The sequence below is a fragment of the Nonomuraea sp. B19D2 genome, assembly GCF_040137845.1.
Lineage (GTDB): Bacteria > Actinomycetota > Actinomycetes > Streptosporangiales > Streptosporangiaceae > Nonomuraea.
In genome coordinates, this window is sequence record NZ_JBEFAK010000034.1 from 1 (window position 1) to 54,627 (window position 54,627).

At 68.1% G+C, this 54,627-nt stretch carries 60 protein-coding genes and 3 pseudogenes (1 of these 63 only partly in view); 36 read left to right on the forward strand and 27 right to left on the reverse strand.

Translation table 11 applies throughout. From position 1 onward, the window contains the following. Positions 1–251 precede the first annotated feature (251 nt). Together ABN273_RS41740 and ABN273_RS41745 are read right to left on the reverse strand one after the other, a co-directional pair. The gene (locus tag ABN273_RS41740; protein WP_349454960.1) at positions 252–2,153 is read right to left on the reverse strand and encodes a hypothetical protein; all 1,902 of its coding nucleotides are present in this window, start codon (positions 2,151–2,153) and stop codon (positions 252–254) included. After that, complete coding sequence (locus ABN273_RS41745) at positions 2,138–2,908, reverse strand: ABC transporter ATP-binding protein (RefSeq protein WP_502911206.1); 771 nt, start codon at positions 2,906–2,908, stop codon at positions 2,138–2,140. Before ABN273_RS41745 ends, ABN273_RS41740 begins: the two co-directional genes overlap by 16 nt. A gap of 104 nt (positions 2,909–3,012) precedes the next feature. Between ABN273_RS41745 and ABN273_RS41750 the strand changes: the two genes are divergently transcribed. Continuing rightward, the gene (locus tag ABN273_RS41750) at positions 3,013–3,594 is read left to right on the forward strand and encodes a TetR/AcrR family transcriptional regulator (protein WP_349454962.1); all 582 of its coding nucleotides are present in this window, start codon (positions 3,013–3,015) and stop codon (positions 3,592–3,594) included. 307 nt (positions 3,595–3,901) lie between these two features. On the opposite strand, the gene ABN273_RS41755 is transcribed toward ABN273_RS41750, so the two are convergent. Further along, complete coding sequence (locus tag ABN273_RS41755) at positions 3,902–4,261, reverse strand: MerR family transcriptional regulator (RefSeq protein WP_349454964.1); 360 nt, start codon at positions 4,259–4,261, stop codon at positions 3,902–3,904. Between the two features lie 64 nt (positions 4,262–4,325). On the opposite strand from ABN273_RS41755, the gene ABN273_RS41760 reads away from it, so the two are divergent. Beyond that, positions 4,326–4,655 (forward strand): putative quinol monooxygenase, encoded by a 330-nt coding sequence (locus tag ABN273_RS41760; protein WP_349454965.1) that lies wholly within the window; start codon positions 4,326–4,328, stop codon positions 4,653–4,655. Positions 4,656–4,692: 37 nt separating this feature from the next. Here ABN273_RS41760 and ABN273_RS41765 read toward each other — a convergent pair. After that, positions 4,693–5,484, reverse strand: a pseudogene (locus tag ABN273_RS41765) (IS5 family transposase). A 768-nt stretch (positions 5,485–6,252) separates the two neighbouring features. Between ABN273_RS41765 and ABN273_RS41770 the strand changes: the two are divergent. Then, positions 6,253–6,615 (forward strand): transposase, encoded by a 363-nt coding sequence (locus tag ABN273_RS41770; RefSeq protein WP_349455110.1) that lies wholly within the window; start codon positions 6,253–6,255, stop codon positions 6,613–6,615. 385 nt (positions 6,616–7,000) lie between these two features. Here the strand turns inward: ABN273_RS41770 and ABN273_RS41775 are convergent, their stop codons facing one another. Beyond that, on the reverse strand, positions 7,001–7,900 hold the full coding sequence (locus ABN273_RS41775) for an MBL fold metallo-hydrolase (RefSeq protein WP_349454967.1): 900 nt from the start codon (positions 7,898–7,900) through the stop codon (positions 7,001–7,003). A gap of 114 nt (positions 7,901–8,014) precedes the next feature. Between ABN273_RS41775 and ABN273_RS41780 the strand changes: the two genes are divergently transcribed. Continuing rightward, positions 8,015–8,269, forward strand: a complete 255-nt coding sequence (locus ABN273_RS41780) for a M55 family metallopeptidase (protein WP_349454968.1) — start codon at positions 8,015–8,017, stop codon at positions 8,267–8,269. On the opposite strand, the gene ABN273_RS41785 is transcribed toward ABN273_RS41780, so the two are convergent. Next, positions 8,188–8,817 (reverse strand): TetR/AcrR family transcriptional regulator, encoded by a 630-nt coding sequence (locus ABN273_RS41785; protein ID WP_349454970.1) that lies wholly within the window; start codon positions 8,815–8,817, stop codon positions 8,188–8,190. The two genes, ABN273_RS41780 and ABN273_RS41785, sit on opposite strands and share 82 nt — an antisense overlap. 102 nt (positions 8,818–8,919) lie before the next feature. Between ABN273_RS41785 and ABN273_RS41790 the strand changes: the two genes are divergently transcribed. Further along, positions 8,920–9,876, forward strand: a complete 957-nt coding sequence (locus tag ABN273_RS41790; RefSeq protein ID WP_349454971.1) for an oxidoreductase — start codon at positions 8,920–8,922, stop codon at positions 9,874–9,876. A gap of 225 nt (positions 9,877–10,101) precedes the next feature. Here ABN273_RS41790 and ABN273_RS41795 read toward each other — a convergent pair whose 3' ends face one another. The 5 genes from ABN273_RS41795 to ABN273_RS41815 form a co-directional block, all read right to left on the reverse strand. Then, positions 10,102–10,416 carry a site-specific integrase gene (locus ABN273_RS41795; RefSeq protein WP_349454973.1) on the reverse strand — a complete coding sequence of 105 codons (315 nt, stop codon included), beginning with the start codon at positions 10,414–10,416 and terminating at the stop codon, positions 10,102–10,104. Positions 10,417–10,537: 121 nt separating this feature from the next. After that, positions 10,538–11,476, reverse strand: a complete 939-nt coding sequence (locus tag ABN273_RS41800; protein ID WP_349454974.1) for a hypothetical protein — start codon at positions 11,474–11,476, stop codon at positions 10,538–10,540. After that, entirely contained in the window at positions 11,473–11,805 is a 333-nt protein-coding gene (locus ABN273_RS41805; RefSeq protein WP_349454976.1) for a PadR family transcriptional regulator, read from the reverse strand. Before ABN273_RS41805 ends, ABN273_RS41800 begins: the two co-directional genes overlap by 4 nt. 335 nt (positions 11,806–12,140) lie before the next feature. Next, positions 12,141–13,334 carry a winged helix DNA-binding domain-containing protein gene (locus ABN273_RS41810; protein WP_349454977.1) on the reverse strand — a complete coding sequence of 398 codons (1,194 nt, stop codon included), beginning with the start codon at positions 13,332–13,334 and terminating at the stop codon, positions 12,141–12,143. 237 nt (positions 13,335–13,571) lie between these two features. Then, a complete protein-coding gene (locus tag ABN273_RS41815) occupies positions 13,572–14,441 on the reverse strand; it encodes a GNAT family N-acetyltransferase (RefSeq protein WP_349454978.1) in 870 nt (289 codons plus the stop codon). A 298-nt stretch (positions 14,442–14,739) separates the two neighbouring features. Here ABN273_RS41815 and ABN273_RS41820 point away from each other — a divergent pair, with 298 nt between their 5' ends. After that, positions 14,740–14,997, forward strand: coding sequence for a hypothetical protein (locus ABN273_RS41820; protein WP_349455114.1), 258 nt, complete (start codon positions 14,740–14,742; stop codon positions 14,995–14,997). Between the two features lie 9 nt (positions 14,998–15,006). Here ABN273_RS41820 and ABN273_RS41825 read toward each other — a convergent pair. Continuing rightward, positions 15,007–15,090: pseudogene (locus tag ABN273_RS41825) on the reverse strand (IS5/IS1182 family transposase); the annotation flags it as partial. A 75-nt stretch (positions 15,091–15,165) separates the two neighbouring features. Further along, positions 15,166–16,557, reverse strand: coding sequence for an MFS transporter (locus tag ABN273_RS41830; protein ID WP_349454979.1), 1,392 nt, complete (start codon positions 16,555–16,557; stop codon positions 15,166–15,168). Between the two features lie 102 nt (positions 16,558–16,659). On the opposite strand from ABN273_RS41830, the gene ABN273_RS41835 reads away from it, so the two are divergent. Further along, the gene (locus ABN273_RS41835; RefSeq protein WP_349454980.1) at positions 16,660–17,625 is read left to right on the forward strand and encodes a helix-turn-helix transcriptional regulator; all 966 of its coding nucleotides are present in this window, start codon (positions 16,660–16,662) and stop codon (positions 17,623–17,625) included. A 107-nt stretch (positions 17,626–17,732) separates the two neighbouring features. On the opposite strand, the gene ABN273_RS41840 is transcribed toward ABN273_RS41835, so the two are convergent. Then, complete coding sequence (locus ABN273_RS41840; protein ID WP_349454982.1) at positions 17,733–18,299, reverse strand: TetR/AcrR family transcriptional regulator; 567 nt, start codon at positions 18,297–18,299, stop codon at positions 17,733–17,735. An 80-nt stretch (positions 18,300–18,379) separates the two neighbouring features. Here ABN273_RS41840 and ABN273_RS41845 point away from each other — a divergent pair, with 80 nt between their 5' ends. Continuing rightward, a complete protein-coding gene (locus ABN273_RS41845; protein WP_349454984.1) occupies positions 18,380–19,006 on the forward strand; it encodes an FMN-dependent NADH-azoreductase in 627 nt (208 codons plus the stop codon). Continuing rightward, positions 19,003–19,317 carry a DMT family transporter gene (locus ABN273_RS41850; protein WP_349454985.1) on the forward strand — a complete coding sequence of 105 codons (315 nt, stop codon included), beginning with the start codon at positions 19,003–19,005 and terminating at the stop codon, positions 19,315–19,317. The genes ABN273_RS41845 and ABN273_RS41850 overlap by 4 nt, the downstream gene beginning before the upstream one ends. A 91-nt stretch (positions 19,318–19,408) precedes the next feature. Here ABN273_RS41850 and ABN273_RS41855 read toward each other — a convergent pair whose 3' ends face one another. Beyond that, on the reverse strand, positions 19,409–19,696 hold the full coding sequence (locus tag ABN273_RS41855) for a hypothetical protein (RefSeq protein WP_349455116.1): 288 nt from the start codon (positions 19,694–19,696) through the stop codon (positions 19,409–19,411). 5 nt (positions 19,697–19,701) lie between these two features. Further along, positions 19,702–20,019, reverse strand: coding sequence for a Tn3 family transposase (locus ABN273_RS41860; RefSeq protein WP_502911207.1), 318 nt, complete (start codon positions 20,017–20,019; stop codon positions 19,702–19,704). A gap of 5 nt (positions 20,020–20,024) precedes the next feature. On the opposite strand from ABN273_RS41860, the gene ABN273_RS41865 reads away from it, so the two are divergent. After that, a complete protein-coding gene (locus ABN273_RS41865) occupies positions 20,025–20,246 on the forward strand; it encodes an FCD domain-containing protein (RefSeq protein WP_349454986.1) in 222 nt (73 codons plus the stop codon). A 75-nt stretch (positions 20,247–20,321) separates the two neighbouring features. Here ABN273_RS41865 and ABN273_RS41870 read toward each other — a convergent pair whose 3' ends face one another. Then, the gene (locus tag ABN273_RS41870; protein WP_349454987.1) at positions 20,322–21,698 is read right to left on the reverse strand and encodes a serine hydrolase domain-containing protein; all 1,377 of its coding nucleotides are present in this window, start codon (positions 21,696–21,698) and stop codon (positions 20,322–20,324) included. A 203-nt stretch (positions 21,699–21,901) separates the two neighbouring features. Here ABN273_RS41870 and ABN273_RS41875 point away from each other — a divergent pair, with 203 nt between their 5' ends. Together ABN273_RS41875 and ABN273_RS41880 are read left to right on the forward strand one after the other, a co-directional pair. Further along, entirely contained in the window at positions 21,902–22,186 is a 285-nt protein-coding gene (locus ABN273_RS41875) for an AbrB/MazE/SpoVT family DNA-binding domain-containing protein (protein ID WP_349454989.1), read from the forward strand. 36 nt (positions 22,187–22,222) lie between these two features. After that, positions 22,223–23,407 (forward strand): DUF418 domain-containing protein, encoded by a 1,185-nt coding sequence (locus tag ABN273_RS41880; protein ID WP_349454990.1) that lies wholly within the window; start codon positions 22,223–22,225, stop codon positions 23,405–23,407. A 51-nt stretch (positions 23,408–23,458) separates the two neighbouring features. Here ABN273_RS41880 and ABN273_RS41885 read toward each other — a convergent pair whose 3' ends face one another. Then, entirely contained in the window at positions 23,459–24,466 is a 1,008-nt protein-coding gene (locus ABN273_RS41885; RefSeq protein WP_349454991.1) for a helix-turn-helix transcriptional regulator, read from the reverse strand. Positions 24,467–24,527: 61 nt separating this feature from the next. Between ABN273_RS41885 and ABN273_RS41890 the strand changes: the two genes are divergently transcribed. The 5 genes from ABN273_RS41890 to ABN273_RS41910 are packed head-to-tail and all read left to right on the forward strand — an operon-like array spanning position 24,528 to position 31,690. Then, positions 24,528–24,881, forward strand: coding sequence for a hypothetical protein (locus tag ABN273_RS41890; protein ID WP_349454992.1), 354 nt, complete (start codon positions 24,528–24,530; stop codon positions 24,879–24,881). Beyond that, the gene (locus tag ABN273_RS41895) at positions 24,878–26,395 is read left to right on the forward strand and encodes an alpha-N-arabinofuranosidase (protein ID WP_349454994.1); all 1,518 of its coding nucleotides are present in this window, start codon (positions 24,878–24,880) and stop codon (positions 26,393–26,395) included. The genes ABN273_RS41890 and ABN273_RS41895 overlap by 4 nt, the downstream gene beginning before the upstream one ends. Further along, complete coding sequence (locus ABN273_RS41900; RefSeq protein ID WP_349454995.1) at positions 26,392–28,662, forward strand: alpha-L-arabinofuranosidase family protein; 2,271 nt, start codon at positions 26,392–26,394, stop codon at positions 28,660–28,662. Before ABN273_RS41895 ends, ABN273_RS41900 begins: the two co-directional genes overlap by 4 nt. Beyond that, positions 28,659–30,686: a glycoside hydrolase family 31 protein gene (locus tag ABN273_RS41905; RefSeq protein WP_349454996.1), complete on the forward strand. Its 2,028-nt coding sequence runs from the start codon at positions 28,659–28,661 to the stop codon at positions 30,684–30,686. The genes ABN273_RS41900 and ABN273_RS41905 overlap by 4 nt, the downstream gene beginning before the upstream one ends. 8 nt (positions 30,687–30,694) lie before the next feature. Continuing rightward, entirely contained in the window at positions 30,695–31,690 is a 996-nt protein-coding gene (locus ABN273_RS41910) for a LacI family DNA-binding transcriptional regulator (RefSeq protein ID WP_349454998.1), read from the forward strand. Between the two features lie 15 nt (positions 31,691–31,705). Here ABN273_RS41910 and ABN273_RS41915 read toward each other — a convergent pair whose 3' ends face one another. Next, the gene (locus ABN273_RS41915; protein ID WP_349454999.1) at positions 31,706–32,311 is read right to left on the reverse strand and encodes an acyl-CoA-like ligand-binding transcription factor; all 606 of its coding nucleotides are present in this window, start codon (positions 32,309–32,311) and stop codon (positions 31,706–31,708) included. A 21-nt stretch (positions 32,312–32,332) separates the two neighbouring features. Between ABN273_RS41915 and ABN273_RS41920 the strand changes: the two are divergent. From ABN273_RS41920 to sigJ, 8 genes and pseudogenes are all read left to right on the forward strand, one after another. Then, positions 32,333–32,815 (forward strand): annotated as a pseudogene (locus ABN273_RS41920) (TCP-1/cpn60 chaperonin family protein); the annotation flags it as partial. A gap of 172 nt (positions 32,816–32,987) precedes the next feature. Beyond that, the gene (locus ABN273_RS41925) at positions 32,988–34,247 is read left to right on the forward strand and encodes an MFS transporter (RefSeq protein WP_349455001.1); all 1,260 of its coding nucleotides are present in this window, start codon (positions 32,988–32,990) and stop codon (positions 34,245–34,247) included. After that, positions 34,244–35,092: a class I SAM-dependent methyltransferase gene (locus tag ABN273_RS41930; protein ID WP_349455003.1), complete on the forward strand. Its 849-nt coding sequence runs from the start codon at positions 34,244–34,246 to the stop codon at positions 35,090–35,092. The genes ABN273_RS41925 and ABN273_RS41930 overlap by 4 nt, the downstream gene beginning before the upstream one ends. A 58-nt stretch (positions 35,093–35,150) precedes the next feature. Continuing rightward, the gene (locus tag ABN273_RS59845) at positions 35,151–35,411 is read left to right on the forward strand and encodes a YybH family protein (RefSeq protein ID WP_502911210.1); all 261 of its coding nucleotides are present in this window, start codon (positions 35,151–35,153) and stop codon (positions 35,409–35,411) included. Positions 35,412–35,783: 372 nt separating this feature from the next. Then, the gene (locus ABN273_RS41935) at positions 35,784–36,569 is read left to right on the forward strand and encodes a hypothetical protein (protein WP_349455005.1); all 786 of its coding nucleotides are present in this window, start codon (positions 35,784–35,786) and stop codon (positions 36,567–36,569) included. 119 nt (positions 36,570–36,688) lie between these two features. Then, on the forward strand, positions 36,689–37,432 hold the full coding sequence (locus ABN273_RS41940; RefSeq protein WP_349455006.1) for an SDR family oxidoreductase: 744 nt from the start codon (positions 36,689–36,691) through the stop codon (positions 37,430–37,432). A 94-nt stretch (positions 37,433–37,526) separates the two neighbouring features. Continuing rightward, on the forward strand, positions 37,527–38,369 hold the full coding sequence (locus ABN273_RS41945) for an NAD(P)H-binding protein (RefSeq protein WP_349455008.1): 843 nt from the start codon (positions 37,527–37,529) through the stop codon (positions 38,367–38,369). Between the two features lie 288 nt (positions 38,370–38,657). Then, positions 38,658–39,590, forward strand: a complete 933-nt coding sequence (sigJ, locus tag ABN273_RS41950; RefSeq protein ID WP_349455009.1) for an RNA polymerase sigma factor SigJ — start codon at positions 38,658–38,660, stop codon at positions 39,588–39,590. Positions 39,591–40,116: 526 nt separating this feature from the next. On the opposite strand, the gene ABN273_RS41955 is transcribed toward sigJ, so the two are convergent. Further along, complete coding sequence (locus ABN273_RS41955) at positions 40,117–40,830, reverse strand: TetR/AcrR family transcriptional regulator (RefSeq protein WP_349455010.1); 714 nt, start codon at positions 40,828–40,830, stop codon at positions 40,117–40,119. A gap of 86 nt (positions 40,831–40,916) precedes the next feature. Between ABN273_RS41955 and ABN273_RS41960 the strand changes: the two genes are divergently transcribed. Further along, positions 40,917–41,270 carry a hypothetical protein gene (locus ABN273_RS41960; protein WP_349455011.1) on the forward strand — a complete coding sequence of 118 codons (354 nt, stop codon included), beginning with the start codon at positions 40,917–40,919 and terminating at the stop codon, positions 41,268–41,270. 318 nt (positions 41,271–41,588) lie between these two features. After that, positions 41,589–42,488: a hypothetical protein gene (locus ABN273_RS41965; protein ID WP_349455012.1), complete on the forward strand. Its 900-nt coding sequence runs from the start codon at positions 41,589–41,591 to the stop codon at positions 42,486–42,488. A gap of 391 nt (positions 42,489–42,879) precedes the next feature. Here ABN273_RS41965 and ABN273_RS41970 read toward each other — a convergent pair whose 3' ends face one another. The 4 genes from ABN273_RS41970 to ABN273_RS41975 form a co-directional block, all read right to left on the reverse strand. Next, on the reverse strand, positions 42,880–43,110 hold the full coding sequence (locus ABN273_RS41970) for a hypothetical protein (protein ID WP_349455013.1): 231 nt from the start codon (positions 43,108–43,110) through the stop codon (positions 42,880–42,882). Beyond that, a complete protein-coding gene (locus ABN273_RS59850; protein WP_502911211.1) occupies positions 43,038–43,406 on the reverse strand; it encodes a recombinase family protein in 369 nt (122 codons plus the stop codon). The genes ABN273_RS41970 and ABN273_RS59850 overlap by 73 nt, the downstream gene beginning before the upstream one ends. Further along, entirely contained in the window at positions 43,370–43,876 is a 507-nt protein-coding gene (locus ABN273_RS59855) for a recombinase family protein (protein WP_502911208.1), read from the reverse strand. The genes ABN273_RS59850 and ABN273_RS59855 overlap by 37 nt, the downstream gene beginning before the upstream one ends. An 88-nt stretch (positions 43,877–43,964) precedes the next feature. Continuing rightward, positions 43,965–44,486, reverse strand: a complete 522-nt coding sequence (locus ABN273_RS41975; protein ID WP_349455014.1) for a hypothetical protein — start codon at positions 44,484–44,486, stop codon at positions 43,965–43,967. 826 nt (positions 44,487–45,312) lie between these two features. Between ABN273_RS41975 and ABN273_RS41980 the strand changes: the two genes are divergently transcribed. The 8 genes from ABN273_RS41980 to ABN273_RS42015 all read left to right on the forward strand — a co-directional run bounded on the left by ABN273_RS41980 (position 45,313) and on the right by ABN273_RS42015 (position 50,445). Further along, the gene (locus tag ABN273_RS41980; protein WP_349455015.1) at positions 45,313–45,639 is read left to right on the forward strand and encodes a PadR family transcriptional regulator; all 327 of its coding nucleotides are present in this window, start codon (positions 45,313–45,315) and stop codon (positions 45,637–45,639) included. After that, positions 45,636–45,992, forward strand: coding sequence for a DUF1048 domain-containing protein (locus ABN273_RS41985; protein ID WP_349455017.1), 357 nt, complete (start codon positions 45,636–45,638; stop codon positions 45,990–45,992). The genes ABN273_RS41980 and ABN273_RS41985 overlap by 4 nt, the downstream gene beginning before the upstream one ends. Position 45,993: 1 nt before the next feature. After that, positions 45,994–46,320 (forward strand): DUF1048 domain-containing protein, encoded by a 327-nt coding sequence (locus ABN273_RS41990; RefSeq protein ID WP_349455018.1) that lies wholly within the window; start codon positions 45,994–45,996, stop codon positions 46,318–46,320. A gap of 466 nt (positions 46,321–46,786) precedes the next feature. Further along, the gene (locus ABN273_RS41995) at positions 46,787–46,975 is read left to right on the forward strand and encodes a PadR family transcriptional regulator (protein ID WP_502911212.1); all 189 of its coding nucleotides are present in this window, start codon (positions 46,787–46,789) and stop codon (positions 46,973–46,975) included. A 2-nt stretch (positions 46,976–46,977) separates the two neighbouring features. Further along, positions 46,978–47,385 carry a DUF1048 domain-containing protein gene (locus tag ABN273_RS42000; RefSeq protein WP_349455020.1) on the forward strand — a complete coding sequence of 136 codons (408 nt, stop codon included), beginning with the start codon at positions 46,978–46,980 and terminating at the stop codon, positions 47,383–47,385. Further along, a complete protein-coding gene (locus tag ABN273_RS42005) occupies positions 47,382–48,146 on the forward strand; it encodes an ABC transporter ATP-binding protein (RefSeq protein WP_349455021.1) in 765 nt (254 codons plus the stop codon). The genes ABN273_RS42000 and ABN273_RS42005 overlap by 4 nt, the downstream gene beginning before the upstream one ends. Positions 48,147–48,156: 10 nt before the next feature. Then, on the forward strand, positions 48,157–48,921 hold the full coding sequence (locus ABN273_RS42010; protein ID WP_349455022.1) for an ABC transporter permease: 765 nt from the start codon (positions 48,157–48,159) through the stop codon (positions 48,919–48,921). A gap of 315 nt (positions 48,922–49,236) precedes the next feature. Then, positions 49,237–50,445 (forward strand): cytochrome P450, encoded by a 1,209-nt coding sequence (locus ABN273_RS42015; protein ID WP_349455024.1) that lies wholly within the window; start codon positions 49,237–49,239, stop codon positions 50,443–50,445. Between the two features lie 95 nt (positions 50,446–50,540). Here the strand turns inward: ABN273_RS42015 and ABN273_RS42020 are convergent, their stop codons facing one another. The 3 genes from ABN273_RS42020 to ABN273_RS42030 form a co-directional block, all read right to left on the reverse strand. Beyond that, positions 50,541–50,786 carry a hypothetical protein gene (locus tag ABN273_RS42020; RefSeq protein WP_349455025.1) on the reverse strand — a complete coding sequence of 82 codons (246 nt, stop codon included), beginning with the start codon at positions 50,784–50,786 and terminating at the stop codon, positions 50,541–50,543. A 383-nt stretch (positions 50,787–51,169) separates the two neighbouring features. Then, positions 51,170–51,937 (reverse strand): class I SAM-dependent methyltransferase, encoded by a 768-nt coding sequence (locus tag ABN273_RS42025; RefSeq protein ID WP_349455026.1) that lies wholly within the window; start codon positions 51,935–51,937, stop codon positions 51,170–51,172. 431 nt (positions 51,938–52,368) lie between these two features. Beyond that, positions 52,369–52,842, reverse strand: coding sequence for a GbsR/MarR family transcriptional regulator (locus ABN273_RS42030; protein WP_349455027.1), 474 nt, complete (start codon positions 52,840–52,842; stop codon positions 52,369–52,371). Positions 52,843–53,050: 208 nt separating this feature from the next. On the opposite strand from ABN273_RS42030, the gene ABN273_RS42035 reads away from it, so the two are divergent. Next, on the forward strand, positions 53,051–54,627 hold the 5' portion of the coding sequence (locus ABN273_RS42035) for a CocE/NonD family hydrolase (RefSeq protein ID WP_349455028.1). The gene runs 94 nt beyond the window's last position; only the first 1,577 of its 1,671 coding nucleotides appear in the window; it begins with the start codon at positions 53,051–53,053; the stop codon falls past the right edge of the window.

The window sequence follows — 54,627 nt, forward strand, 5'->3', positions numbered from 1 at the left end:
ATCCAGATGCGGAAAGACCGCTTCGAACTTCGCCGCCAGCATCGTCACCGTCTCTGCCGCCACGCCCATACCACAGCAACGATCGACAGCCCCGAAAGCTACGGGTTATTCCCCTGCAAGCCCTTAGAACTCCTAACAGAATGATCTTGGGATGGTATTGATCGTCTGTCCCGCAGGGGCCCCGCTCGGGTCGGTGTCACTAGCCGCAAGGTAACTCTGTGTGATGAGACTTGCTGCTGGAAGGGTGGCTGTCACGGGCCACCGTCTGGTTCGATGCTGTCTCGCCGTGACGTGGCCAGGTAGTAGAGGCCGATGCCCAGTCCGGTGGTCAGCAGGACGAGCCCGAGGGCGATCATGGCGATGATGGTGGGCCATTGGAGATGCTGCGGCAGGTGCAGGGCCAGGAACCACGATCGGGTGACCTGTCCGGTGGTCAGCATGAGTGCGGGCACGATGCCCTGAGCCACCAGGGGCACCCAGCACAGGGTCAGGCTCGCGATGACGTACGCGCGTCGGCCCGTCGGGGCCAGGTCGAGGCCGAGCTTGTCCAGGCGCAGGTCGGGCTTGGGCAGGTGTGGCCGTCCCAGATCCAGGGCTGGGGCCGGTCGCCTCTGCTTGGGTGAGATGCCAGTGCGCAGGTGCAAGAGCAACTCGGGCGCGCTCGATTCGAGTCTGGTTGCGGCGAGGCGCCCCAGCAGCCAAGCCAGCGTGGCGCCGCCGACCAGGCCCATGACCGGTCCCGCCCAGACCGGCCCCAGCCGGACCGCGACATAGGCGGGGGCGGCGGTCGCCGCGGTGAGGATCAGCACCAGCAGTACCTGGGCGAAGTCGGTGCCGTTCTCCAGCAGGTTGCCGCCTCTGCGGTGCGGGTCGGTCATGGGCACCGGCCGTAGCACCGACACCAGCACGGTCACGCCCGCGCCGCCGCCCAGCAGCGCGGGCACGAGCGCCGCCAACCAGGGCCACAGGCCGAACTCGCCGGTGAAGACGACCATGGCGGCGGTCAAGACGAGCGTCGGCGGCGCGGTGACCAGCAGCCAGGCGAGCTGACGGCCGCGCACGTCGTAGCGCGCGGCGCCGGGGACCATCATCTTGCCCCACAGCTCGGTGCCGTCCTCGCCGTAGAGGTTAGCGGAGATGGCCGCGACCCACAGGGCGAAGACCGCTCCGGTCCAGGGCAGGAAGATCGGCGCGTTGATGGCCAGCGGCAGCAGGCAGAACGCTAGTGCGTAACACAGGGCGAAGACCAGGTAGTGAAAGCGCAGCAGGTCCCGAGACCAGGTGCGTAGCTCCCGGGCGGCGACTGCCGTCATCGGGCCCGTGGCCCACCCGCCGGAGGCCACCCGGATCGGGCGCCCGCTTGCGCGCCGGGTGGTCAGCCGCCGCTTGAGCACGGCGGCCCAGCCGTACCAGCACACCACGCCGAGCGCGGCCAGCCCCGCCAGGGCGGCGGCCACCGTCGGCCACTGTCCCTGCCCGGCCGCCCGCACGGCCACCAGACCCCAGCCGGAGGGCAGCGCCACAACCCAGGCGGAGAACGGGTCGGGGAACCCGGTGCGCAGGGCGGTCTGCACCAGGGGCGAGAGCACCCAGCTCGAATGCAGCCCGGCCAAGAGGGCGGCGCTGACGAGCGCGGCCAGCGCCGCGCCCGCCTTGGACCGCATGACCTGGCCCAGCACCGCGGTGACCAGTCGGGAGGCGAGCACGCAGAGCACCAGCTGCAGGACGACGGCGAGCACGCCGACCGCTGTGGCCGCCGCGCCGAGCCCGGCCTTGACGGCTACCACCACGAGCGCGGAGAAGGCCACGAACGTGACCAAGGGTGCGACACCGACGAACGCGGCCCCCGCCAGCCCGGCCGCCAAGCGGCGCGGTGTGAACGACATCAACGAGAAATGCTCGGGACGCAGCGTCTCATCGCCGCCGCCGAACAGCGCCGGGCCCAGCAGCCAGCCCGCCGTCCACAGCGCGAACCCCACCCCCAGCAGGTCGAACGGCAGCGACGCGAGCGGATGATCGCGCCCCGCGAGCACGATCAGACCCCCCGCGAGGGCCAACCCGGTCAGCGCGCCGGTGACCATCTGGGCGGCGCGCCGGCCGGTCATGGAGTGCCGCAGCACGGCCAGCTTCATCTGGATCAGGAGGACAGCCACGCCAGCTCACCCACCTCGGGGATCTGGCCGCCGACCAGACTCACGAACCGCTCTTCAAGGCTCCGGCCCGCCCGCACGGCTCCCAGCGAGCCCGAGGCCACGACCTGGCCGGAGGCGATCACCGCCACGTGGTCGCACAACTGCTCGACCACGGCCATCACGTGGCTGGAGAACACCACCGAACCGCCGCCGCGTACGAACCGCTGCAAGATCACTTTGATGGTGGCGGCCGAGACGGGGTCGACGGCCTCCAGCGGCTCGTCCAGCACCAGCAGCCGCGGCGCGTGCAGCAGTGCCGTGGCCAGACCGATCTTCTTGCGCATGCCGGTCGAATATTCCATCACCAAGGTGCGCTCGGCCCTGTCCAGCTCCAAGACCTCCAGCAGTTCGCCCGCCCGCCGCTCGACCTTTTTGAGGTCCATGCCACGCAGCAGACCGGTGAAGCGCAAGAGCTCGCGGCCGGTCAGCCGCTCGGGCATGGACAGCCCGTCGGGCAGCACGCCAATCAGTTTCTTGGCCCGCGCAGGGTCGGCCCACACGTCGAGGCCGAAGATCTCGGCCCGTCCGCCGTCGGGACGCAGCAGCCCCACTGCCATCGACAACGACGTCGTCTTGCCGGCCCCGTTGGGGCCGACAAGGCCGAAGAAGGATCCGCGCGGCACCTCCAGATCGATGTGGTCGACCACCAGTTTGCGGCCGAAGGTCTTGGTCAGAGCGGCGAGCCGAAGCGCCGCTCCTGTGCTTGATGGCCTCACAGCGCCCTCCTGTAACTGTACGGCACGTGCCGTACAGTTTATGGAGCATGGAGCAGGATGGTCAGGCTGTCAACACGGCACGTGCCGTCCATTAGGGTGGTGAGATGACCAACAAGCGCGACAGCCGTGCCACCGACCGAACCGAGGCCATCATGCGGACCACGCTGGAGCTGGGAGAGGAGATCGGCTACGGCAAGCTCAGCATCGAAGCGGTCGCGGCCCGCGCCGGCGTCGGCAAGCACACGATCTACCGCCGCTGGTCGTCCAAGGGCGCCCTGTTCCTCGACTCGCTCCTGTCGCTGAACAAGTCCGATCTGGACTACCCCGACACCGGCGACGTCATCGCCGACCTGCGCCAGCAGATCCACGCGGCCATCGACCTGCTGGACCAGCCACCCGTAGGCCCCCTGTATCGAGCCCTGATCGGCGAAGCCCTGCTCACCCCCCAGGTCGCCGCGGCGCTCAACGACCACTTCATCACCCCGCAGGCGGAAAAGACCCTCGCCCGACTGAAGGCGGCCCGCGACCAAGGGCAACTGTCGCCCGGCTTCGACCTGGACCTGGCGATGGACATCTTGTCAGGCCCGCTGTACTTCCGGGCCCTGATCACCCAGAAGCCGCTGACGCACGAATACGTCGACCGCGTGATCGAGGCCCTCTTCACCGGGATGGGATCCAGGCCTTGATACGGAGTGCAAGCCCGAAGTTCCAGGGCCGACTCAGGTCACCGTTACCACTGGTAAGGCGCGTCTGTGTAATGGCGGTGAGGGTGAGCGATTCGCAGAAATGTCCCGTTTCAGCGGACTTGAGACGTAACACTCAGTTACTGTGCGGCCAGCCAGAAGGAGACAAAGTCTGACCACTCGTGTTCAATGACTGTCACAAATAGTTACTTTGCGGCTGGTGACACGGACCCGAGTGGGGAGCTCCGTAGATTGATCATCGGTGTTTGGCGCAGGCTCGGTCACGGCTTCCCGACGCGTGACGGCCGGTTTAGACGTGGGTGAGTGCTCGGGTGGAGGCTTGGAGGATGTCGCCCAGAGCGGTGCGGGCTTGGGTGAGGTCGGCTATGCGGGAGTCCAGCTCGGCGTACTGGGTTCTGAGGTGGTCGAGAACGCAGGCCTGGAGTTGGGTCCCGTCGCCGACGAAGCAGGGCATGAGCTCGCGGATGACCTTGGTAGGGAGCCCGGCGGCGAGCAGGGTGCGGATGCGGGCGACGGTGGCGAGGGCCTCGGGATCGTAATGGCGGTGGCCGCCTTCGCTGCGGTGGGAGGTGAGCAGTCCCTGGGTTTCGTAGTAGCGGAGGAGACGGACGGCCACGCCCGTTTCGCGGGACAGCTCTCCGATCTTCATGTGACCCACCTCATAGCACAACGGCTTGAATCTAACACTGGTGTCACATCCTAGCGTTGATCACATGACGACGACTTCGACTGCACCAGCGCCCGTTTCGCTCTACGGATTCCTGACCCCCAAGCCCGGACACGCCGACGAGTTCAGGAAGCTCCTGATGGACCTCGTCGAGCCGTCTCGAGGGCACGAGGGCAACCTTCAGTACCATCTCCACGAGCAGGAGGACGGCCGATTCTTCCTTTACGAGGTCTGGCGTTCGCAGGAGGACCTCGACCGGCACAACGCGACCCCACTGCTGCGCGCCTTCATGGACGAACTGCCTGAGCACATCGAAGGAGCGCCCGAGGCCTACTTCGGCGCTATGAGGAGTCCCTATCCGGCCATCGTGGTCTGACCGGGCTCGCAGCAGACTCGAAGAGTTCCTGACGGAGTCAGAGTTTGGCCAGTCGGCGCCAGCAGATGATGCCGCAAGCCAGGCTGAGGAAGGCCTCGTGGATGTCGTCGCGGATCTCCCAGCGGATGCGCAGCCGGCGGAACCAGTGCAACAGCGCGAAGCTTTGCTCGACCACCCACCGATGCACGCCCAGTCCCGAACCGTGCTCGACACCACGCCGTGCGATGACCGGAGTGATCCCGGCAGCTCGGACCTACTTGCGGTACTTGTCGTGGTCGTAGCCGCGGTCGGCGTAGATCGCATCCGGTCGTCGGCGTGGGTCGTCCTCGCCGGCCACGTACCGGCGGGATGGCCTCGATCAGAGGCATGAGCTGGGTGACGTCGTTACGGTTCCCGCCGGTCAGCGACACCGCCAGCGGAATGCCGTGCCCTTCGGTGATCAGATGGTGCTTGGAGCCTGTTCGGGCACGGTCGACCGGGCTCGGACCAGTTTTGGGCCGCCTTTGAGGACGCGTATGTGCGAGCCGTCGATCACCGCCTTGGACCAGTCCAGCGCGCCGACGGCATACAGTTCGGCCAGCAATGACTCGTGCAGACGCTGCCACACTCCAGCCTGGCGCCAGTCCCGTAGGCGCCGCCAGCAGGTCATGCCGGAGCCGAAGCCCAACTCCTGGGGCAAGAACTCCCACGCGATGCCGGTGTAGAGCACGAACAGGATGCCCGACAGGACTCTCCGGTCGTCCAGACGCTTGCGGCCGGGATGATCGGCGCGGCGTGGCACGACCGGCAACAACGGCTCGATCCGCGCCCACAACTCGTCGGGCACGATCCACGGTGGCTGCTCGCCCTTCCTCACGCGGCGATCAACGCGAAGGTGATCACCCTTATTCCTAGATCATTTTGTTCGGAGTTCTTAGTGGGGAGCAGCTACCCAGCGTGACGCTCGCGAGTGTTGAATCAGGATCGGTCGCGATCTCGTAACCCGCTGCGCAAGGGAACGGCCGTTCTGTCATGGTCTGGATCGCCAAGATCTGGATCATGAAGAGCGGCCGTGGGAGTCAATTGTGCTGCACGAGCTCACCGGCGGGGAAGCCCGTCTGCTGTACCTGCCCCGCACCTGGCGGGGCTGGATCTCATCCAGGTGAAGGACCTGGGCGGCAGCCTGAGGATCGCGGCCCGTACCGGGTCCGGGCCGGTGGCCTGTCACGAGTGCGGGACGCCTGCGGGACGGGTGCATGACCGGTATCGACGTGGCGACGTTCGCCGAGCAGATACCTGGGCTGACCACCAGGCAACAGCGCCGCACGACCAGACTACGGAAATTGCTGGACCGGGTCGCGCTCGCGCTGGCCGGCCGCGCGGGCGCGCGGCTGGCCTCCGCACTGGGCACGATCGTCTCCCGCTGCACGTTGATCCGCCTGATCAGAGCGATGCCCGATCCTGAGATCGGCCGGGTCGCGGTGCTCGGAATTGACGACTGGGCCAAGCGGCGTGGCCAGTCATCGCCACCGTCCACGCCTACCTGGCTCCCTTCAAAGGCAAGGCGGCACCACCCGCCATCCCAGCCCCGCCGAAAGCCCGGCACATCACCAGCTGGATCCGCCGCCGCCCCGACAATCTCGACACCGACGACGAGGTCAAGCTCAAAGAGATCCGCGCCGCCTGCCCGCACCTGGACGCCCTCCGCAGTCACGTCGAAGAGTTCGCCAAAATCCTCACCGGGCGACACGGCACCCGTCTCGACGCATGGATCGCCGCCGTCCGCGCCGAGGATCTACCCCACCCGCACACCTTCGCCAATGGCCTGGAACGCGACCACGATGCTGTCCTGGCCGGGCTCACCTTGCCCTACTCATCCGGTGCTGTCGAGGGCAAGGTATGCAAGATCAAGTTTCTGAAGAGGCTCATGTTCGGGAGAGCGAACTACGATCTCCTCCGCAAGATGGCACTGCTGAACTGAGCCAGAGATCACTGATCGTGAGTACTCCCCACTAAGTGCGCCAGACCCCGGTAAATGGCACGTTATTGCGAATATGAGGTAACGATCGCCGGGTTCAGGAGGCTTGGACCGTGAGATCGGCCTTTCGCGTCCTGCCCGGCCTCCGCCAGGCGTTCGGCGAGATCTGGGGTCGGTGCAACGTCTCCGACAAGGTCAAGGACGACAAAGATCTTCCGCAATCGGGAGGTCGGCGTGCTGCGCCTGCACGCAGACCGGATGTGGCTCCAGTCCGCAGGCGGCTGCCGCCTCACGGTCTTCAGTCCCGTCGACGACGAGACCACCGAGAAATGGAGCGTCTGCATGCCCTCGCGGCCTGACCCGTGTCGAACGGCTCGGGCGGCCGTGATCACGCCGAGATGAACGGCTCCGTCAGGTGCGGTGTCGCCAGATGCAGCGTGGTGGCGGTTTCGCGGCCGAGCATGCGCTCCCTTGAGTGCCTGGCCGCCTCAGGGTCGATCTCGTGCGAGTAGGCGAGCTCGGGGTGGAGTAGCTGGAGCGCGTGCACCAGGAGGTCGCCGGTGACGAGCGCCAGCTCGCGCCCGTGGGCGACCAGCACGCTCTGGTGCCCGGGCGTGTGACCGGGCGTGGCGACCGTGCGCCCGGCGCGCAGCGGCGTGTCTCCGTCGAGGAGCCGGAGCCGACCGGCCGCCGCGAGCGGGTCGGTGAGGGTCTCGCGAAGCTGCGGGTTGAGCGCGTCGAGGGCGTCGAACTCGGCCCGCTGGAGCAGGTATTCGGCGTTGGGGAAGTAGGGGCGGCGGCCGCTGGTCGCGCTGCCGGGCGCAGGGGCGCCGCCCACCGCGCTGCTGGTCGAAGCGTTGCCGTCCACCGCGCCGCCCGCTGATGGGACGGCCGCCTCGGTCACGACCGCCCAACCGACGTGGTCGGTGTGCAGATGCGTGAGCACCACGGTGTCGACCTCGGCCGGGTCGATGCCCGCGGCGGCGAGCGACTCGGGGAGCGCACCGGGCACGGGCGCCCACGAGACGGCCGGGCCGTCCGCCGGACCGATCCCGGCGTCCACGATGGTGAGGCCCTTGTCGCTGCGGATCGCGTACGCGCGGAACTGGAGCCGCCAGCGGCCCTCGGCGTCGACCGCGCCCGGGTCGTAGCGGTCGGCCTCGGCCCACTGAGCGGCCGTGGCCTCGGGGAAGGCCTCGGCGCGCGGGGAGAAGAACGGGCCCTCGCCATCGGCGAGGGCGATGATCTCGGTCGAGCCGATCCGGAGGCGGGGAACGCTGAGGGACATGGCCGCGATCCTGCCATGCTTTGCAGGGGGGTGGTGACTCACCCCACTACCGGCTCCTGAACGTGCTGTGCTCGCGGGCCCCCGGTCTGTGTGAGCACGACGATGAGTTCAAGCATGCCGGCCCGCACCATGGCCGACATCATCCTCGACGTCCGCATCAATGACGGTTCGCACGGCGAGATCGGGATCAACACCCTGCTGGCGGGCCCGAACGGCGTGTCCGTCGTGCTGGCCGGCGGCGACGACACGGCGTGCGAAGAGTTCGGCGCGCTGCTGCCCCAGGGGCCTCATCCGGTAGCCGGCTCGCCGTCGCGCGCCAGCCGCAGGGCGCCGGCGTGCGCGGCGGCGAGCGTGACGCGCACAGCCTGATCTGCGGTCGCCTCGTCGACCGGATCGGCGGTGATGAGCAGGCGCAGGTAGATCGGCGCGGCCAGGGTCTTCAACAGCTCGGCGGGATCGGTGTCCCTGGGCAGTTCGCCGCGTTCGATGGCCCGCGTCACCACCGGTTCGGCTCTGGCGAGCCGGTCGTCGAACACGTGACGCCGGGCGGCGGCGATCTCCGGAAGGTGGGCTGCCCCGGTGAACATGGCGGCGAGGATGGCCTGCCCGGTCGGACTGGTGAACGCTTGGACGAGCGAGCGTGCCAGCGCTCGCAGGTCGGTCGCGATCGCTCCGGTGTCAGGGACGGGGATGTCTATCGCCATGTGCTCGGCGAGGGCGTCGGTGAGCAGGCTCTCGCGATCTTTCCACCGCCGGTACACCGTGGTCTTGTGGACTCCGGCGCGCTGGGCGACGTTCTCGACGGTCAACGCGGCGTAGCCCTTGTCCACGAGCTCGGCGAGCGTGGCGGCGTGGACGGCGGCGCGTACTTTGGCGCCGCGGCCGACCGGCCTGGCCGTGGAATGATCGGACTGCATTGCAACTCCAAGTTGCGATATTCGCGAGGTGCGTGACAAGATGAATGTATCGCAACTCAAAGTTGCGATACATTCGCTTGCGTTCCATTGAGGTGGCACTTTATGCGCGGCTCTCCCCGCTGGACCCTCCGTACCATCCCTGAACTGACCGGGCGCGTCGTTGTGGTGACCGGGGCCAACAGCGGCATTGGCTACGTCACCGCCCGCGAACTGGCCCGCCGTGGTGCACACGTCGTGCTGGCCTGCCGCGATCTCGAACGCGGCCAGGCTGCGCTCATCCGCATGCGGGGCGAGGTACCCGGCGCTCACCTGGAACTCCGCCGGGTGGACCTGAGCAGTCTGACCTCCATCCGGGAGTTCGCCGCCGGGTGGGACCGCGGCCGGCTTGACCTGCTGGTCAACAACGCCGGGGTGGCGATGGTGCCCCACGCCCTGACCGCCGACGGGTTCGAGTCGCAGTTCGGCATCAACCATCTGGGGACCTTCGCGCTGACCGGCCTGCTTCTGCCGCACCTGCTCGCCGCGCCCGATCCGCGGGTGGTCACCGTCAGCAGTGAGGGGCAGCGCTTCGCCCGCTTTGACCTGGGCAACCTCAACGCCGAGCGCAGCTACCGGACCGCATTCGCCTACGTGCAGTCCAAGCGGGCCAACCTCTATTTCGCCATGGAGCTGCAGCGCCGGGCGGACGCCGCCGGACTGAAGCTGCGCAGCATGGTCGTCGCGCCGGGGCTCACCCGTACCAACGTGCTCACCGGGGGCGCCAACAGCGGCAGAGGACGGCTGTATGCGGCCCTCACCCGCCTGCTGGTGCGCGTGGCCTTCCGGCCCGCCCCGGAAGGCGCGAAGACCTCCCTGTACGCAGCGACCATGCCGGATCTGCCCGGGGGCAGCTACATCGTTCCGGACGGGCTGTTGCAGTTGCGTGGTGAGCCAACTCGTCGTACTCGTGAGCGCGCTATCCGCGACACCGACACGGCCGCTCGCCTGTGGCAGGTGTCCGAACGGCTTACCGGCGTCACCTATGCCCTATCCGCCGCCATAGCGACACGCCTGCCGTAGCGTTCATCGCTTATGAGTACGTCTACAGGACGTCCTCGTCCCACGCCGGTTCGTCGGGCTCGGGACTGTACGGTCGAAAGAGATAGAGCCGATCACTGGTCAGACCCTCGGGCTCCCCGAAGCAGCGCAGGAATGATTTTTTCGTTGAGGTAGGAAGACCCGATCAGCTGGCCGCGGTAGGTGAACAGGTGCTGGCGGCGCCGCCGGGTCTTGCGGTCCTCGATGTCAGGCTGGGGTGGGCGGAGGAGCTTCCATACCTCGATGAGCTAGGCAGTAGGCGGGCTCGAAGTCGCCAATCTCCAGGTGGACGAGTTCCTCACGGCGCAGCGCGCCGTCGTAGGCCAGGGCGAGCATGAGCCGGTTGCGTAGCGGCTCGGCGCCGGTGGCTTGGAGGACCTTCTGCCAATCCCACTCATTGGGGATCCACGGCGCCTTCTCCACCCGGCGCACCAGTCCTTGCCGGGGGCGACGACCCCGCCGTCCGGACAGCAAAACGCTCGGCTGGGACACCCCGGCCGAGCGCCTCGCCACGCTGCTCACCGCAAGCACCTAGATGTACACCTAGACCCTGGGTCTACGCGTGCGTTCTGGTACCAAGCTCAGCGATGGCGGTACCACCCCATCGAGGCTGCCTGGTCGTTGATCTGCTGGGCGTTCTTCCTCAAGAAGCCGGGGCTCGTCTCAGGCTGCTCCGCCGCCGGGTCAAGGCAGCCGCGGTGGTGAAGGCCAGGGCCGCGCACCCGAGTTGGGCGAGGGCCGTGGAGGTGGGCACCGACGGCAGGTCCCCGAGGTCGCCGAGGGCCGCCGCAGGCACGAACAGCAGCAGCGCCGCCCGCCGCCCCACGGCCGACCGGCACGCGTACCCGGCCGCCAGCCCGACCACGACGAGCCAGGGCACGGGTTTCCAGGTCACGATGTCGTGGTGGGCGATCACGTCCACCCAGCGCACGATGGCTTTGCTGGCGGTCAGCCCGGTCACGGCGAGCGGCCCCCACAGCAGGAATGCGCGCCGGGGAATGACTGTGATCGCGCGATACGCCGCGGGTGTGAAGGCGATGGCGACGGTCGCGAGCTGGGCCAGCAGGACCGGGCCATGGTTGGGGAACAGCAGCGTGTCCAAATCCAGCAGGCGGGGGTGGTCGGCCTGATACAGCATGAATGCGACCAGCGCGAGCACGGCGATCCATCGTCGGGCGAGCACCACGGCCAGCACCGGCAGGGCCGCGATGACGATCGGCTCGGCCAGGTACAGGATCCAGATCGGCCGCTCCATAGCGGCGGCCCCAGCGTTCCCCACGGCTTCGGCAGCCTGGAGCAGACCGGTCGCCAGCGCACCTGTCAGCATCAGGAACGGCCACAGCGCCACGGCGAGCGCCAGCCCGGCGCGCCAGGCCGGCGCGGAGACTGGGCCGAAGGCTCGCCGCCCGTGGACGCGCAGCGCGCCCCACAGTAAGTCTGCCGCGTCGGCCAGATGGGGACGAGTCTGGCCGGGCCGCGCCCCGGCGAGGAGCACGCCGATCATTTCTTCCTCATGCCGCGCCCGGTGGTCTCGCGGGTAGGTGGCCAGGAGACGGCGGTAGCGGGCTTCGAGCGGGCTCATGCCGTTCCTCCCGAGCCGATCGCGCGCAGGCGTGCGGTGGCCGCCTTGGCGTGCCTACGCATCCGCTCGGCCTCCGCCGCCAGCCTCGCGGCGCCGCCGCCGGTCAGCCGGTAGTAGCGGCGCACCCGGCCGTCGACGATCTCTTCCCGGTCCTCGGCGATCAGGCCCTCGTCCTGAAGGCGGTCGAAAGCGGCGTACAGGGTGCCGGCGCGCAGGCGAACCTGGCCGTCCGAGATGCGCTCCACGTCGGTGATGATGCCGTATCCGTGTTGTGGACCGGCAGCTAGCGCGGTCAGGATCAGGAAGGTCGGCTCCTGCATCTGTCTCATGTGATCAATATATACCGATCATTTACCTATAGGGCGGACGGCCGTCACAACCGATCAGGAGTCAAGATGACTCGCATGACGACGCTCCCCGCGAGAGGCATGGCCGGGCTGCTGACCGTACTGGCGCTGACGGTGAGCGGGTGCGGCGGCGCACCACCGCCCAAGCGTCTCGCTATGCTTCTCACCGCCAATAGTTGATCACTGTGTTGCGACGACCCCTGGAATTCGCCACGGTCTTCAGGGGGGCGCAGAACCGGGCGGTGCCGACCCGGAGCGGCGGACACGGAGGAAACACGCACCGCCCCAGGCCCCGGCCCACCCGCGGCCCCTCTGCGTCAACGCCCGGCGCCGGGCTGCATGGCCGGTGAGGGGTAGACGGTGAACACCCGCTGGCCGTCAAGCCACGCGCTGAGCCGCCGTGCTTCGGCCGCCAACGCCTCGCGGGCCTGCGGGGAGACATCGTCATCAAGCAGGCGCAGCTCGACCACACCGCCGGGATCCTGCACCCACGCGCCGACGACGCGTCCGTCGACCCAGGCGGTAGTCCCGGCGTTGCCCGCACTGTCGAATAACTGGGGTGCGTGCGCACCGAGGTAGAAGGCGCATGCCTTCCAGCCCATCACGGTCGGATCGAGCAACGGCAGGAGCGCGACCCACGGCTCGGCGGCGACGACCGGGGCGAGATCGTCCTCGCGCAGCCACCCGACCGAGCCGTCCTCCAGGGACACCCGCTGCGCGCCGATGTCCTCCAGCGCGGTGCGAACCGCGGACTTGGTGCCGCCGAGCCACCAAGCGAGGTCGTCGACGGTGCCGGGACCGTACGACCACAGCCACCGGGACACCAACTCGGCATAGCCCTGCCGCGCCGCAAGCGCCTCGGGCACCTCGTCCCCCCACCACGCCTGTGTCGTCGTCCATGTCGGGCGACTCGTGTACCAGGCTCCAGCGTTGGCCGCGCGCGCCACCGCGCCGTCCAGGCTCAGCTGGGTGAGCACTCGCGGAGCGATCGCGATCCGTCCTCCCCAGGACTTGTCCGGAGCCTGCTCGATGACACCGGCGGCCTCGGGCACTTCCTCGCGTACCCGCTTCGACGACCGCGGCACGCCGTCGGCCAGGTGCGCCAGCACCGCCTCCTCCGCAGTCGCGAGCCATGCGGCTCCCTGCCCCTCAGCGGCCGGCCCCCAGCGTTGGAGGTCCCTGACCAGTCGTTTGCGATGGGCCGCGGCCACCCGGGCCGAGGCACTTCCCCACACCGCCGGCACAAGATCACGGGGGAACACGAACAGGGTCTCGCGCATCGACTGCTGTCGAATGAGGCAGCGTGTGTCGTAGAGCGCCCGTTCGACGTCGTCGATGTCGAGCGCGTCCACCCGTGCCCAGCAGGACAGGTGCACGCTCGGCGGGTCGGTGGCGTGTAGACACACCACCGCACGGGCGGCCTCCTCGGGAGAGGCCGCCTTGGCCGTGGGTGCGAGAGCGTGCCGCACGCCCAACCGGGCGCGGCGCTCCTCATCGGTCACCAAGCGCATGGGGCCATCCTGGCGCAGAGGGCCGACAGATCGAGGCGCACGCGGCCTCTACGGGCTGGCCCAGGTTGGTGCGAGTGACGCCCCTGGCGATGAGCGCGTCCGTGGGAGCTGTACGGAGCGAGGTCCCGTTGTTTCGTTTCAGGGGCTTGACGAGTGACCGCTGAGCCAAACGCAACGGCGTTGGGGTTTTGACCTTATGTGGGCTGCCCCCAACCTGCCTCACATGCCTTCAGGCTTTCAAGAAGCGTTGCGGTACAGGTCCCGCCTCTCGGGCAACGGCTCGAGGCCGGCCGACCGGTAGGTGGCGACGGCGCCGACGTTGGAGCTCGGCGTGCAAACGTCCACGCTGGACGAACCAAGCTCCTGGAGTGCGCGCGCTGCGGCGAACGTGATCGCTTTGCCGTAACCGCGACGGCGGTGTGCCCGGTGCACGCCCATCGGCTCGATCAGCCCGGGCTTGCCTTCACCCGCCGACCACACCGTCACGGCCGCCACCGCCTCGCCCTGCTCATTACGAGCAACCAGGCACCGCGCGTCGACGTACGGTGCGCCTGCCGCCATCGCGTGCCAGTGCTCGTCGGTGAACGTCGACCCGTCGAACGACGCCCGCAGGATCGCGGCGCACTCGTGCGCCTGTTCCGGCCCGATCACCTCGACGTGAACGCCGGGATCCGGCACAGGCGCACCGAGGTCACGCCGAAGTGGTGTCCACGACTCGCCGCTCTCCCAGCCGTCCTTGAACAACAGGCCCTGAACCAGCGCACCCACCGGCGCCTCGACGTACACCTTGCCCTCGGGCAGCACACCACGCTCAGGCGCCGTCACGTCCTTGACCATCTGCTGCGCCAACTCCTCCTCCCGAAACGCCTGCGGCGCGAACGCCAACCGCAGCAACTCCGGACCATCCAGCAGCCCGACCGCCAGAACCTCCCCAGCCCGACTCCAGGTCCGCGTAGCCTCCGCCGTCCGCTCCGCGCCGAACCGCCAAAACCACCCCATATCCCCAGGATGCAACTGCAGGGGCCCTGCGTCGTACTGCCACTCCGCCAACACCCGCACCACGTCACCGAGCCCGTCGACGCCCGGCCTGCCCATCATGATCGCCATCCCTCGATCACACACCATCCCTCCGCCCCTCCGCACCGGATTTTCCCGCCGGCTGTCAGTGAGCTCTTCTCATCCAGAGCAACGGCCGTGTTCGACGAGTTGGCGGACGAGAATGGCCTGCCCGCCAGCACCTCGTCCATTCCCCCTCGACCAGACCGGACGGGAAGACGAACAGGCCGCTGCGCGGAGGCATGTGAAGATGCCTGCATGAGACGAACGATCACCGGCGGCCCGGTCTTGCGCTGGGCAGCGGTGCTCCTGGCCGGCGCACTCCTCCTCGCGGGGGCTCGTCTGGCTCATGCCCGGCGAGGACGATCGGTTCGCTGACTCGGCTCCCCAGATGGAGGCCGTCGCCCGCACGTTGGGGAAGGACGAGGTGCTCAAGCGCCAGACAATCGGTGTCCTCACGTTCGATGCGGTCTACTGGGACGGCGACACGGTCGTCTTCTCCCTCAGTGACAGCCACCGCGCGTACATATGGAGCCCTGACAGGAGGCCGGGCGACACATTGCCCCTGTGGGGCCCGTGGTACACATTCTGGAGCGACCCCCACTGAGCGCTTTCGTCCTGAGTAGCGGCCCTCCTCGATGAACTGCAAGATGAGGATGGCCTGCACGATCGGAGTGGCGCGGTGCGGGCAGCAGCGAACGGACACCGCTGATCGCGCTGAGGCATGGTGCGGGGTGTCCGGTCCAGCCGCGCCGCCGTACGGCGATGATGCTCATCACCGGCGAGGCAGGAAAGCGGCGAACACCGCGGACAGCAACACCAGCGCGGCGACACCGATGTTCGTGACGGTCGCGGCGGTCGCGACGGATCCGAATGGAAGACTCAGGGACAGGAACACCGCCCCCAGACCCGCGATCCCGGCGACCTGACCGAGCTGGGTGACCGTCGACATGATTCCGCTCGCGTTTGCCGCGTCCGCCGGCGTGACGTGGCTCAGCGCCGTGTTGAGGGTCGGGCTGAAGGCCAGCCCCATGCCGATGCCGGACACGACGGCGGCGGCTTGATAGAGGAGGCCGGGCGAGCCCAGTTGCGCGGTGATGGCGGCCACCGCGAGGTAGCCCACGGCCGACAGCGCCAGTCCTGCTGGGATCATGCGGTGGTGGAATCGGGCGGGGACACGCCGCCAGTTCGAGCTTGCCGTGCCGAAGCCCACCGAGGACAGCACGAAGGCGAGGCTCGATTGCAGGGGGGACAGGCCGAGGCCGTCGTGCAGGTACAGCGCCATGGTGAACAGGAAGCCGGCGTAGCCGACCATCATCGAGAAGATGGAGGCGGCGGCGAGGCCCAGACCGGGAGCCCGGAGCACGCGGCCGGGGACCAGCGGGGCGGCCGCGCGGCGCTGGGTGGCGACGAAGGCGGCGGCGAGGACGGAACTGGCGGCGAGCATCGCCCAGCCCCAGACGGGCCAGCCGAGTTCGTGGCCGAGCACCAGCGGTGTCACCAGCAGCAGCACGGCGGGCGAGAGCGTCAGCAGGCCGGGAAGATCGAGCCCGGTGGTGGCGTCGGGACAGTCGGCGGGCAGCAGTCGTGTCCCCGCCACCAGCAGCACGAGGCCGATGGGCACGTTCACCAGGAAGATCGGACGCCATCCGGTGCCCGCGATGTCGGCGGTGGTCAAGATCCCGCCGAGGATCTGACCGGCGACCGCCGCGCCGGAGAGCACGGTGGAGTAGACGCTGAAGGCCTTGGCGCGGGCGGCGCCGTCGAGGGTGAGCTGGATCAGGCTGAGCACCTGCGGCACCAGCAGCGCCGCTCCCGCCCCCTGGAAGAGGCGGAACGCGATGAGCTGGGCGGTGGTGGCCGCCAGTCCGCAGGCGAGTGAGGCGGCGGTGAAGAGTATGAGTCCGGCCTGGAACAGGCGCCGATGGCCGAACGTGCGGCCCAGTCGTGCCCCGGTGATGAGCAGCACGGCGTACACGATCGTGTAGCCGGCCACGACGAGTTGCAGCGCGGCACCCGAGCTGTTCAGGTCGGCGCTGATGGCCGGAGCCGCGATGGTCACGATGGTGGCGTCCAAGATCGCCATGAACTGGCCGATGAGGATCACAGCGAGCAGCCCGCCGGTCCTGGCCGGCCTGATCGAAGACGGTGAGGTGGAGGTGGTCATGGACTCCGAGCGTGCGCGGGTCCGGAGTGTCGTGGCAGTGCGTGCCCATCCTGGTAGCGGGACTACCTGGCACCAGGACCGGCACCGGGCCAGGATAGGAGGGTGTCGTCCAAGAGCATCCGGGCGCAGCGCCGCAGCGAGCTGGGGACGTTCCTGCGTAGCCGGCGCGAGCGCATCACCCCCGATGACGTCGGTCTTGCCCCAGGGGTACGGCGGCGTACACCCGGTCTGCGCCGCGAAGAGGTCGCCCTGCTGGCCGGGGTGGGGGTGACCTGGTACACGTGGCTGGAACAAGGCCGGCCGATCAACCCCAGCGTTCACGTGCTCGACGCCATCGCCCGAACCCTCCGCCTCGACCGCGCCGAGCGAGAGCACCTCTACCAGCTCGCCGGTGTGCCCGCGCTACCTCCCGCCGAGGAACGCAGCATGCTCGATCCTCAGGTGCAGCTCATCCTCGACACGCTCGATCCGCTGGCCGCGGCGGTGTACTCCAGCCGCTTCGACCTGCTCGCCTGGAACAGCACGTTCACGGGGCTGTTTCCCGCCTTCGTGGCCGCCGCGCCCGAGTCGCGCAATGTCATCTGGGAGCACTTCACCAGCCCGCCCTGCTGTAATCCGTTCGTCGACCCCATCGCCGAGGTCAGGCCCTTGGTGGCCATGCTGCGGGCCGCCTTCGGCCGTCATCTGGCCGAGCCCGCCTGGACGGGATTCGTCCACCGGTTGTCGGCCGAAAGCCCCGCGTTCGCCCGCATGTGGAGCGCGCACGACGTCGCCGAACCGGGCCCGCATGTCAAGGTGCTCCGCTATGAGGAGGTCGGCGAGATACGGCTGACCACCACCACGCTCACAGTGGTGGGCATGCCCGAGGCCCGATTGGTCGTCTACGCGCCGGCAGGAGAACAGTCACGGCAACGGCTGGCCCATCTGGCCGCTCATCCGTCCAGGCACTGCTCGCTCCCTGACCACGGGCACGCGCGTCCCGGCATCCGGGCAGAAGCAGATCTGGCACCGATCGGTACGTTCCCCACGTCCGATCTCGTCACGGTCGAGCTTCGTGCTCTCCGCTGATCACACTGGACACGACCGTCAGAAAAGGTAACCAACAGGCACGTCAGGTCACCGTTCACCACCCCGCCAGAGCCTGGGCTGACAGGGTGCCGATGACGTGACAACGGTCAGTTGGCCTCGGGAGCGGGCTCCAGAATTGCCGTGAGCCTGCCCAGCGACTGAGTGATCTGCTTTGGGGTGAGGCCGAGCACGGTGCGCTGGTAGCCGTACACCTCGGGGGCAAGGGGGGCGAGCAGGACGTCGACCAGCGCGTCCGGGGCCGGGGTCCCGGCGGCGACCAGGAGGGCGCGTACGTGGGCGCGCCAGAAGCCGTACGCGCCTGTCTCGAAGCGTGAGCGGCCCACCTCGGAGCCGAGCACCAGGTGGGAGTGGTCCTCCAGCAGGCGCACCATGGCGGCGTAGAAGGCGGCCAGCCGCTCGGCGGGCGGCGCCCCGGGACCCAGGGGCGGCTCGCCGCGCAGTAGGCGTTCTTGCAGGTCCCGTTCGTGCTCGTCGAGCAGCGCGACGGCGATCGAGGCCCGGTCGGGGTAGCGGCGGTAGAGGGTGCCCCGGCCCACTCCGGCTCTCTTGGCGATGTCGTCCATGGTCACGTCCTGCGGGGACCGTTCTGCGAACAGCAGCGCGGCCGCCTCGAGGATCCGTGCGCGGTTGCGCGCTGCGTCGGCTCTCTCCATGCGTCCGATTGTATGTGGACACAGTGTCCGGCTATAGTCATCTGGACACCGTGTCCACATAGCTGTGCTGAGGAGAGTTCATGCTGCTGCACCTGGACGCCAGCGCCCGCCGGGCGTCGTTCTCGCGGAAACTGTCGAGCGTGTACGCCGAGACCTGGCGGGCCGCCCACCCCCAGGCCGGCTACGTCTACCGCGACCTGGCCGCGCACCCCGTGCCGCACATCGGCGAGGCATGGACCGAACTGTGCGACTACCTCCTGCAGCGCGAGATCACCGACATCTCGCGCTTTGGGGAGGCGGTCCGCACCCCTGCCCAGCGCCAGGCGTGGGCCGTTGTGGAGCCGCTGCTCGACGAGGTGGTCGCGGCCGAGGTGATCCTGATCGGCACGCCGATGTACAACTACTCGATCCCCTCGTCGCTGAAGGCCTGGCTCGACCAGATCACCTTTCCCAAGATGTCGCTGGCGGGCCGCTCGTTCGTGGTGACCAGCGCACGCGGCGGCGCGTACGGCCCGGGCACGCCGCGCGAGCCGTACGACCATCAGGAGCGCTACTTGCGCGACTTCTTCAAGGGCCACTTCCAGGTCGAGGACGTGACATTCATTCACGCGGAGCTGGTCAACGCCCGTCTCGACCCCTCGCTCGCCCACCTGCGCGAGCAGCACGAAAAGTCACTGGCGGCGGCCTTGACGGAGGCGGCCCGGTGAACTGGCTGATCCTGGCCCTGGCCGGGCTGGTCGAGGTGGCCTGGTCCCAGAGCATCAAGCCGACGCAGAACTTCACCCGGCCGCTGCCCACGCTGATCTGCCTGGCCCTGATGGCCGCCGCCGTCTGGCTGCTGTCCCAGGCGATGAACACGCTGCCGGTCGGCACCGCATACGCGGTCTTCACCGGCATCGGCGCCGTCGGCGCGATCACGCTGGGCATCGTGCTCAACGACGACCCTGTCTCGGTGGGCAGGATGGCGGCGCTCGGCCTGATCGTCGGCGGGATCGTGCTGGCCCGGGTCGCCACCTGAGTCAGACGGGCGACGTAGGCACCGCTTCGGCCGGCATGCTTCGAGTGCCTCGTCATCGCGCAGGTGTTCGGCGTCGTCGGCCAGCTGGCGGTCACGTGGCGGTCGGATCGCGCAGCCGGCCGCCCAGGTCCGGGCGGTTGAACGGGTAGAACCCGTGGAAGTTGATGTGCTCGTACAGCAGAGGCGAGAGCCGGGCACGGATCTCCGAACACCCGCCGGGCCAGCGTGTGCCGGGACTCGCCGACGTGCAACTGTGCCCGGTCATCCTGCGGTAGTCCTCCACATGCAGAACCTGCAGCAGATGGAGCGATTTGCAGATGCGGCCGTAGTGGGCGAATGCGTTGCCCAGCCCGGTCAGACGGCCGTCGGCGGTCATCATCTTGATCAGGTCGTAGGCGCGGACCTGATTGGTGACAGGGATCCGGCGACCCGGGCCATGTCGTCCCAGTGCTGGACGATCGCGGGAATCGACCCCCGGCGCAACCCCAGGCCGTTGAAGGCACCCCACCCGTTGGTGGCGCGCGTCCCGGTGGTCAGGCCGCCCTCCTGCATCGCCGTGTCGATCCACCACAGCTGAGTGTCGGAGATGTCGGCGTGCCGGGGCGCGAACTGATAGCCGCACATGGCGAACATCCCGTACACCAGGCCGCTGTAGCTGCCCGTGTCGGTCACGACCACCTCGGGCTGCTCGGCGGCGTCCATTCGACGTGCGCGAATCGCTCGAGGGGCGCACCGCCCGCCGCGCCGCCGAGCGTGCGGGCGAGGCCGAGTTGCGGCGGCTCAAGCGGCATCTCGACAAGGCGAGCCGGGCCGCGGCGGCGGGCAGGCTCGAGGAGTTCGGCGACGCCAACGTGACCGCGCTGCGAATCTTGTTCGGCGACCCGCCGACCGCTATCGGCGGTACGCACTCGCGTATCGCCGAGCGGTGACCGCACCCCAGAGCAACCTGGTCACCGCCCCCGCCCCGGACACCCTCCATCTGCGCCCCTTTCCCGTGCGATCGATCAGGATGTGGCCGTGACCCGGCTGAACAGCCGGCCGGCGAGGTCCACGCCTACGACCGTGCCGCTGTCGTCGCGGGTGAAGAAGCCGCGCTGCCCCTTCAGCCCGCCCTCGGTGATGATGTACTCGTCGCCGTCGCCGGGCAGGAAGCCGACGGCGGCCGGCGGGTAGTCCGGGGGCATGTCGTCCTGCGACGCCTGGCGGATCTCCGGCTTGATCCCGACCTCAAGGGTGAGCCGGGTGCCGTCGGTGGCGAGGTCGAGGTTCATCGCATCGATCTCGTAGCGGCCGGCGACCTCCCGTGCTCGCCTCTGGTCGTACGGGATCGGCTCGGGGTCCCGCTCGACCACGCCGAGGTAGTGCTCCAGTGCCCAGCGCACGACGGCCTGGTTGAAGGGATAGCCGTCCGGGCCGGCGTTGGCCAGCGAGACGACGGCGAAGTCGCGTTCGGGCACGATGAGCAGCTCGGCGAACTGGCCGTTGCCGGATCCGCCGTGCCCGATGGTGCGCACCCCGTCCACCGCGCGCAGGAACCAGCAGATGCCGAAGGCGTCGCCCAGCGTGCTGGCCCGCAGCTCGATCGTCGGCTCCTGCATGCGCCGCAGCACCTCGGCGGGCAGCACGCCCTCTGCGGCGCCAAGGTGGAAGCGGGCCCAGGCCAGCAGGTCGCTGACGGAGGAGACGATGCCGCCGCCGGGGTTGTTGCCGCGCATGCCCGCCCGCCACGACTTCCACGGCTGCGCGAAGCGCAGCGTGCCGTCCTCGCCGCGGTTGTAACCGACGGCGAAGCGCCGGACCATGATGTCGTCCAGCTCGAAGAAGGTGTTCGACAGCCCGGCCGGCTCCAGGACCAGCGAGGACATGGCCTTCTCGAAGCTCAGACCGGTGACGTTCTCGATGATCCGGCCGGCCAGGTTGTAGCCTGCCTGGCTGTAGGAGGCCCGGGCGCCGGGCGGCGCGATCAGCGCCAGGTCGGCCATTTTCGCCACGAACGCGGCCAGGGAGCCGTCCCCGTCCTCGGTGTCGATCAGGTTCCAGTCCAGTCCGGCGGTGTGGTTGAGCAGGTTCAGTACGGTGATCTGCGCGGCGGCGGTCTCATCGGCGAGCACGAGCTCGGGCACGTAGCGGCGCACCGGCGCGTCCAACTCCACCTTGCCTGCCGCGACCAGGCGCATCAGCGCGGTCGCGGTGAAGGTCTTGGTCACCGAGGCCAGATGGAACAGCGTCTTGTCATCGACCGGCAACGGGTTGTCGAGGCTCGTCATGCCATGAGAGGCAAAGAACTCCTGGCCGCCGGCCAGCACCCCGACGGCAACACCGGGGATGTCGAATTCCCGGGCCGTCACCTCGACGAACTCGGACAGCTTCTCCTGCGACATCGTGTCCACCCCTTGGGATCTCGTGCGTTTGACGTGCACATATGACGATGGCCGGGGCCGCTGACACGGGCCTGACAGGGCGCTGTCACGCACTCTCGGCCCTCAACCGAACGGCCAGGACCCCACGCCGCCCAGTGAAGGTATGAAATACATGATAAATTGTGTATAGCTGCTGAATTGTGTAGCGTGAAAAAGGTAGGCAGATGGCTGTTGATGACGGTGTGGCCTCCTACGGCCCTGGAGGCCGGGGTTTCTACGGCGCGGTAACGGTGAGCGAGCGAGGGCAGATCGTGATTCCGGCGCAGGCGCGCCGTGATCTCGGAATCGCGCCCGGCGACAAGCTCCTCGTGCTCGGCGACCCCGAGCAGGGGCTTGCGCTCATGTCGATCCAGCATCTGATGCGAAACCTGAAAGGCTCCTCGGCGCTCCTCGAGCAGATCCAACAGCACGTTCAGGGGGACACCGATGCGGCCGACCCGGAGGGATGACCCGCCGCCACGTGGAAGTCGTTGAGGAGATCCGGCTTGAAGACGTCCCCCCAGGAAGACGCTCCACCGCACAGCTCATCACCCGGCACCGCCGCGCGGGCACTGGCTCCAGACCTTGCCCGGGGCGTCATGCTGCTGGCCATAGCCGTCGCGCACGCGCCGCTGTTCGTGGTCAGCGTCGATCGCGGCTCCGCCGCGGCCAACGAGATCACCGGGTTCCTGCACCTTCTCTTCGTCCACAACCACGCGCGGCCGATGTTCGCCTTCCTGTTCGGCTACGCGATGGTGCAACTGCTGGATCGTCAGACGCGGCGCGGCAGTGACTGGGTGGCGATCCGCAAGCTGCAACGCCGCCGAGGATGGTGGCTGGTCGCGATCGGCTTCGTCCACATGGCGCTGCTGGTCCCCATCGACATCCTCGCGGTGTACGGCATGGCCGCCGTCCTCCTCGCCGGCATGCTGCGCGCCAAGGACTCGGCGCTCCTGTGGACGGCGGGGGTCAGCCTGCTACCCGCCACCCTGACGGCCGGACTCGGCATGTGGATCGCGATGTCGCAAGGCGTCTCCACCTACACCCAGGGCAGCATCGCCGCTGATGAGAGGGGTTTCGTGGAGATGTTCGCCGCCCGGCTCGGGGGTTGGCCCTTCGAGTTGGGGATCGGCGTCATCTCGGTCGTCCCCGCCGTGCTCCTCGGCATGTGGGCGGCGCGGCGGCGCATCCTGGACGAGCCCGCCCGCAACCGTGACCTCCTGGTCCGCACCGCAGTGATCACCACGGTCCTGTCCGTGGCGGGTGCCGTTCCGGCCGCCCTCATCCAGGCCGGGGTCTGGGCTCGGCCGTCGGCAGCGGCACTGTGGGCCGCCGCGCTCGCCCAGCCGCTCACCGGATACCTCGGCGGGATCGGCATGGCCGCGATCATCGGGCTGGTCGCGATCGTGGCCGTCCGGCGGCGGAAGTTCCTGACCACGGCTGTCGAAGCGCTCGGCCAGCGCTCGATGAGCCTGTACCTCTTCCAGTCCATGGCGTTCATCGCGGTCTTCCATCCGTACGGGCTCGGACTCCAGGACCGTCTCGGGCTCGCGGGAGCCGTTGGCGTGGCCGCGGTGACGTGGCTGGCCTCGCTCGGCATCGCCGAGGTCATGCGGCGCGCCGGACACCGCGGCCCGGCGGAGATCCTGCTGCGCCGGCTGGCCTACCGCCAGCAGAAGCGATCCGCCTGACCGCACCGCCCACGTTCGACTGCGGCTACGCCGAATCGCACCAGCGCGGGCTCATTGGATCGGGGGCGGCGTGGCGGTCGCCGCGTTGGCGTAGCGGCGGGCCAGGGCCGCGAAGGCGTCCTTGAGCTCGGCCGGGCCGACGACCTCGATGTCGGCGTCGAACCTGCTGATGGTGGCGGCCAGTCCAGGCCACGACCACGAGCCCAGGAGGAGCCGGCAGCGGTTGGGGCCGAGTTCCTCGACGACTCCGTCGCGGGTGAAGCGGGACACGGCGGCGGCGGGCAGGTCGAGGATCACCTCACCGCGGCAGGGCCAGTCGCCGGAGCCGTCGAAGCCCCGGAATTTGCCGGCCACGAAGGCGGCCACGTCACCCCCGGGCAGCTCGCGCGGGGTGAAACGAGGCCCCGTAGGAGTGCGCGGGTTGATCCGATCGGCACGGAAGGTACGCCAGTCCTCGCGGTCGAGGTCCCAGGCGACGAGATACCAGCGCCCGCCCCAGGTGACGAGGTGATGGGGCTGCACCCGGCGCGGTGGGACCTGCCCGCCGTCGTCGTCCGCCCCTGGCGGGGATGCTGGGGTGTAGTCGAAGCGCAGCACCTCGCGGCCGTGGACGGCGGCGCTGAGTGTCAGGAGCACGCTGCTGTCGACCTGCGGGGCCGATCGGATCGCGGGCCGCTCGACGGGGGTGACCTGGAGGGTGTCGATCCGGTGGCGCAGCCGTACGGGCATGACCTGCCGGACGGTGTTCAGCGCGCGTGCCGCTGCCTCCTCGATGCCGGCGCCGGCGGTGGTGGCGACCTGAAGTCCGATGGCCAGCGCGACGGCCTGCTCGTCGTCGAACAGCAACGGGGGCAGCTCCGCGCCTGCGTCGAGCCGGTAGCCACCATCGGGCCCCTTGAAGGCCACTATCGGATAGCCGAGCTCGCGCAGGCGGTCGACGTCGCGGCGCACGGTGCGCGGGCTGACGTCCAGCCGCTCGGCCAGCAGCGCCCCCGGCCAGTCCCTGCGCACCTGGAGCAGCGAGAGCAACGAGAGCAGTCGCGCTGAAGTCTTCGGCATGGCCCCATATTGCCCTGAGAAGCGGACACTCCCTGGCCGCTTCCCCAGCGACTGTCGTCGTGTGCCAGTCAACGACAACAATCCGAAGGGCCCGAACGCCGCGACCGCTGCCACCACGCCTCCCTCCACCCTCGACGCCGAACGGGGCGACCTGCTCACCGCGCTCGCGACCGCGCGACCCGCCCTGACCACCACCGTCCGCGGGCTTGGCGACGAGCAGCTCGGCGAGCTGAGCGGTGACGAGGCCCTGCGGCATGAGCCGATGACCGAGCTCGCGCGGGCGGCGAACCCCCTTGACAAGTCCTTATGTATCGATAAAGTTGCCAGCACTTTTATCGATACATGGTGTTCTCGGCCCGCTGTGCCCTCTTCCGGGCACGCATCAGGAGCACTACGAACGAAGGATTGTCCATGAGTGATGTTGTCGTGCCCGCCATCATCAATGTCGACGTCGAGGGGCCGCTGATCAGCCGCCATCTGTACGGTCATTTCGCCGAGCATCTGGGCCGGTGCATCTATGGCGGGTTCTACGTGGGCGAGGACAGCGACATCCCGAACGCCGGTGGCATCAGGCTGGACGTCGTGGAGGCGCTGCGCGCGCTGAACATCCCGAACCTGCGCTGGCCGGGCGGCTGTTTCGCCGACGAGTACCACTGGATGGACGGCATCGGACCGAAGGACCAGCGTCCCGCGATGGTCAACACGCACTGGGGCAACGTCGAGGAGAACAACCACTTCGGCACGCACGAATTCATGGCCCTGTGCGAGTTGCTCGGCGCCGAGCCGTACATCAGCGGCAACGTCGGGTCGGGCACGGTCAAGGAGATGAGCGACTGGGTGGAGTACCTCACCCGTCAGGGCGACTCGCCGATGGTGCGGTTGCGCAAGGCCAACGGGCGCGACGAGCCCTGGCAGGTGCGGTTCTGGGGGCTGGGCAACGAGGCGTGGGGTTGTGGCGGCCACATGACCGCCGAGCAGTACGCCCACGACGCGCGCCGGTACGGCACGTACTGCCGCGACCACGGCGACAACAAGCTGTACCGCATCGCCGCCGGCGCCAACAGCGACGACTACGCCTGGACCGAGACGCTCATGAAGCAGCTCGGCGACCTGGGCTGTGCCTACCGGCCCCAGCCGTTCTACCAGGCGCTCTCCCTGCACTACTACACGATCCCCGGAACGTGGCAGGACAAGGGCGATGCCACGGTGTTCGACACCGACGACTACTACCGGACGATGGCCCAGGCAGCGCGGATCGATGAGCTGATCACCGGCCACTCCAACGTCATGGACTGCTACGACCCGGGCAAGAACGTGGGCCTCGTCGTGGATGAGTGGGGAACGTGGTGGAACGTCGAGCCCGGCACCAACCCAGGCTTCCTCTACCAGCAGAACACCCTGCGCGACGCGCTGGTGGCGAGCGTGCACTTCGACATCTTCCACCGTCACGCCGACCGGTTGGTGATGGCCAACATCGCCCAGACGGTGAACGTGCTCCAAGCCATGATCCTCACCGACCCCGACTCCGGCGCGCTCGTGCTCACGCCGACGTACCACGTGTTCGAGATGAACAAGGGTCACCAGGACGCGGCCTCGCTGCGGGTAGACCTCCCGGGGGGCGTGCCCACGCGTGAGGCGTTGAATACGGTCTCGATCTCGGCCAGCCGTAAGGACGGGCGCGTACTCATCTCGCTCTCCAACCTGGACGCGGCCGAGGCGGTCGACGTGGACCTGGACCTGCGCGGTGGCGCCGTGGCCGACGTGCGTTCCCGCGTCCTCACCGCCGAGAAGCCGCAGACCCACAACACGCCCGAGGCGCCGGACGCCGTCGCGCCCCGCTCCCACGAGCGGGTCACGCCCATCGCCTCCGGGCTGCGGGTGCACCTGCCCGCACACTCCTTCGTCACCGTGGAGGGACGCCTCGCATGAGCGCGCCCGAGCGGATCACCATCGACGTCGGCGCCCACCAGGGCGTCGGCGTCGCCCCCGAGTTGTGGGGGCTGTTCATCGAGGACCTCAACGACGCGCTCGACGGGGGCCTGAACGCCGAACGCGTCCGCAACGGCGACTTCGAGTTCAGCGCGGCCGACCATGACGGGTGGGACGCGCTGACCGCGTGGCACCCCGACGTGGCCGAGCGGGTCGAGGTCCGCACCGACGCCCCCATCCATCCGAACAACGCCCACTACCTGCGCCTGGCCGGGCCGGTGACAGTGGTCAACGACGGCTGGGACGGCATCGCCGTCACCGGAGGGCAGGATTTCCGGCTCTCGTTCTTCGCCCGCACCGCGGGGGAGCCGGTCCGTCTGGTCGCCGCCGTCGATGACCTCGCCAGTACGGAGGTCACGGTGCGGCCCGGCGGCTGGCACCGGTACGAGGCAACCCTCATCGCGGTCGCGGACGGCCAGGGCAGACTGCGCATCGAGATACCCGAGAGCGGCACCGTCGACCTCGATCATGTCTCGCTGCGGCCGGCCGGTCCCGACGGCGAGCCGCTGACCTTCCGGCCCGACCTGCTCGAAGCCCTCAAGGACCTGGCGCCGAGCTTCATCCGCTTCCCCGGCGGCTGTCTCGCCCATGGGCTCGGGCTGGACAACGTCTACCACTGGAAGACCACCATCGGCCCGCGCCACAAGCGCGGCCAGCTGCCTAGCCTGTGGGGGTACCACCAGTCACGGCAGATCGGCTACGTGGAGTACTTCGAGCTCTGCCAGGCCAGCGGGGCCACCCCGATCCCCGTCGTCGCGGCCGGGGTGTGCTGCCAGAACACCCCCGGCGGCCCCCAGGCGATCGACGACGCCGGGATGGACGCCTACATCCAGGACGTGCTCGACCTCATCGAGTTCGCCAACGGCTCGCCCGACACGCCGTGGGGCGCCCGCCGAGCCGAACTCGGCCATCCAGAACCGTTCGATCTGCGCTATCTCGGGCTGGGCAACGAGGACGAGATCACCGACGACTTCCGCGACCGCTACGCGCGCATCGAGGACGCCGTGCGCGAGCACCACCCGGAGATCTGCGTGATCGGCACGTCCGGGCCGCAGTTCTTCGGCCGGGACTACGAGGCAGGTTGGGCCTTCGCGCGCGCCCGCGGCACCGCCATGGTCGACGAGCACGGCTACCGCAACCCGCGATGGTTCCACCAGAACGTCGACCGTTACCTCACCTACGAGCCGGGCCCTCAGGTCTACGTGGGCGAGTACGCCGCACGCAGCAACACCATACGATCCGCCCTGGCCGAGGCCGCCTACATGATCGGCCTGGAGCGGAGCCCCGGCGTGGTGCGGCTGGCGTCGTACGCACCCCTCCTGGCCAGGGCCGGGCACACGCAGTGGACCCCCGACCTGATCTACTTCACCGCCACCGAGGTGCTGCCCTCGGCCTCGTACCACGTGCAGGCGATGTTCTCCCGCGAACGCGGGAGCAGGCTCCACCCCGTCACGCTCGGCGGCGTCGAGCCGGAGCCCGTGACGCTGCCGAAGACCGGCTCGGTGCGGCTGTCCTCGCAGCGCGCGAGCGTCGACTACGCCGACATCGTGCTCGACGGCGTCGTACGGCAGGCCGTGAGCACGAGCCCGGGCGGAGAGCCCGTGGAGCTCGGCGGCATCGACCCCGCCGCGGCGACCCTCGAGCTCACCGCCACCAGACGGGCGGGCGACGAGGGGTTCGTCGTCGAACTCGGCGGTGAGAGCTACCTGCAGGTGCACGTCGGGTCCTGGCAGAACAAATCCACGGTCGTGATCCGCGGTGACGACGGCATCACGAACGAGGACCACGGGCCGCTGCACTGGCACGGCGTGCGGACCGGCGTCCCGGTGCGCGTCAAGGTACGCCTGGACGGCGCGCGCGTACGCGTGTGGGTCGACGGCGAACTGCGGCACGACTACGAACAGGACCTGCGTCCCGAGCACCGGGTGGTCGTCGGCGCGGCCTCGCGGACGGCGGCCGACGGCAGCACCGAGTACGTGATCCGCGCCGTGAACGCCCACCCCACCGCCCGCGTGGCGTCGATACGGCTCGCCGAGCCACTCGAGCCGGCGGTCGCCACGGTGACGACGCTCGCCGGCGCGGGCCCGGACGAGGGCCGGCCCTTCACCGCATCACCTGTCACACCGGTCGTCACCACGGCCGCCGGGGACACGCTCGACCTGCCGCCCTGGTCGTTCGTCACGGCGGTCATCAGGAGGACTCCTTGATCATCAAGACCACCCCGGATGAGATCCTGCAAGTCGAACCCTGGGGCCCGCACGCCTTCCGGGTCCGCTCCGCGCCGGACGCCATCAGGAACGACCTGCCCGGCGCGCTCACCACCCCACCCGCCGGGGCACGCCCGGAGCAGCGGGACAGCGCCATCGTGAACGGCCGGATCACCGCGGAGGTCGAGGCCGGACGCCTCCGCTTCGTCCACACCGAGACCGGCAGAGAGCTGCTCGCCGAGAAACAGCCCTACGTCTGGCACCGGGGGCCGCGCGTCCACGCCCCGCTCGGGGACGGCAGCCACCGCCTCGAGCAGCACTTCCGCGCCTACGACGACGAACGCGTCTACGGCCTGGGCCAGCACCAGCACGGCCTGCTGGACCAGAAGGGCTGCGTGATCGACCTCGTCCAGCGCAACACCACCACGACCATCCCGTTCCTGTTCTCCTCCCGCGGATACGGGCTGCTGTGGAACAACCCGGCGATGGGCAGGGTGGAACTGGCCCATGACGCCACCCGCTGGGTGGCTGACTCGGCGTACCAGATCGACTACTGGATCACGGCAGGCGACTCGCCCGCCCAGATCATGGCGAGCTACGCCGACGCCACCGGCCACGCCCCGCTCATTCCGGAGTGGGCGGCCGGGTTCTGGCAGAGCAAGCTGCGCTACCGGACGCAAGCCGAACTCCTCGCCGTGGCCAGACGCTACAAGGAGCTGGGCCTGCCGTTGTCGGCGATCGTCGCTGACTACTTCCACTGGGAGCGCATGGGGGACTGGAGCTTCGACCCGGAGTTCTGGCCCGACCCGCAGGCCATGGTCAAGGAGCTCGACCAGCTCGGCGTCAAACTGGTGGTGTCGGTCTGGCCGACCGTGGAAGCCGACAGCGACAACTACCCCGAGCTGCGCACGGCCGGACATTTGGTGGGCAGCGTGGCGGGCGGCCTGCTCACTCAGAACTGGCCGGCCAAGGGACGGGGCGAGAGCTTCGTCCCCTCCGCCTACTACGACGCGACCGTTCCCGATGCCCGGCGCAAGCTCTGGCGGGAACTGCGTGAGCACTACTTCGACCTGGGCGTCGAGGGGTTCTGGCTGGACGCCGGCGAGCCCGATCTGACCCCGCGCAGGGCGGAGCAGGCGCTGTACGGGGCCGGCCCGGGACGGCAGGTCGGCAACATGTACGGCCACTACCACGCCCGCGGCATCCACGACGGGCTGACCGAGGCAGGCGTCGAACGGCCGCTGTCACTCGTCCGCTCGTGCTGGGCAGGCAGCCAGCGGTACGGCGTCGCCCTGTGGTCCGGCGACATCGGGCCCACCTGGGACGCGCTGGCCACTCAGGTCCGCACCGGGCTGAACGTCGCGCTCAGCGGCATCCCCTGGTGGAACACCGACATCGGCGGCTTCCACGGCGGCGACCCCGCCTCGGAGGAGTATCGGGAGCTGATGATCCGCTGGTTCCAGTTCGGTACGTTCTGCCCCGTCATGCGCCTGCACGGGGTACGCGAGCCGTCCGGCCCGTTCACCGCCGAGCAGACCGGAGCGGACAACGAGGTCTGGTCCTACGGGGAGCGCGCCTACGAGATCCTCCGCGAGCACTTGTTCCTGCGCGAACGGCTCAAGCCGTACCTGATGAGGCTCGCCGAAGCCGCACACGAGCGGGGCGAGCCCGTGCTGCGCCCGCTGCTGTTCGACTTCCCCGGCGACGAACGGGCCTGGGCCGTGGACGACCAGTTCATGCTCGGCCCGGACCTGCTGGTCGCGCCCGTGCTGGCCCCCGCGGCGGCCGGCCGGAGCGTCTACCTCCCCCAGGGCACGCGCTGGGTGGAGCTCGCCACCGGCGACATCCACGACAGCGGCACCATCGAGGCCGCCACGCCGCTGGAACGCATCCCCGTGTTCGTCCGCGAGGGCAGCCGTCCGCTGGTGAGCACGCCCGCCCATGAGGGCGCAGTAGGCTCGAGGCAGCGGCGACCGCAGTCGGACGCGGTCGGGTCGGATCCGACCGGAGGAGGCAGGACCTGAGGAGCGGCATGGTCACCATGAGCGACGTCGCCAAGCTGTCCGGCGTGTCGAAGATGACGGTCTCCAACGTCATCAACGGCCGGGCCGGAGTCAGCGATCAGGTCCGCCGCCGGGTGCTGGAGGCGATCCGCCAATCGGGCTACCGCGTCAACGTCTCCGCTCGGACCCTCAGATCCGGGCGGACCGGCGTCATCGGACTGGCGGTGCCCGAGATCGACCGGCCATACTTCGGCCAGCTCGCCGCCCACGTGATCGACCAGGCGAGGGCGTACGGCTTCCACGTCGCGATCGAGCAGACCGGCGCGGTCGCGGTCGGGGAGATCGACGCGATCAACCATTCGTACACCCTGCACTTCGACGGGCTGATCCTCAGCGCGGTCGGAGTCGACCCCCAGGATTCACGGCTGGCCGGCGACTACCCGATCGTGATGCTCGGCGAGCAGAACTTCGGGGCGAAATTCGACCACGTCGCCATGCCCAACGAAGCAGGCACGAAGGCGGCGACCAGCCACCTGATCGACCGGGGATGCCGCCGGATCGCGATCGTGACGGGCAACGATCTCGACCGCGTGAACGTGGTCACGCGCCGCTACCAGGGCTACCTCGCCGCGTTCGCCGAACGGGGGCTCGAGCCCGATCCGGCGCTGCTGTTCGCCCTCGACGGGATGACGCTGGAATGGGGCCGCGACGCGGCCCACCGCCTGGTCGACGCTGGTCACGAGGTCGACGGCGTGGTCGCGGTGAACGACACCGTCGCCCAAGGAGTCCTCCGCGGCCTCGCCGATCGCGGCGTGCGGGTCCCCGACGACGTCCGGCTCATCGGCTTCGACGACATCCCCGAGTCGGCTTACATGGTGCCCTCGCTGTCCACCGTGGCCCCGGACCATCAGTGGATGGCCGCCAAGGCCGTCGAGCTGGTGACCGCGCGCATCCAGGACCCGTCACGCCCGGCCCGCGAGTACATCGCGCCTTTCGACCTGATGGTTCGCGAGTCCACCCGCTGACCCTTGTGAGGCCAGTCAGCGCAGCGCCGCTTCGACCGCACCCACCGTGGACATGACGCGCTGAACGACCTCCTCCTTCTCACCTACGGGCGCCGCGTAGTCGATCGCGGCCCGGGCGGCGGCCTCGCCGACCGTGTGGAGCAGCGTCCATGCCGCCAGATAGACAGATGCCAGGCATCCGCCCGCGGTCGCGATCGCGCCCTCCGCATGGAACGGCGCATCCAGCACCGTCACCCCGCGCTCCTCGAGCCAGGGCCGCGTGGTGGTGTCGGTGCAGGCAGGTCGCCCGGCAAGGAGACCGAGGTGATCAAGCACCAGGGCTCCGGAGCACTGCGAGCCGATCAGCTGTCGTGTGGGATCGAGCGGCAGCAGGCGCGCCTCGGACGGCGTGGCGGGAAAGACACGGGACAGGGCGCGGCGCAGGACGGTGGCGAAGGAGTCGGTGTTGCCGGGTTCGAGCCAGTGCCGTCCCGCCACCCGGATGGCGCCCGCGACGGCGGCGGACAGGTCGCGCGCGGGGTCGGCACCGGTGCGGGCCGCGATCGCCTCCGTGAGCGGGCCCTCCGCCATGGTGAACGCCTTCAGCGCCTCGCCCTCCAGCTCGGGCGTCGACATGATCATGCGCAGGCCGGCCCTGTGGGGCTGGCCGGTGGCGTGGCGGTCATCAAGGCCGGCGCGGCGACCGAGGTCGAGCTGAAGGAGCGCAAGCACCGCATCGAGGACGCCGTGCGCAACGCGAAGGCGGCCGTCGAGGAGGGCATCGTGCCCGGCGGTGGCGTGGCGCTGCTGCAGGCCGGCGCCAAGGCGTTCGACAAGCTGGAGCTCAACGGTGACGAGGCCACGGGCGCGGCGATCGTGCGCAAGGCCCTGGAGGAGCCGCTGAAGCAGATCGCGGTCAACGCCGGTCTGGAGGGCGGCGTCGTGGTGGAGCGCGTTCGCAACCTCACCCCGGGTGAGGGCCTGAACGCCGCTTCGGGCGAGTACGTCAACATGTTCGAGGCGGGCATCCTCGACCCGGCCAAGGTGACGCGCTCGGCGCTGCAGAACGCCGCTTCCATCGCGGCGCTCTTCCTCACCACCGAGGCCGTGGAATTGGGCTTGCCGAAAGGCGGTATCTATGGCTAGATGATCTAGAAGCTAAGGATTCTTGGCGATCACCGTGCTGTAGCGCCGTAAGGGAGGTGCCTCATGACCTGCAAGGACACCAGTTGGCCCTAAGCCCAGATGAGCTGACCGCGGCCGGCACGCAGCTTTCGGCGAAGCCGGCCCTTTTCGTGGAGCACACCGCGGAGAATGGATGATTCGTCCGGCGACGGATGAGGAACGGCCCGCGCGCTATCGAGACCTGTTCGTTCTGGTGGAGTACCGTGCGGTCTTCACCGCAAGCGTGCTCTCCTGGATCGGGGATTATCTGTGCAAGGCAGCGGTCGCGCTGCTGGTCTTCGATCGCACCGGCTCGGTGCTGGTCTCCGCGGCCACCTTCGCCGTGGGGTATCTGCCGTGGCTCACCGCGGGACCGTTACTCGCGGCAGTGGCCGAACGGTATCCCTCGCGCTCAGTAATGATCTGTTGCGATCTGGTCAGAGCGGCGCTCATCGGGCTGATCGCGATCCCCGGCGTGCCGGTGGCGGTCCTGCTGGTGCTGTTGTTCGCCAGCGGGTTGCTCGCCCCGCCCTTCGAGGCGGCCCGTTCCGCTCAGCTCCCGCACATCCTGACCGGCGACCGGTATCCACTCGGCGTCGCCTTCAACAACACCACCTTCCACGTGGCTCAGGTCTTCGGGTACGCCGCCGGAGGAGTGATCGCCGGCTACAGTCCGCATGCCGCGCTGCTGCTGAACGCCGGCACCTTCGTCGGTTCAGCGTTCCTGCTGCATCGTTACGTCAAGCTCCGGCCGGCGACGCTCGCGGCCACCCACCGCACCGGGCTATGGCGGGAGACTCGGCAGGGGTACGCCGTCGTCTTCGGTGATCCGGTGATGCGGGCCATCGCGTTCATCGCCTTCGCAACGGTCACCTTCGTGATCGTTCCGGAGGGCCTGGCGGCGGCCTGGGCGTCCGAGATCGACGGCGGAGGCGCGGCCCAGGGGCTCATCATGGCCGCGAACCCGCTCGGCGTCGCTATCGGCGGCCTGATACTGACCCGGCTGCTTCGATCGCGAACCCGGACCCGGCTGATCCGCCCACTGGCGGTCCTGGCCCCTCTCACCCTGGTCCCTGCGCTACTCGACCCGCCGCTCGTCGGCGTGCTACTCCTGGTCACCGCCTCCGGCGTGGTCATGTCGCTGCTGCTTCCCGCCGCCCAGGCGCTATTCAAAGACGTGCTTCCGCACGAATATCGGGCCCGGGCATTCGGCGTCATGAACAGCGGCATCCAGATCGCCCAGGGCGGCGCGATCCTGACCACCGGCGCCCTCAGCGAACGCTTCTCCACCTCGACCGTCATCGGAGCATGGTGTGGCGCCGGGGTCCTCCTGATGCTCCTCGTCACGTTCCGCCCGCTCGCCCGCCCCGAGCCATCGGCTCTTCCACCCGCTTCAACAGAGGGAACAGGATGAACGCCCCCACGGTCCGCGTCTCCGGCGACGCCGCAGCAGATGAGGCAGGCGACAAGGCAACCGAAGGAGAGCGCCAGGGAGAACGGACGGAACCGTTCGGTCCTCGTATCGGCGATGCGATCGGGGATATGCTGCGTGACGCCTACCAGGCATCGCTGGACCCGGCTGCAGCCACAGTCTTCCATATCGCGGAACGCGGCGACGGGCTGGTGATTCCCGTGACCGTCGAACCGTGGATCGCGCCGATCGGCCAATGGCCGGACGGTGAACGCCAAGCGCTGGACTTGCTCAAGGGCAGGGTCCTGGACATCGGCGCTGGCGGAGGACGGGCCGCACGCGAATTACTCCTGCGAGGCCACGACGTCACGGCGCTCGACGTCTCACCGGGCGCGCTCGAAGTGTGCCGATGGCAGGGGGTCCAGTCTGTCGTGCTCGGCACGGTCGAGGAGCATGCCCGGGCCGGGGAGCGATACGACAGCTTCCTACTCCTGGGCGCCAACCTCGGTTTGCTGGAGAGCCGGGAAAGGGCTCCAGAATTCCTGCGAGCACTGGCGGCGATGGCCACGCCCGGCGCCATCATCGTCGGCCAAGGCCGGAACCTGACCGACTCCACCGACCCCCTGCACCTGCCCTACAACGAACGCAACCTCCGGGTGGGCCGCATAGCCGGACAACGCACCATGCGGGTCCGCTACCACGACGTCGCAACGTCCTGGTTCCACTACCTCAACCTGGCACCCCGCGAACTCGCCGAACTCGCCAACGGAACCGGCTGGGAGCTCGCCGATATCACCTACTTCGAGAACTCAACGGCCCACTACCTCGCAACCCTCCAACGGAAATGACCGGCCAAGCGTTGCCATCACCGCTTGATCACGCCAGCCCTGAGAACGAGCTACACCCATCGTTTATTACGATGTTGTTCCACCTCTCCAGTTCGCGGGGACCGATGAAGTCCGCCGCAACTTTACGCGGTGGTTCAATGAATACGATGGCCCCATTCACCTGGAAACACACGACCTCACCATCGCGACGAGTGGAGATGTCGCGTTCGTGCATCGCGCGGTATGGGTACGATCGACTGTTTGTTGTCGACGGTCAGGTGACAAGTGGTTGATTACGCACGAACATATCTCAGTGCCGGTTGACCCCAAGAACCTTTGACCGTGGTTCTTCCACGGACCTGAAGGCCGCTCGCCGCACAGGAACGCCGGCCCCTTGCCGAACCTCCGCTCCTTGGGCGGTTCGAGCAGGGGCTCGGTGATTCGCGAGTCCCGTACGGCGTCGTCGGGGCGGTCGCCAGGCGCCTGCTGCTGGACGGTCCGCTCCCGAAGCTTGTCGTGGTCCCCGCGGATACACCGACGCCGCAAGGCGCGCTCCATGCAGACCCGCCCGGGACCGAGCGCGTATGCGGCGGACGGCGCGACCGCCGCGATGCCTGCGGCGACAGCGACGGCGGACAGGGTCGGGTCGGGGCGCGGTGTCAGAAGGTCGAGTACGTCCACTGGGACACGCCGCCACCATTACCATCCGATCATGCCCTATCACCTGCAGGCTGTTGTCGGTGGATTCGATCAACTTAGACGCGATATCGCCGAGCTTCGGATGGGGTTGGTCGCCCCGCTCGAACAGCACATGGGACTGGTTCCCGTCACCACGTCGCTGATCGAGGAATTGAGCGGCTCGAAGCCGACACGGAACCGTGGCATGTTGACTGAGGAACGGCCATTCTCTCTGGTGTCCGCAGCCTTCGAGCAGTTATTGAGCGAGTGGTCACACGGCGGCCCGGTCGCCTATGTGGAGGCGGACTTTCACGGAGGACATGGCCGGCAATCCGCCGCGGTGTGGCGGGCCGGCGCCAGGGTGCCGGTCCCGGCGCTTTCGTGGAATTTCAGCGGTCCATGGCAGGACTGGCCGATCAATGCGGCCCTCGCGCTCCTCGGTGTGGTCCCCGGCGATGACTCCGACCTGTTCCTGACGGTGGAGCTGGGGCACGGCAGCGACGAGGACGACTGGAAGTGGATGGCCAGGCGCGCCCTGTGGGCGGCGACCTATGACGAGTGGCACGAGGAACGCGAAGGGCAGCGCGAGGAGTGGGCCCGTGCCGCTGAGGAAGCGGACAAGTATCGGCGGCGGACCGACGTTCCGGTGATCCTGGACGGCACGGCCGTGATGGAGGTGCTCGGCATTCCTTCAGGACCGATGGTGGGGGCCGCCATCCGTCACCTGCAGGATTGGCATGTCGAACGGGGATCGGCGGCTCGAGAGGAAGCCGTACAAGAGCTGCGGGCTTGGGCCGCCCGCCAGGGTGCTGATGCCTGAGGTCGGTTCATCGACACCAACCCCGGAACGAAAACCAGCCACCAGCCCGCAACGGGCTCCCGGTTGTGAGGTCGCTCACACCATGTCACAGCCGAACGGGGCGTGTCGTCTTAGAGGCCATGACGAACTCGGAACAGACCTCGGTGCTGATCACCGGAGGCAACAAGGGACTCGGTTTTGAGGCGGCCCGGCGGCTCGGCGAGCTGGGGTGGACGATCTTTCTCGGCTCGCGTGATGAGGGTCGAGGACGGGCAGCCGCCGACAAACTGACTGACGGCGGCGCGAACGTGGTCATGGTCCCGCTGGACGTGACCTCGGACGAGTCGGTGACCGACGCCGTGCGGCTCGTCCGGGAGCACACTGACCGGCTGGATGTGCTGATCAACAACGCCGGCGCGCCAGGAAAGATGATCGCGCCCGCAGACGCGACGGTCGACGACATTCATTCCGTCTACGACACCAACGTGTACGGACCGATCAGGGTCACCCACGCGTTCCTCCCCCTGCTACAGGCGGCGGACCATCCGCGGGTGGTGATGGTGTCCAGCGGTGGCGGTTCCTTCGCGGTCGTGACCGATCCGGAGCAGCCCGTCTCGAAAATGCACGAGCTCGCCTACACCTCGTCGAAGGCGGCGCTGAACATGATCACCGTCCGGTACGCCCAGGCGCTCCCGAAGATCAAATTCAACATCGCCACTCCGGGAGAAGTCGCAAATCGCAAGTTCGCCGCCACCGACATGAACAATCACACCGGTCAGCTGACGGTCACCGAGGGCACCGACTCGATCGTCAAACTCGCGATGATCGACGCCGACGGGCCGACCGGGATCTTCATCGATCGCCTGGGCCCCGTCGCCTGGTGACCGGTCTTCCCCAGAGCGACCCAAACCCCGCGACCGCGGCATGCCTCGATGCCACATCAGTCAGATCCGTACATCGAGTAAAGGAACCACCATCATGATTCTGATCACTGGAGCCAACGGCGTTGTGGGCCGTCAGGTGCTGGACCTGCTGCTGCAGGAGGGCACGGCCGTCACCGCGGTCACCCGCAACCCCGACGAGGCCCGGCTTCCTGATGGCGTGAGAGCCGTCAGCGGTGACCTGTTTCATCCCCAGTGGCTTGAGGCGGCGCTGGAAGGGGTGGAAGCAATACAGATCAGCCCGCGTGCCACCGGCCCCGGCCTTGGCGAACTGCTGAAGCTGGCCGTCAAGCAGGGCGTACGGCGTGCGGTGCTGCTGTCGGCCATCACCGTGGAGTATCCAGCGGGGGAAGCCCGCTTCGCGGCCCAGTTCACGCTCGCCGAGGACCTCGTCACAAGCTCCGGCCTGGACTGGACGGTCCTGCGCCTGGCCGACTTCGCCGCCAACGCACTGGCCTGGGCGCCCCAGATCAAGGCCGGTGATGTGGTGCGCGGCGCGTACGGCCAGGCCGCCACCTCTCCGATCCACGAAACCGACATCGCGGCGGTAGCCGTACGCGCCCTCCAGAGCAGCGCTCACACGGGGTCGATCTACACGCTGACCGGGCCGCAGTCACTGGACCAGTTCGAGAAGGTGCGGCTCATCGGCGCCGCCATCGGCCGGACGCTGTCCTTCCAGGAGCTCCCGCCCGAGCAGGTACGGCAGGGCATGCTCGCGCAAGGGCTGCCCGAGGAGGTTCCCGCCCGCCTGCTCGGCTCCCTGGCCGACTACGCCAACCGCCCAGGCCCCACCACCAGCACCGTGGAAGAACTGCTGGGCCGGCCCGCACTCACCTTCGCCGACTGGGCACTCGACAACGCACCGGCCTTCGGCGGTTGAGCACCACCACCCAGGCGTCGCCCACTCTGACCGCCTTGACGCGCACACACAGCCCGGTTCTTTCGACAAGCAGAGGTGTATTTCATGAGCGGATCACCCAGTTGTTGATGGCGATCTTCTCGGCAGCCTGCGTCGTCGGCGCGGGCGGGGCAGGTGGACAAGACCGTGCCGGTCGCGGCGCCCGACGTGATCGACGAGCCGGGCGTCTCGGATACGCTGCTGCACGTCGTGCGGAGGCGTCCTCGAACGAGAATGAGCCGCGCTACGCGAGTTGGCGGGAGGGATTCCGTGCCTGGGTCAGCGGATGAGACGGGCGCGTTCGGCTACCGGCCGCTGCTGTTCTCCATCGCCTACGGAATGACCGGATCCGTGGGCGACGCCGAGGACATCGTGCAGGACGCGTTCCTCGGCCTGACCCGGGCGCGGCAGGCGGGGACCACGATCGCCGATCCGAAGGCGTACCTGGCGACGGCGGTGACGCGGCTGGGCATCGACTACCTGCGTTCGGCGCGGGTGCGGCGGGAGACGTACGTGGGGGACTGGCTGCCCGAGCCGGTCGTTGTCCCCGCCGATGGGCCGGGGCCGGCCGAGCACGCCGAGCTGGCCGACTCGCTGTCGATGGCGTTCCTCGTGCTGCTCGAATCCCTTTCGCCGGTGGAGCGGGCGGTGTTCATGCTGCGCGAGGTGTTCGGGTATGGCTACCCGGAGGTGGCGCGGACCATCGGCAAGACCGAGGTGAACTGCCGGCAGATCTTCGCGCGCGCCAGGCAGCGCATCGCCGCGGGGGGTCAGGTGCGCGACAGCGCGCCGCCCCCGGCGCGGCGGGCTGCGGGCGAGGAACTCGCCCGCAGGTTCTTCGAGGCCGCCGCGGGCGGCGACATGGAGGCGCTGCTCGGCATGCTCGCGCCCGACGTGGTCTTCCACGGTGACGGCGGCGGCAAGGCGCAGTCGCTCGGGAAGCCGGCGACCGAGCCGCGGCGCGTCGCACAGCTGCTCGTCGCGGGGCTCCGCCGGGTCCGGATGCTCGGCGTCTCCCTCCGGCTGGCCTGGGTCAACGGCCGGCCGGGCGCTGTGATGTACGACGCCGAAGGGCGCGTGGCCAGCGTGGTCGAACTCGACATCGCCGACGGCGTGATCCAGGCCATCCACTCGGTGGTCAATCCCGACAAGCTCGGCCACCTCGGACCGGTAACTGATGTAGCGCGACTGCGAGAGAGATAACCTGCCCTCACCGCACCACCCCGGCGATGGCCGGTCCGTTCCGAGCGTCGTTCTCAGAACCTCTCGCAAAACCGCGTTTTCCCAACAGCGCACGCGGCAGCACCCGGGGACCCGGTACGTGGAAGTTGGTGCGGTTTGGCAACCCAGTTCTTCTCTGATGCGGGTGTCACCGGAATACGGCTGAACGGGCCGCGGGCTTGATCACTGGTCGTTAAGATCTGAGGGTTCGCGCAGATTGGTGACGGTTTCCGGGGGTTCGGAGGACGTCGATCGATCGGAGCGCCTAAGATCGCGGACGTCCCTACGGTGGTGACCGAGCATATCCGCGACGTGATCGGGTTGGCGGAGCAGTCGTGCTGACCGATGCCGCGGAGGAGTCGTCCAAGCTGCCCTGGCTCGGGTTCGTCCGGGACGACGTCGCGCTCGTCCTCGTGGATGGTCTGCGAGGGCTCGGTGCCGGCGAAATCGTCCTTCTCTGCCGATGCGAGCAATCAGCAGTGCCGTGGTCTGCTCTGGCCTCGGGGAATCAGGTCGCTGGTTCCAGTCTGGTGCTGGCTGGCGGTGCGGGACGAGTGGTGGAGGTCGGTGGGTTCAGGACGTCATGCAGGTTGAGTGGGGCGGGTGGTGGGAGGGGCTCGGCCTGTTCGGCGCGGAAGGCGCTGAGCAGGTAGGCAACGAGTCGTCGGGACGCGGCCTGGGCCGTTTCGGTTGATTCGGTGATGATGCCGCCGTTGGCCATGAGCAGTAGGGCGAAGTCGTCTTGCGCGAAGTCGGCGCGCAGCCGCCCGGTCGCCTTGGCGCGTCGTGTCAGCTCGGCGAAGCCCTGTATGGCGCGGTTGCGTTCCTGTTCGATGTCGACTGCATCCGGGAACGCTGCAGTGAAGGCCGCGCTGAAGCCACGGTCGGCGGCTTGCATGGTGCACACCTTTTCGACGGCCGTGCAGAATCCGCGCCACGGGTCCGGGTCGGCCAGCGCGTCGTCGACGACCGACACGCACGCCTCGAACTGATCGGCGAACACCTCGGTGACCAGCGATTCCTTCGTGGGGAAACGGCGGTAGAGCGTCGCGACGCCCACATGGGCACGCCGAGCGATCGCGGCCATCGGCACGTCGAGTCCGCGCTCGGCGAACAGTTCGCGGGCGACCTCGACGATGCGGTCGCGATTCTGCCGCGCGTCGGCGCGCAACCCCGCGACCGCGGCGGGGACGGTCGGCATGCGAGATGCCTGAGCGATCATGTTTCTCACTTTAGATCAAGTGGATGAGGCTCTCCACTTATCGGGTTACGTTGGCGGCAAGAGACACCCGTCGTGATGGAGGTTCTGTGCGATACCAGGGGCCGCTTCCGAAGCGAGCGATCGGCCGTTTCAACTCCTGTGTCCTGACGTTGCGCTCCTCTCCTCGATGGGGTCGGCTGATCAGCAGACGCCTCACGGTCGTCACCTACACGGGACGCCGCTCGGGACGCACCTTCAGCACGCCCGTCGCCTTCCGGCGTGCGGCCGAAACTGTCACGATCGGCGTTCAGTTCCCCGACGCCAAGATGTGGTGGCGTAACTTCTTGGCCGAAGGCGGTCCGATATCGCTGCAGTTGGATGGGGTCGAGCGCACCGGGCATGCGGTCGCCAGACGTGACGAAGCGGGCCGCGTCACGGTCACCGTCCGTCTGCACAGCTGACAGCCATACGCGCGTGGACATGCGCTGCCGAACAGGTAGAACGTGGTGGCACGACTGAACCGAAGTCTTCGCGCCGCCGACGGGTCGAGGCCGTACAGCGGTTTCTCGACCGGCCGTTGAACCGTCGGCATGACGCCTTCGCGCCCCGAACCGGCTCCAGGTCGGCGGCCACAACTGGTGGCCGCCCTCCCGGAATCGGGAGGCCATCCACATCCCGCCCCATCAAGATCGTGTACGCAGCCGCCAAGAAACCCTGGGGACTCCCGCGTTGAGTTGTTCTGGACTCGTTCTGGCATGGTCAGCGGCAACAATAGGGACATGCAGGATTTATCCACCAAGGCTGTCCTGTGGCGTGCAGCCCTCATCGGGCTGGTGACGGGCATCCCCACGGCCATCATCTGCGCGGACATGCAGGGGGAAGAGCTCGACAGGACCGTTCTCCCGCTGGCCATGTTCCTCCTGGCGATAATCCTGGGCACGGTGGGCGCGCGGGTGGCCGGGCTGCCGTGCTGGGGCGTGGTCGGTCTTGTCGGGGGCTCTGCGACTTGGTTGCTCATTGGTGCCCTCGCGGTGCTGGTGCCGGTGCCGGAGCCGGAGTATTTCGGCCCTCTACCGGTCCTTGTCGTCCCTGTCTACGTGGTCGGTGGTGTGGTCGGCTTCGCCCTGTCGGCGTGGTCGTTCATGTCGCCCCTTCGCTGGTGGGCGGTGGCCCTGGCCGTAGCCGTGCCCCTCGGATCCTGGGGCGCGGCACAGTACAAGCCGCAGATCCTGGCCTGGTTGGAAGTCCGCGGCTTTGAGAGGTCCGGCGTGCCGCTGATCGCTCCAGCGATCCAGGGTTACCGGCTGGTCCATGTGGATCTCAATGCCGCCGGGCAGCGGGAGCCGAAACCGTCCACCTGGCTGGAGTACTGGCGGGACGCCACGCCGAATCGGGGATTCTCCGAGATCCAGGCCACGGTCTGGCCCGCCGCGGCTGGAAACCCGCGGGATTCCTGCCTGGCGGTCACCAAGAACTTTGGAGTTCCGCTGCGATGCAAATCGCTCCCGGGAGACCGATGGGTCCGGACCGGTGCCGGGTCCTCCTGGGTCACCGTCTTCGCCAGGGTGGGCGATGCGCTGGTCATGCTCAACGGTTCGGGTATCGCTGAGGCTGACCTGGTGGCAGCGCTGTCCACTTTCCGTCCCATCTCGGCCTACGAGCTTGCCATGGTCACGTGACCAGCAAGAGTACGGCCGCGCCTGGCCTGACATTGCGCCTTCACCGTGGCAGCGATGTGCGGGGTCGTGCTAGGCGGAACCGCGCGACATGGTGACCCTGTCGGCCAGCGTGGCTCACACTCACCCGAGCTGTCGCTTTCGCCGGAAGTGCCAACAATCGAGACCAGGTTCCACAAAACACGATCAGGGTTCCGCACGTTCGAGGAACGGGGAGAGGCTACTTCAACCCGACTCGATCTGCTGCGTCTCCGCTGGTGAGAGGGATGTTAGGCGTCTGCTTGCTTGATCAATATCCGTGCCGCCGCCCAGGTTCGAGGGAGAACGCGCGCGACGGCGTGTCGGACGCGGCCCACCTCGGATGATCTTGACTCCGGTCGCGGCGCGGGCGCATCTAACGGCGGTTCACCTTCGCAAGCAACTGAGGACGGGCAAACCAGTCAGGATCGAGTCGCTGGCCGGTCAACGACTCCAGGGTGGCCATCGCGGTCTCCCAGTCCGGGCCCGGCTCGGAACGATCGTGAAGGTCTCGCAACGCATCGAGGTGGTCGGTCAAAGCCTCCGGGTCGGTACCCCACCGGTCCAGCGGGCGCAGCACGTCCAGTTCGGTGACCACCCAGAACACCGAATGAACGGTGGCTCTCTGGCTGACCCGCCGCAACGCGTCCTCCTCAGCGGTGGCGGTGCCGCCTTCGGGCGCCCGCCGTGGTTGCCCTTGGCGGCGGCCAGGACGGCGAAGAACATGGCTCCCATGCCGTTGGGGTCGTAGATGCCAGTGAGCGGGCCCGTGAGGAGTTCGAGCTGGACCCCGGAGGTCTGGAGCCGGCCGGAGAGTGTCATCAGCTCGGCGGCGTTGCGGGCCAGCCGCTTGAGCTCGTGGACGGTCAGGATGACTTCCTGGTCGGGGGCGGCCTCCTTGATGTCGTAGGCGAGTTTGAGCGCCTTTCCAGCTCCGGCCGCGTCTTGACCCGGGTGCTGATCTTTTCGGAGAAGACCCGCTTGCAGTTCGCTAGGGCGAGCGCGTCGAGCTGGCTCTGGAGTTCCTGCTGGGCCGTCGAGCAGCGGGCGTACCCGATCCGGATCGGCTTGGCCGCTGCGGCGGCCGGCGCGGCCTCGACGGGCGGCCCCGGCTTCCACGGTCGCCCGGGTTTTGGCATGAGGGATGATCGCCGCAATGGGTCACGAATCTGGCGGTGTCCCGCTCGAGCCACGGTAAGACAGCTCCCGCCATCGCCGTACTGGCCGATGCCGCGCTCACGGCGCCCCTGACGACGACCTGCAGGCCTTTGGTACTGGAGGATCGGACCGATTTTGGCGCTACGTTTTCCGCGTCCGCGAGCATGTCGCGGATCTGCTCGTCGGTCACGGGAAGGAAGGTGGCGGCCGGCCATTGGCCCGCCGCTCGGGGCGGCGCGACCGGACGCAATAGTGAGGGGCTCCCCGTCTGGAGGAGCTCCTCACATGCCGTCGCGCCCGGCGTCAGACGCAGCCGCGCGCCTTCACGGAGAACGCCGGGATGGTTACGCTGCCGCCACGTTGCCCGGAACGCAACAGGACCGAGGCCGTGGCTCCCTCGAACCGTAGCTCGTACTCGCCGTTTCCGCGGCACGCGTAGTAGTCGGTGTAGGTGCTGGTGTTGCCGCTGCGGGCGATGTCCACGTTGTTGCTCCGGTCCTCGGTCCAGACGTGGACGCCGTCCTTCCATAGGGACAGCTTCGAGTTCATCGAGCAGTGGGTGTTGGACCACAGGACGACGCCGTGCCAGCACTCCAGGGTGACGGTGTCGGTCGGATCCAGGGTGGTTTCGAAGGCGCGCTTCCTCAAGGTCTCGGTGAGGCAGATCCTGACCCTGGCGGAATAGTTGCCGGAGGCGGCCTCCTTCTGGGCGCAGCCGCGGGGAGGGTTCTGCGAGGGCGCGTAGGCGGAGGCGGCGTGTGGTGTGGCGGTGAGGGCTACCGCAGCAGTGAGCAGCATGGTCAAGCTGCGGAACGGTTTCGTCATGACACCGTATATTACTAACAGTAGCCGTCAACATACAGTAAGTAATTAGCCAATCCTCGCGGCCACATCTTCGCCAGGTCGGGTTCTGTCTCGTCAGCCTTGAGGCGACCCCTTTCTGCCGCATTCCGCTGCCACCCGTTGTCGGCCTGGCTGACCTCACGTTGTGCGGGCCGCCCGAAACCCCTCGACTCTTCCACCGGGTCAAGACGGATGGCCGCTGACCAGGCTCTACGCCGCTTACTGCCATTGGCTGTTCCAGTGCTCCCAGAGGCCGGATGCGCCTTAGCCCTCGCCGAGGCAGGCAGCCAGGGCGGCTTCGAAGTCCCGGTTGTGCGCGACTCGGCGGCTCGCGCGCCGGGCGTGCCACCGATGTTGTCAACACCCTGTTCGAGGCCGCTCGCATGTACGGCACCGCCGTCACGGTGGAACTGGCGCCCGTGGAGCACGGTGCGCGGGCCGTCGTCGTCGTGGCGGGTCGGTTGTGTCTCAGGCGGTGGCGGACTGGAGGAGTTCGATCTCGATGGTCAGCACGCCAAATGCTTCCCTCTCGGGCCCGTAGATGCGGCGGATGTTGGCCGGTTGCTGCTCGCGCGGGCTGTCGGGGTTGACGTTGGCCGGGCCCTCGGCGTCGAGCTTCTCCTCCCGGCTGCCATATGGCGGCGACCAGGTCGAAGTAGCGGCGGTAGAGGTTCATCTAGCGGGCCGATGATTCGAATCGCATCCGTGGTCTGCGCTCGCCGATCGCTCGGCATTGGTTCACTACTTTGTGCTACCGTGTAGTGGTACTCGGTACTACAAAGTACCAGGAGATCGAAGAGGACCCACGATGGACGACCTGACGGAGATGCTGAAGGGCACGCTTGAGGGCTGCGTGCTTGAAATCATCGGCAGCGAGGAAACCTACGGGTACGCCATCACGCGCCGGCTGAACGAGCTCGGCTTCGGCGACGTCGTCGAGGGGACGGTTTACACCATCCTGCTGCGGCTGGAGAAGAACGGGCTCGTCCAGGTGACGAAACGACCATCAGGGCTGGGCCCGCCGCGCAAGTTCTATGCGCTCAACGAGGCGGGGCGCGATGAACTCGCGACGTTCTGGGCGAAATGGGAGTACGTCTCATCACGGATCGACAAGCTCAAGGAGGGCGGGCGATGAACTTCTGGGAGACCATCACAGGCAGCGATCTCACCAGGGAATGGAAGGCGTTCGAAGCTCGGGCCGAGGCGTTGCCGGCCGACTACCGGGCGGCGTGGGGGAAGATCGTAGTTCATCTTTTTCCCTACGGGGACTTCACCGGCCGGAACCTGATGCCGATTCTCGACGGTGCTCTCGGGCTGCTCGAAGAGACGGCGTCCGATGGGCAGAGCATTCACCAGGTGCTGGGTGACGACATCGAGGGCTTCTGCGCGGCGCTGGCCGGCGGAGAGGGGGCCCGGAGCTATCGCGACCGGTGGCGCGAGCAGTTGAACAGGAACGTCGCAAGGAAACTGGCCCGGCTAGGAGGCTGACGTGGGCATCCAGGACATCATCGAGGGCAAGAAGCAGTGGCGGGCGCACATGGCGCGGGTCAAGGCGCTCCCGCCCGACTACCAGATCGTCTACAAGGAGATTCAGAGGTACCTCTTCAAGGTTGGACCGATCAACCTGCTTGACGGGTCCCTGCTCCCAGGGATCCTCGATTTCTTCGAGGAGGGCGTCGCAGCCGGCAAGGGAGTCCTGGAGCTCATCGGCAACGACGTCGCCGCCTTCGCCGACGACCTGGTCAAGGACTCGCGCACCTACGCGGACATCTATCAGGAGTCCATCAGCGGGAAACCCGGCACGGCCGGGAAGTAACACCCGTCGTCGACCCAAAGCACCGGCGGGCGCCGGGCTGTGCAGTGGAGCAGCAGGACCGGGTGGCTGCCGAAGTCGGACCTTGGTCCGCGCCGGAGGGGCGATCGTGGACCTCGAGCAGCCCGATGGCCACTTGCGTGCCTTCTGCAGTAGGCGCCGTTCCGTTGGACGGATCCCGAGGAGGTGCTTGAACACCCTCCCGAGGCCGCGCCTGCCGGAGCAGAGCGCGGCGAACGGGACCCCGATCGGCGAAGACGTCGGAGAGGATCCCGTGGACACCAATCGCCCCTCTCGTGGTCGCGGGCGCTCCCGCCTCGTCCGCTTTGCACCTCAGCTATTCGGTGTTGCTAAGTACAAGTAGTCAGTGCTACTTTGTACTGGTAGTCAGCAACACAAAGTAGCTGAAATGGGAGGCGTCCCATGGGCAAGCTCGTGACGGAGATGCTCAAGGGAACGCGAGGGCACCATCTACGCGCTGCTGGTCAGGATCGAGCAGCGCGGCCTGGTCGACGTGGAGAAGGTCCCGCCCGACAAGGGACCGCCGCGCAAGGTGTACTCCCTCAACGACCAGGGACGGGAGTGCCTCGACGAGTTCTGGAGGACCTGGAGCTTCCTCGCCGAACGGCTCCAACAGCTCCGCAAAGGAGGCAAGTAGACGTGGCTGACGAACCAAAGAGCCGCTACCTGCAGTACCTGGAGATCGTCATGGGGTCACTGGAGGAGAAGAAGCGCTACCGGCAGTACAAGGCCCGTATCAAGCAACTTCCGGAGAACTACCGCACGGCGGTCGAAGCGCTGGAGCGGTACCTGATGCACTTCGGGCCGGCCGACGGCGCGGGCGCGATGGCGATGTACGAAGACCTCGCCGAACTGTTCGAGCAGAGCGCGGCGGACGGCACCCCGATCCGCGACATCTTCGGGGACGACCCCGTGGAGTTCGTCGAGGCGTTCATGGCCAACTACCCCCTCGGCCAGTACCGGACTCGGGAGCGCAACCGCTTCACCAGCGCCATCGACCGCGCCGCCGGCGACACCACCCCACCACGAGACAGGACAGAGGGATGACGACACAGCAAGCCCCGGCGATCCAGGTGCACGGCCTGGAGAAGTCCTACAAGGATCTGCACGTGCTGCGCGGCGTGAACTTCGAGGTGGCGCGCGGCAGCATCCTCGCCCTGCTCGGCTCCAACGGGGCGGGCAAGACCACGGCTGTGAAGATCCTTTCCACGCTGCTCAAGGCCGACGCCGGGACCGCCTGCGTAAACGGCTTCGACGTGGCCGCGCAGGCCGCGGACGTACGGGAGTCGATCAGCCTCACCGGGCAGTTCGCCGCCGTGGACGAGATCCTCACCGGGCGGGAGAACCTCGTGCTGGTCGCCCGGCTGCGACACCTCAGGAACCCCGGCAAGATCGCCGATGACCTGCTCGCCCGCTTCTCGCTCACCGACGCGGGCGGACGGAAGGTCGCGACATACTCCGGCGGCATGCGCCGCCGCCTGGACATCGCGATGAGCCTCATCGGGAACCCGCCGGTCATCTTCCTCGACGAGCCGACCACCGGCCTGGACCCCCAGGCCCGCATCGAGGTGTGGCAGGCCGTCAAGGAACTCGCCGGCCGCGGCACAACGGTGCTGCTCACCACGCAGTACCTGGACGAGGCCGAACAACTCGCCGACCGGATCGCGATCCTGCACGAGGGCCGGATCATCGTCAACGGCACCCTGGACGAGCTCAAGCAACTGCTCCCGCCCGCCAAGGTCGAATACGTCGAAAAGCAGCCGACCCTCGAGGACGTCTTCCTCACCCTCGTCGGCACGAAGGCATAAGGAACCAACGATGAGCAAGCATTTCTTCACCGACACCACCGTCCTGCTGGGACGCTCCCTGCGCCACATCACCCGCAGCCCGGACACCATCATCACTACCGCGATCATGCCGATCGCCATGATGCTGATGTTCGTCTACGTGTTCGGCGGCGCGATCAGAACAGGGTCGGACACGTCGTATGTGAACTACATGCTGCCCGGCATCCTGCTCATCACGGTCGCCTCGGGCATCGCCTACACCGCGTACCGGCTGTTCATGGACATGAAGGGCGGCATCTTCGAGCGCTTCCAGTCCATGCCGACCGCGCGGTCGTCGGTGCTGTGGGCGCATGTGCTGACCTCGCTGGTCGCCAATCTGATCTCGCTCGTGGTCGTCATGCTCGTGGCCCTGCTCATGGGCTTCCGCTCCTCGGCAGGAGTGCTGGCGTGGCTGTCGGTGGCGGGCATCCTGGTCCTGTTCACCCTGGCGTTGACCTGGATCGCCGTCATCCCCGGCTTGTCGGCAAAGACCATGGAAGGCGCGAGCGCGTTCTCCTACCCGCTCATCTTCCTGCCGTTCCTCAGCTCGGCCTTCGTGCCCACCGCCACCATGCCCGGCCCGCTGCGCTTCTTCGCCGAGCACCAGCCGGTGACCTCCATCGTCAACGCCATCCGCGACCTGTTCACCCAGCAACCGGTCGGCACCGACATCTGGATCGCCCTCGCCTGGTGCCTCGGCATCCTCATCGTCGCCTACAGCTTCGCCATGACCACGTACCGCCGCAAGATCTCCTAGGGCGTATCGATCGGGCATGTCTTGATCCCGATCAGCGCGGCGGACAGGCAGATCGCGACGCGGTCGCCCTGAACAAGTACAGCACTCCTCTCGGCTCGCTCGCGCCGCCGGGCGAAGGCTTCCAGCAGATTCGCGCGAGATGAACAGCGGGCTGTGAGCGGACCACTCAGAGCACGTGCGGCAGCCGCTGCTCCTTGCCCGTGCGAGTGACGAACGACCGCCATCGTGGGCCAGAGCATGTGGCTCGGCTTCCATTCCCTGCACGCATCCTTCGAGCTCCACACGACACATACCATCGCGAAACCAGGACAGATCATGACTGAATCCCTCCACACTGTCACCACGATGCCGACGGCGCGTCAGCTGGGCTGTCCCTTCGACCCGCCCAAGGAGCTGATCGAGATCCGCGAGCACGGCCCGATCAGCCGATTCACCTTCCCCGACGGGCACCCGGGCTGGCTGGTCACCGGATTCGACCTGGTCAGGGCAGTGCTGGCCGACCCGCGGTTCAGCTCGCGCAAGGAGCTCATGCGCCACCATCCGACCATCGACTACGGCGACATCGAGGTCCCCCCGGCGCCGCCCGGCGAGTTCCTGCTGATGGACGATCCGCAGCACAGCCGCTACCGCAAGCCGCTGGTGGGCAAGTTCACCGTACGGCGGATGCGACTGCTGACCGAGCGGATCGAGCAGGTCACCGCCGAGCACCTGGACGCCATGGAGCAGGCCGGGCCGACGGCTGACCTGGTGACCGCGTTCGCCAAGCCGATACCGGCCATCGTGATCTGTGAGCTGCTGGGCGTGCCGTACGAGGACCGGGGCCGTTTCCAGGAGAACATCGACAAGTTCCTCGGCGGGGAGGTCAGCGACGAGGAGCTGTACGCGGCCTACACCGCGACCCAGACCTACCTCGCCGAACTGGTGGCCGCCAAGCGCGCCAACCCCACCGACGACGTGCTCAGCGACCTGCTCGACAGCGACCTCACCGATGAGGAACTGCAGGGCATGGCCCTGATCCTGCTGTCGGCCGGGTTCGACACCACCGCGAACATGCTGGCGCTGGGCACCTTCGCGCTGCTGCAGAACCCGGAGCAGCTGGCCGCACTGCGCGCCGAACCCGCGCTCACCGACAAGGCCGTGGAGGAGCTGCTGCGCTATCTGAGCGTCGCCAAGGGGTCCGGGCGGGTGGCGCTGGAGGACGTCGAGCTGGGCGGCCAGACCATCAAGGCCGGTACGACGGTCCTGCTGTCGTACAACACCGCCAACCGCGACCCCGAGCGTTTCCCCGATCCCCACGCGCTGAACCTGCGCCGGCAGGACGGCGGGCATCTGGCCTTCGGTCACGGCATCCACCAGTGCCTGGGTCAGCAGCTGGCCCGGGTGGAGATGCGGGTCGCGTTCCCTGCGCTGATCAACCGCTTCCCCACGCTGCGCCTGGCCGTACCGGCCGAAGAGGTCGCCCTGCGCCCGGAGACCGCCGACATCTACGGTGTCAAGAGCCTCCCGGTCACCTGGGACGCGTAACCACGAACCGATGACAGGCGAGGCTTCGTACGGGCCGGACGCTTCACGTGCCGCGCTGGAACAGTCGGAACAGGCACCTTGACCAACCCCGAGGTCTACGTTACGGGTGGCTGGCGCGCGGCTGAGTTCCCGGCCGCGAACATGCTCGCGGATGCCCGATCGGTGGCGCGGATGTACGCCGCCACGGTCAGCGACGTCGATGAGGTGCGGCTGCTCGAACCGTCGACGGTCGAGAGGATGACCGTCGTCCAGCCCGACAGGACGCCAATGCACGGACTGCCGCCGGGGCCGAACCGGGGTTGGGGAACGAACGGACAGCCATTGGCGATGCGAACGATCAACCGGGCGGCGATGTCGCCGGTCGTAGCGTGTTCAGACGGGCGGCTTCAGGTGTCGGCTCAGCACGTCGGCCTCCGCGCGGAGCCGTTCGGCCCTCTAAGTCCGGCCCGAGTTCGAGAAGGCCCTGGCCACCGCCCGGCAGATCAAGGCCCACGCCCCGCACTGCCGCGTCATCCTCACCGTGTACGAGATGAAACGGCTCGGCCGCGACGCCGGCGAACCCGTCGAGCAGGTCCGCAAGGCCCAGCGCTACCCCGACGCCGTCCAACAGGCCCGCGACGAGTACGCCACCATCCGCAAGGGGTCCTAACCTCGCTAACCCGCGGATCCCGCGTCCTGTTCGCCCCGTAAGGGTTGCAGTATGGGAGAACCGGTTACCAAGGCACTACTGCTCGCAGCGGCGACGCGCCATATGGACGGTGATGTCGGCGGTAATCCCCACCGTCGCGGGCAGAACCCGCATGATCCGGCCAAACACCTGCTCTTGCTCCAAGGCCGGCAACATGAGATAGGCCGAGACCGTCGAGAGATAGCCAACGTAGTCGCGAGCACTCATCGTCAAGCGCCGCTCGACCACAGACTGCTGAACATCAGTGAACCATGCAGATCGCTGGAGCTCCGTACCCGGCCACTGCATGTCTTGCTCCGGCGGCGTCCCATCGGGAGACGGAACATCGTCGCTCGCCAAGAACGGTGACCGCGCCACACGAACTGCTTCCTCCACAGCTGGGTCAGCCAGCTGAATCGGCCCGCCGAACGAGGCGAACACTCCTCCATCCTCCAGAAGCGCAGCCATGCGTGACCACCGACCCTTCGGTTCAGTCCAATGCAACGCCGCTGCCGCATAAACCAGCCCGTACCTCCCACCCGGTCGCACGTCCTCGAAGGCGGCTTGCACGGTCCTGACGTTCGTCGGCACGTGCTTACGCAGCTCGGCGAGCATGGCACCATCAGGCTCGGTCGCGGTGACCGTGATTCCTCGTTGAGCGAATAGGCGGGTCGCCTTGCCTGTTCCAGCGCCGATTTCGAGGGCGGCCCGCACTGGCTGAGCCGTGTACGCCATCACTCTTTGGAAGAGCTCCACGGGATACCCCGGCCGGAACTGTTCGTATGCTTCCGCAATCGCTCCGAAGCTCAGCGCGCGATTAGACATGCCGAGCATCTTGACACAAGCTGTGCCAGCAACGCTTGATCTTTCGCCTGGCCAACCACCCACTCGGTCGTGGCCAGCAGAAGCCTGAGCCATGGTGGTGAAGCTCAAGCTTCTGGCGTGGCCGGGCCCTTGGCGGCGGAGGGTATGCCACGTACGGCTCATGACGTAGGAGCCGAAGGGATCGCCGCCGCCAAGCGCCGCGAGGCCACCGGTGCCATGCTGCCCGGCAAGAAGAAGACCGGCCGGCCGCGCGTGATCGGCCCCGCCGAGCTGGCCACGCTGCGCCGCCTGGTCGACGAGGGTGCTCGGCCCACACCCTCAAAATCGGCCGCTCCACCGCCTATGCGGCACTGGTGGGACGCTGGCCGGTGTCCGCCGGTTCCTCAACCCCGAAGAAGTTGCACTGGGCAGGTGACGCCCGTCCCCGCGGTTCACCGTGTTCGCAGTGCCGCCTTGCGCTCATGCCAGCGGCGCATCATCGCGCGGGTCTCGTCCTTGAGGAACTGGATGAGCTCGAGCGTCTCGTTCAGCCGGTCGGCCGCCGGTGAGTCACCCAGGATGGCGATGCCTTCTCGCAGGTCGGCCTCGCCTCTTTCGAGGAACGGGTTCGCGAGGAGCGTGGACTCGTACCACGAGCCGTCCACGACGTAGGCGTGGCGGCGCGTTCCCGGGTCCCGTTCTGTGCGGATGAGGCGGAGCTGGACCAGGTAGCGGACGGCACCCGAGACCCCGCCGGTGCTGGCGTGCAGCCATTCCGCCAGCTCGGCCGCGGTCATCCGTCCACTCTCGCTGGCCAGGAGTGTCGCGAAGACGCGGGCGGCGAGGCGTGGGAAGCCGGCATCGGCGAGGGTGGAGGCGAAGCGCTCGACGAATTTGCCGAGCTCGTCCATCTCATCTTCGCGCACGGCGCTCCCTTCAGTCATCTGGGAACACAAGGGTACCCCAGTAACGCGAACTTTCAGTAATTATTGAAAGTTCGTGTTACTGTGTGCCGGACGGCGCACAAGGGAGACCGCTCGGCGGCAGACGGGACCCGGGTCGAGCGTCCGTGGGCCGATGCGGGCGACGGGAGACGCGCATCGCCAGGCACGTGTTGTGTTGCGGAGGAGAGAGATGAACCAACGAGCCAAGGATCGGACGCTCGGGCAACGGCTCGCCGACCTGCTGTGGACGAAGTACGCTCGGCTGCCCGCTTCGACGAGCGACTACAGCGTGACCCGCAACGTGCGGATCCCGATGAGAGACGGCGCCGAGCTGTTGGCGAATCTCTTGGAGCCGAAGGGACCGGTGTCGGGAACGATTCTCGTCAGCTCCCCTTACGGCTACAACGTGATGGGGTCGGCCATGACCGGCGGAATGTTCGCCTGCCGCGGTTATCGGGTCGTGCTGGTCCGGTGGCGGGGCACGTTCGGATCGGGGGGAACCTTCGAACCGCACATGCGGGAAGCCGACGATGCGGCCGACACCGTCGCTTGGATGCGCGAGCAGCCGTGGTTCGACGGGCGCTTCGCCACGCACGGCTTTTCATCTGTCGGCTTCGCCGCGTGGGCGTTGCTGATGGATTCGCCGCCAGAGCTGGCCACCGCGGTCATCGCGTGCGCGCCGCACAACTTCGGCGCATTCGTCTACACCGGCGGGGCGTTATTGCTCAGCACTGTGTTCGAATGGTCGTTCGCCACGACCAAGCAGGAAGAGCCGATCCTGCCTCGCATCTTTGCGGTTCTCTCTTCCCGGGGCCGGATCAAGAAGGCCCTGGCAGCGCTTCCGCTGGCCGACGCCGCCGAAGAGCTGATGGACGGGAAGGCGCCCTGGTACCGCGAGTGGGTCAGTCGGCGGGATCTGGGCGACCCCTGGTGGAAGCGCGCCGACCTGACGCAAGCGCTGGATCGGGTGCACGTCCCCGTGTTGATTCAGGGCGGCTGGCAGGACGGCTTTCTTCGCCAGACACTGGCGGGGTACGCGCGGCTGGCCGAGCGGGGCGTCGATGTCGGACTCACCATGGGCCCGTGGACGCATGCTCAGGGGGGCGCCGAGGGTGCCCGCATCCTGCTCCCCGAAGCCCTCGCCTGGTTCGACGAGCATCTGGCCGGATCAAGCGACCGGCACCGCGCCACGCCGGTCAAGGTGTTCCTCAGCGGCCCCGACGAGGGGTGGCGCGACCTTCCGGCCTGGCCGCCGGCGACGGTCGAGCAGATCCTGTATCCCCGCTCCGGCGAACTCCTGGCCGCTCAACCGGCCGACGCGGGAGAAGTGAGCGAGTTCACCTACGACCCCGCCCAGCCGACTCCCACGTACGGTGGCGCGTTCGTCACGCAGGTCTCCCTTGGAGTGACCGCGGGCTACACGGATGACAGCGCGCTCGCCTCGCGTTCCGATGTGCTGGCGTTCACGTCAGACCCGTTGACCACGGAGCTCGAAGTCGTCGGCAGCCCAGTTGTAGAACTGGGCCACAGTTCCGACAACCCCTTCGCCGACCTGTTCGTTCGCGTGTCGGAAGTGGATGCCCAAGGCCGCTCACGCAACGTCAGCGACGGGTTCGTCCGACTCGACCCTTCGGCGCCCCAGGGCCTGATTCGTATGGAGCTCGACGCCGTAGCGCACCGGTTCGCACGGAACAGCCGGATTCGGCTGGTCGTTGCGGGCGGGTCGCATCCGCGCTGGGAGCGGAACCTGGGAACAGGCGACGACCC

What these genes read in the sequence shown, in the direction of transcription:
- ABN273_RS41830 (WP_349454979.1), bottom strand. Translation starts at nt 16,557, where the DNA reads ATGACCACCTCCACCTCACCGTCTTCGATCAGGCCGGCCAGGACCGGC.
- ABN273_RS41790 (WP_349454971.1), top strand. Translation starts at nt 8,920, where the DNA reads ATGCGCGGCTCTCCCCGCTGGACCCTCCGTACCATCCCTGAACTGACC.
- ABN273_RS41885 (WP_349454991.1), bottom strand. Translation starts at nt 24,466, where the DNA reads ATGCCGAAGACTTCAGCGCGACTGCTCTCGTTGCTCTCGCTGCTCCAG.
- ABN273_RS41820 (WP_349455114.1), top strand. Translation starts at nt 14,740, where the DNA reads ATGCCCGGCGAGGACGATCGGTTCGCTGACTCGGCTCCCCAGATGGAG.
- ABN273_RS41925 (WP_349455001.1), top strand. Translation starts at nt 32,988, where the DNA reads ATGATTCGTCCGGCGACGGATGAGGAACGGCCCGCGCGCTATCGAGAC.
- ABN273_RS41935 (WP_349455005.1), top strand. Translation starts at nt 35,784, where the DNA reads ATGCCCTATCACCTGCAGGCTGTTGTCGGTGGATTCGATCAACTTAGA.
- ABN273_RS41815 (WP_349454978.1), bottom strand. Translation starts at nt 14,441, where the DNA reads ATGGCGATCATGATGGGCAGGCCGGGCGTCGACGGGCTCGGTGACGTG.
- ABN273_RS41975 (WP_349455014.1), bottom strand. Translation starts at nt 44,486, where the DNA reads ATGACGAAACCGTTCCGCAGCTTGACCATGCTGCTCACTGCTGCGGTA.
- ABN273_RS41940 (WP_349455006.1), top strand. Translation starts at nt 36,689, where the DNA reads ATGACGAACTCGGAACAGACCTCGGTGCTGATCACCGGAGGCAACAAG.
- ABN273_RS41955 (WP_349455010.1), bottom strand. Translation starts at nt 40,830, where the DNA reads ATGATCGCTCAGGCATCTCGCATGCCGACCGTCCCCGCCGCGGTCGCG.
- ABN273_RS41805 (WP_349454976.1), bottom strand. Translation starts at nt 11,805, where the DNA reads ATGAGACAGATGCAGGAGCCGACCTTCCTGATCCTGACCGCGCTAGCT.
- ABN273_RS42025 (WP_349455026.1), bottom strand. Translation starts at nt 51,937, where the DNA reads ATGTCTAATCGCGCGCTGAGCTTCGGAGCGATTGCGGAAGCATACGAA.
- ABN273_RS41845 (WP_349454984.1), top strand. Translation starts at nt 18,380, where the DNA reads ATGCTGCTGCACCTGGACGCCAGCGCCCGCCGGGCGTCGTTCTCGCGG.
- ABN273_RS41895 (WP_349454994.1), top strand. Translation starts at nt 24,878, where the DNA reads ATGAGTGATGTTGTCGTGCCCGCCATCATCAATGTCGACGTCGAGGGG.
- ABN273_RS41855 (WP_349455116.1), bottom strand. Translation starts at nt 19,696, where the DNA reads ATGATGACCGCCGACGGCCGTCTGACCGGGCTGGGCAACGCATTCGCC.
- ABN273_RS41780 (WP_349454968.1), top strand. Translation starts at nt 8,015, where the DNA reads ATGCCGGCCCGCACCATGGCCGACATCATCCTCGACGTCCGCATCAAT.
- ABN273_RS41965 (WP_349455012.1), top strand. Translation starts at nt 41,589, where the DNA reads ATGCAGGATTTATCCACCAAGGCTGTCCTGTGGCGTGCAGCCCTCATC.
- ABN273_RS42005 (WP_349455021.1), top strand. Translation starts at nt 47,382, where the DNA reads ATGACGACACAGCAAGCCCCGGCGATCCAGGTGCACGGCCTGGAGAAG.
- ABN273_RS41800 (WP_349454974.1), bottom strand. Translation starts at nt 11,476, where the DNA reads ATGAGCCCGCTCGAAGCCCGCTACCGCCGTCTCCTGGCCACCTACCCG.
- ABN273_RS41930 (WP_349455003.1), top strand. Translation starts at nt 34,244, where the DNA reads ATGAACGCCCCCACGGTCCGCGTCTCCGGCGACGCCGCAGCAGATGAG.
- ABN273_RS41915 (WP_349454999.1), bottom strand. Translation starts at nt 32,311, where the DNA reads ATGATCATGTCGACGCCCGAGCTGGAGGGCGAGGCGCTGAAGGCGTTC.
- ABN273_RS42015 (WP_349455024.1), top strand. Translation starts at nt 49,237, where the DNA reads ATGACTGAATCCCTCCACACTGTCACCACGATGCCGACGGCGCGTCAG.
- ABN273_RS41810 (WP_349454977.1), bottom strand. Translation starts at nt 13,334, where the DNA reads ATGCGCTTGGTGACCGATGAGGAGCGCCGCGCCCGGTTGGGCGTGCGG.
- ABN273_RS41910 (WP_349454998.1), top strand. Translation starts at nt 30,695, where the DNA reads ATGGTCACCATGAGCGACGTCGCCAAGCTGTCCGGCGTGTCGAAGATG.
- ABN273_RS41860 (WP_502911207.1), bottom strand. Translation starts at nt 20,019, where the DNA reads ATGGACGCCGCCGAGCAGCCCGAGGTGGTCGTGACCGACACGGGCAGC.
- ABN273_RS59855 (WP_502911208.1), bottom strand. Translation starts at nt 43,876, where the DNA reads ATGGCCGGCCGCCACCTTCCTTCCCGTGACCGACGAGCAGATCCGCGA.
- ABN273_RS41875 (WP_349454989.1), top strand. Translation starts at nt 21,902, where the DNA reads ATGGCTGTTGATGACGGTGTGGCCTCCTACGGCCCTGGAGGCCGGGGT.
- ABN273_RS41840 (WP_349454982.1), bottom strand. Translation starts at nt 18,299, where the DNA reads ATGGAGAGAGCCGACGCAGCGCGCAACCGCGCACGGATCCTCGAGGCG.
- ABN273_RS42010 (WP_349455022.1), top strand. Translation starts at nt 48,157, where the DNA reads ATGAGCAAGCATTTCTTCACCGACACCACCGTCCTGCTGGGACGCTCC.
- ABN273_RS41900 (WP_349454995.1), top strand. Translation starts at nt 26,392, where the DNA reads ATGAGCGCGCCCGAGCGGATCACCATCGACGTCGGCGCCCACCAGGGC.
- ABN273_RS41980 (WP_349455015.1), top strand. Translation starts at nt 45,313, where the DNA reads ATGGACGACCTGACGGAGATGCTGAAGGGCACGCTTGAGGGCTGCGTG.
- ABN273_RS41760 (WP_349454965.1), top strand. Translation starts at nt 4,326, where the DNA reads ATGACGACGACTTCGACTGCACCAGCGCCCGTTTCGCTCTACGGATTC.
- ABN273_RS41985 (WP_349455017.1), top strand. Translation starts at nt 45,636, where the DNA reads ATGAACTTCTGGGAGACCATCACAGGCAGCGATCTCACCAGGGAATGG.
- ABN273_RS41775 (WP_349454967.1), bottom strand. Translation starts at nt 7,900, where the DNA reads ATGTCCCTCAGCGTTCCCCGCCTCCGGATCGGCTCGACCGAGATCATC.
- ABN273_RS41755 (WP_349454964.1), bottom strand. Translation starts at nt 4,261, where the DNA reads ATGAAGATCGGAGAGCTGTCCCGCGAAACGGGCGTGGCCGTCCGTCTC.
- ABN273_RS41870 (WP_349454987.1), bottom strand. Translation starts at nt 21,698, where the DNA reads ATGTCGCAGGAGAAGCTGTCCGAGTTCGTCGAGGTGACGGCCCGGGAA.
- ABN273_RS41750 (WP_349454962.1), top strand. Translation starts at nt 3,013, where the DNA reads ATGACCAACAAGCGCGACAGCCGTGCCACCGACCGAACCGAGGCCATC.
- ABN273_RS41945 (WP_349455008.1), top strand. Translation starts at nt 37,527, where the DNA reads ATGATTCTGATCACTGGAGCCAACGGCGTTGTGGGCCGTCAGGTGCTG.
- ABN273_RS41785 (WP_349454970.1), bottom strand. Translation starts at nt 8,817, where the DNA reads ATGCAGTCCGATCATTCCACGGCCAGGCCGGTCGGCCGCGGCGCCAAA.